The organism is Staphylococcus sp. Ze2, from assembly GCF_048568365.1.
Classification (GTDB): Bacteria; Bacillota; Bacilli; order Staphylococcales; family Staphylococcaceae; genus Staphylococcus; species Staphylococcus xylosus.
Genome location: NZ_CP183486.1, coordinates 1,441,786 through 1,499,456 on the forward strand (window position 1 = coordinate 1,441,786; position 57,671 = coordinate 1,499,456).

The window sequence follows — 57,671 nt, forward strand, 5'->3', positions numbered from 1 at the left end:
AAAAGAGATCCAAATGTAATACAAAGATTAGAAGCTACAAGAAAACAATACGAAAATAAAGATAAGAAGTAAGGAGTAAATTTTAATGAATCTTTTTTATAATAAACAAGCAGTAGGTGATGTAGCATTTTTACAAATAGAGCCTGCTAATGGTGAATTTAACTATGAATATAAAGGTGATGTCGTTGAGATCCAACATGAAAATAAAGTTGTAGGATTCAACATATTTAATGCGTCATATAAAACATCTATAGATGGCAACGGGCACGTTAAATTAAATGAAACTTTAGTGAATGAATTTCAAACAGCTATTGAAGAAGCTGGATTTACTTATAAGTTAGATACCGACTTTTCACCTAAATTTGTAGTAGGCTATGTTGAGACAAAAGAAAAACATCCAGATGCTGATAAATTAAGTGTGTTGCGTGTTGATGTTGCTACAGAAAAATTACAAATTGTTTGCGGTGCAGCTAATATTGAAGCAGGGCAAAAGGTTGTTGTAGCTAAAGTTGGAGCTGTTATGCCTAGCGGTATGGTGATAAAGGATGCTGAACTTAGAGGCGTTGCGTCAAGTGGTATGATTTGTTCAATGAAAGAGTTAGAATTACCGAACGCACCACAAGAAAAAGGTATTATGGTCTTATCTGATGATTATACAGTAGGGCAAGCATTTTTTGAAGAATAAAAGGAGGTAATGTGCGTATGAGCTGGTTCGACAAGTTATTTGGAGAAGATAATGACTCAAGTGAAGATTATCTTAATAAAAGAAGCCAACGACGTCAAAAAGCTACACAACAAGAGAATCAAGATTCATTACTTCCTCAGAACAATGATGTTTATGAAAGACCAAAAGGAAAGTTTAGATTTCCAATGCATATTTTGGAAGAAGCAAATGAAACAAATAACATAAATGACGATGCAAATGTAGACAACACGAATTCTGAAGTTAATGATAATCATACTTATCGCAAAAATGATAATAATTTAAGTGTTAACCACAAACAAAGAAGACGTAGACAAATGTATGAAAAAGACGTCTCTAGCAACGTTAATTCGAAACGAGCAGAACAAAATAGCACACGTGATGAGTCAGTTTCTGAACCGAAAAGTGAACAGAGAAGTCACAAAGGTAAAAGAATGAGAATTCAGACGGATGTTTTGCGTGCAAATGCGACTTCAAAGCATAAATCTAATACACCTAGTTACCATCAAAGCGATTTTAAAGCAAGTGAAGTTCCTTCTGCGATTTTTGGTACAAAAAAACCTAGTCCATTAGTTAATGGCGTTATAAAACAGAATCAGCAGTCCGAAACTGATTCATATGCCGATGAAGTAAGTTTGGAATTTGATAAAAAGAATCAATCTAATTCTCAAAATCCGACTTCAAATGAAACGACATTTTATAATGATCAATATGCCGATGATTTTAATGAAGATAATAATGATGTGTTATCTGCATCAACTATTGAACAAGCAGAAGATAGTGCAGATGAAGAAGAAAAAACACAAAATGACTCGTTTGATGCAACAGATATCACCAAACAAGAACCTCTTGCTAAACGTGCAAAAATGGATAATACAATTCATTTTGAAAATATTTATGCTTCACAAATTGTTGAAGAAATACGTCGTGAACGTGAAAGAAAAGTGCTTCAAAAGCGTCAGTTTAAAAAAGCCTTACAACAAAAGCGTCATGAGCATCAAGAGAAGCAAGAAGATAGTATACAAAAAGCAATCGATGAAATGTATGCCAAACAAGCTCAAAACTACATAGGTGAAAGCTCGTTAGATGCTGAAGAACAAACGACAAATGCTACTGAAGTTGATTCGGAAGCATCAGTTCAAGACGTTTCAAATACTAGCGCTATGCAAGATACATCTGCCAATCAGCAAGAAGAGAAGATTGACTCAACGTATAAATACGAAGAAATTAATTTAGATAATATTCGTGATATACATACAATCAATGACGAGTATGTAAATGTTGATTCTGAAATACAAGCAGAAAGAAATGTTACAGAATCTCCAGAGATTAACGACGATATGTCTGAAGATAAAGTTGATAATGAATCTTACGACTTAACCAATACACTTGGCGAGACATCTTCAGATGAGGTAGTTAATTCACAATCCAACGAAAACCTCAATATAGATACAACTGAAATACAAGCAGAAGCATTAGAAAGTCAAAATGCAGAAACTGAAGATACTGATATAGCAGATGCGTATTACAGAGAGTTAGGAGATAATGATACGAGTCAATCGACTTTATCAAATAATGAGCCCTTACATTCAACTGAAGATGATACAAAAGAAAATGTAGAAACAGCACAGGTGGCTGAATCCGAAGAAATCGTAAACGACTCCCCTGAATCTGGCAGTCCATCGCTATCAGTTGAAGCTAATAGCAAAGACTCAAATATATCTCATTCAGAAGAAAATGCAGTGGATGATATAGATGTTAATCTTTCAAAAGGAAATCATGGTAATACAGAATTCTCACAAGATAAAGATTTAGATGAACAAGAAACAAATGATACAGTAGATTCAAAAGTTGATACTAGTAAAGCAATACAACATACTCAGTCAACTCAAGCAAAATCAACTATTAATAAAGGGAGTAAGCCTTTCAATGTAGTCATGACTCCTTCAGATAAAAAACGTATGTTAGATGCAAGAAAAGCACAGCATCAAAATAGAGTGAGTTCGACTGAAAACCATGCGACTCATCATGCTACAAATGATAATACTTCTGAACTAAAGACGACAGAGCAACAGACAGAGATAGGTCATGAACTTGATTCAGAACATGAAAACCAAGCTACAATAAATGAGTCAGATAATGTTCAACAAAGTGCTTCAGAAAGTGATTTAGATAACATGTCTGATATTAAAGTTGAAACATTATCCGATGAAACAGCAACAAATACAACAGGAAATAATTATGATGAAGCTAAAACAACGAATAGTAACAAGCAACAATCTGATAAATTAGATACATCCAAAGATAACAATGTTGTTAGCAATCATCAGTCTGTTAATCCAGATGAGTACTCTGGACAATCTGTTCAAGAACCATTGTTAAAACCAGAGCCTACTTCACAGCTAGGTGGTACAAAGACATCAAATGAGAATGAAAATAAACCCACTATACGTCGAGGACCAAATATTAAATTACCGAATGTAGAATTATTAGAAGCGCCTAAACAACACGAAGTAGATGAATCTTGGATAGAAGATAAAAAACAAGAGTTAAATGAAGCTTTCTATTATTTCAATGTGCCAGCAGAGGTACAGAATGTAACAGAAGGTCCAAGTGTAACGCGCTTTGAATTATCTGTTGAAAAAGGTGTCAAAGTTTCAAGAATCACTGCCTTACAAGATGATATAAAGATGGCGTTAGCTGCGAAGGATATTCGTATTGAGGCGCCGATAGCCGGCACGAGTTTAGTAGGTATAGAAGTACCAAATCAAAATTCAACAATAGTAAATTTACGTTCAATAATTGAAGAGCCTGCATTTAAAAATTCAGAATCTAAGTTAACTGTAGCCATGGGTCTAAGAATTAACAATGAGCCTTTATTAATGGATATATCCAAAACACCACATGCTTTAATAGCCGGTGCTACAGGTTCTGGTAAATCAGTATGCATAAATAGTATTTTAATGTCTTTACTATATAAAAATCACCCAGAAGAGTTGAAATTACTGTTAATCGATCCGAAAATGGTTGAATTGGCTCCATATAATGATTTGCCACATTTAGTTTCGCCAGTAATTACAGATGTAAAAGCAGCTACTCAAAGTTTGAAATGGGCTGTTGACGAGATGGAAAGACGTTACAAAGTCTTTGCTAAATATCATGTGAGAAATATTACCGCTTTTAATAAGAAAGCAACATATGAGGATAGAATGCCAAAAATTGTTATTGTTATAGATGAGTTAGCAGATTTAATGATGATGGCACCACAAGAAGTTGAGCAATCAATTGCTCGTATAGCACAAAAAGCACGTGCTTGTGGTATTCATATGTTAGTTGCAACGCAAAGACCATCAGTCAATGTAATAACAGGTTTAATTAAGGCAAATATTCCAACGAGAGTTGCATTTATGGTATCGTCAAGCGTTGATTCTCGTACCATTTTAGATAGTGGTGGCGCAGAACGCTTACTGGGATATGGTGATATGCTTTATCTTGGCAGTGGGATGAATAAACCAATTCGTGTTCAGGGGACTTTTGTATCTGATGATGAAATTGATGATGTAGTCGATTTTATTAAAGAACAAAGAGAACCAGAATATTTATTCGAAGAAAAAGAATTATTGAAGAAAACTGAAAGTCAACCGCAAGACGATTTATTCGATGACGTGTGTCAGTTTATGTTGAATGAGGGACATATCTCAACTTCATTAATACAACGACATTTCCAAATTGGTTACAATCGTGCAGCCAGAATAGTTGATCAATTAGAACAACTAGGTTATGTTTCGGGAGCTAATGGTTCAAAACCAAGAGATGTATACATTACAGAATCAGATTTAAATGAGAATTAATATAGAGATAAAGGAGTGTTTTTATGACACATTATCATTTTGTTGGCATAAAAGGTGCCGGTATGAGTTCATTAGCACAAATCATGCGTGATCTTGGAAATGAAGTTCAAGGTTCAGATATTCAAAATTATGTTTTTACAGAAGTAGCTTTAAAAAATAATGGTATTAAAATTTTACCTTTCAATGCGGATAATATAAAAGAAGATATGGTTATCGTACAAGGTAATGCATTTCCAGACACACATGAGGAAATTGTACGCGCACATGAATTAAAAATAGAAGTTATTCGCTATCATGACTTCTTAGGTCATATTATCAATCAATATACGTCTGTAGCAGTTACAGGTGCACATGGTAAGACCTCCACTACAGGTCTATTATCACACGTCATGAATGGTGATAAAAAGACATCATTCCTAATTGGTGATGGTACTGGTTTGGGTATTCCAGCAAGTGATTATTTCGCATTCGAAGCTTGTGAATACCGTAGACATTTCTTAAGTTATCATCCAGATTACGCGATTATGACAAATATAGATTTTGATCATCCAGACTATTTTAAAGATGTGGATGATGTATTCAATGCGTTCCAAGAAATGGCGCAGAATGTGAAAAAGGCTATCATTGCATGGGGCGATGATGAGTATTTACAAAAAATAGAAGCTGATGTACCAGTTTACTATTATGGTTTTTCTAAAGATGACGATGTTTATGCAGATAACTTAAAAATTAGTGAAAAAGGTACTCAATTTGATGTTTACATTAAGAACGAATACTATGACACATTCCTTTCACCACAATTTGGTGACCATAACATTCTAAATGGTCTTGCTGTAATCACAATAAGCTATTTAGAGAGCCTAAACGTAGACAATATCAAAGCTGCGTTAGAAACGTTTGGTGGCGTTAAGAGAAGATTCAATGAGACAAAAATTGGGAATCAAGTATTAGTTGATGATTATGCGCACCACCCTAGAGAAATTAGTGCTACAATTGAAACAGCGAGAAAGAAATACCCTAATAAAGATGTTATTGCTGTTTTTCAACCTCATACGTTTAGTAGAACTCAAGCATTTTTAGATGAATTTGCAGAATGCTTAAGTTTGGCTGACACAACATTCTTATGTGAGATTTTTGGTTCTATAAGAGAAAATACTGGTAATTTAACGATTCAAGATTTGATTCAAAGAATCGATGGCGCAAAGCTAATCGATGAGGAAAGTGTAAGCATATTAGAACAATATAGTAATTCAGTCATTCTATTTATGGGTGCTGGCGATATACAAAAAATTCAACGTGCTTATATGGAAAAAGTTGGTGTCACTTCGTCATTTTAGTATGTTTATGTTAAAATGATGGGGGTATTTATATTAAATAACAACATATGATTAATAGGAGGCGTTTTTAATGGAATGGATTTTACCTATAGCTGGAATTATTGCGGCGATTGCATTTCTAATATTAGTAATTGGTATCGTTGTAGTTTTACTTTCAGTTAAGAAGAATTTAGATCACGTTGCAAAAACACTTGATGGAGTTGAAGGACAAATTCAAGGTATTACACGTGAATCTACAGATTTACTTCACAAAGCGAATCGCTTAACTGAAGATATTCAAGATAAATCAGATCGTTTAAACTCAGTAGTTGATGCTGTTAAAGGTATCGGTGATTCTGTACAAACTTTAAATGGTTCGGTTGATCGAGTTACAAACTCAATTACGCACAACATTTCTCAAAATGAAGATAAAATTTCTCAAGTTGTACAATGGTCAAATGTAGCAATGGAAGTTGCTGATAAATGGCAAAACAGAAGAAATCGTAGAGATAGTGCAAATTATAAAGCGAGCAGTGTAGCAAACGATACTAATCATAGCTATACTACACGTGTAGATAACAAATAATTCATATATTAAAAAACAAATGCACTTAAATGAGGTTTGAAACTTATTTAAGTGCATTTGTTATAGGGGGCATTCAATTATGAAATACTATAATCGAGATAATTATGAAAGAAACTTAGAAAGTTATCAAGTACCAGAATATTTTACTAAAGGTGCCAGAAATGAATTTGTGTATGGATTTATTGTAGGTGCTGTGATTGGTTCAGCTTTAGGTTTAGTTTCCATTAGTAAATCTAGATCTTCTGATAAAAATGTTCCAGAAAATAAAGAACAATTTAAATCGAATATTGTTGCACAAAGTGAACAAGAAAAACAAGATGCTGAAAATAAATTAGCAGGGATGAAATCAACTATTGCAGAATCTCAAAAAAATAACACAGAAGTAACAGATGAAGAATTAGCAGCCCAAAAAGTTGCTATTCAAAAAGAATCATCCGATAATGATTTAGCTAATATGTCACCTGAGGCACAAGAACAGCAAAAAGCAAAAAATGAAAATAATAATGACGTAGTATCTAATGATTTAGCTACTGAACATATTGACCCAGATGCTAATCCAACTGAAGATGAGATTAGTGCTCAACAAAACGCTATAAAAGAAGAAACAGCGGATAATTCAGGTGTTGACGCAAGCTCTACAGCTGACTCAGATCAAAATGAAGGCATCAATGGTAAAACAGCTGCAGCAACTGCAAGTGGCGCTATTGTTGCAGGTGGTTTAGCAAGTGCGGCGCAAAACAAAAAAGAAGCTTTAAATAATGATTCAGAGGTTTCAGAAAACACTTCAAAATTAATAAACGAAGATGATAAACCAAAACAATCAGCTAAAGATGCGCCAAATTTAGTGACAAAAGAAGCAACTAATGAGTCATCTTCATATGATAAGGATAAGTCTGAAACAGCTACTACTGGTATAGTTACTGCATCAGGCTTAGCATTAGCAGCTCATAATAAGCAAAATGCAATAAAAAATAATCAAAGCATTGCAGAGAATACAGCTAATTTATTAATACCAGAATCACCAAAGCAAGCTAAAAATCAATCGGTACCAAATTTAATTACTCCAAATGTTGGAAATGCAGTAGAATCTACTGATAAAGTAGACAACAGTGCGGATAAAAATAACAAAAAAACAACAACTACAGAAATTCCTAAGCCAACAGCAGCTGAACAACGCGTTCAACAAACACATAAGACGGTATCATTTAAAGATGGTATTATTGTCCATGATGGCGCTACTAGAAATTTAAGCGAACAATCAGTTGAACAAAGTAATGCACAGCAAAATGATGATAAATCAACAGTGAAAACAAATGATGGTATTATAAACCATGATGAATCACAGAGTGCTGATAAAACGTCAAAATCAACCCAAAGTAAATCAACTAAAAAAACTTATACTAAAAATAGACCGCAAGTGAATAAGTCAGAGAAAGCTAAAAGTAAAATCGATAAAAGAACTTTCAATGATTAATTCAAATACAAAGAAAGGGTCCAAGACATAAATATTTGTTTTGGATTCTTTTTATTTTATATGAACTAACAACTAGATGAGCAATCAATTAAATCTCATTGATTGATAGCGCAATAAATTATTTTCTATACGTGCACTTGTTACTTTCTTGTTGAATGCTAAATTCTATACATAAATTACTTAAATTAATATTATAAAAAAATATTGAAAAACATATAATAGTGTAAAAATGGGCTAGATATTGACTGAAAATTCAGTTATCATTAATGTTATTCACTTTTAAAGTGATTTTTTTCAATCGCTACTTGAACTTCTAAGTAGTTCTTGTTAGAATAACGTTTAACAAATATTTTATCGCTTTAAAGCAGAATAAAATATCGTTTTTTAAATTTTTCATAGAGGTGAATAAAAATGACAGACAAATTAAAAGAATACAGAGATGAGATAGTTGAAATAAACGAAGAGATTTTAGGTCTATTATCTAAAAGAGGAAAAATAGCACAAAAAATAGGTGAGGAAAAACGTAAACAAGGCACACTTGTATATGATCCTCAGCGTGAAAAAGAAATGATTAATCAATTATTAGATAAGAATGAAGGACCATTCAATGACAATGTAATCAAACAATTGTTTAAAGAAATTTTTAAAGCCTCTACTGATTTGCAAAAATCTGAAAATGAAAAACACTTATATGTATCTAGAAAATTAAAACCAGAAGATACAATTGTTCAATTTGATAATGGAGGTATTATTGGGGATGGCAATAAATCATTTGTATTTGGACCATGTTCAGTAGAATCTCAAGAACAAGTTGATGCCGTTGCAGCTAATTTACAAGCTAGAGGAGAAAAATTCATTAGAGGTGGAGCATTTAAACCACGTACATCTCCTTATGATTTCCAAGGATTAGGTGTTGAAGGACTAAAAATACTTAAAAATACTAAAGATAAATACGGTTTAAATGTCGTTAGTGAAATAGTTAACCCAGCAGACTTTGAAGTAGCTGATGAATACTTAGATGTATTCCAGATTGGTGCACGTAACATGCAAAACTTCGAATTGCTTAAAGAAGCAGGTCGTTCAAACAAGCCTGTATTACTAAAACGTGGCTTATCAGCTACAATTGAAGAATTTATATATGCAGCTGAATACATTGCTTCACAAGGTAATGAAAATATTATCTTATGTGAACGTGGTATCCGCACATATGAAAAAGCAACAAGAAATACTTTAGATATTTCTGCTGTACCTATCTTAAAACAAGGTACGCACTTACCAGTTATGGTTGATGTTACTCACAGTACTGGACGTAAAGACATTATGATTCCAACGGCAAAAGCTGGCTTAGCAGTTGGTGCTGACGGTATTATGGCTGAAGTACATCCTGATCCATCTGTTGCATTAAGTGATAGTGGACAGCAAATGGACTTCAATGAATTTGATAAATTCTACAATGAAATTAAACCACTTGCAGATATGTATAACAGTAAAAAACTTAAATAATAATTGCAAAGTTTGAGGCAATATTGCTATAAGGCTGGGACAAATATAATTGTCTCAGCCTTAATTATTGTATTGTGATAATTAAGGCTATTATATGAGCTCTAGTTCTAGTTAACATTTTATAACTACTTACCTTATTTTACTTTGGCGAGGGGAACGACGAAATTATTTTAAACATATTAGATTTCTGTCTCGCTACTTTTCTTTTTCAGCGATAATATGAGATTATCTTTGTTCATAGTTTATTTTTAGATATTACATGTAATCTCATTTTATATATAAAGTGAGGTAGCATTTTTACATCTTTAATTTTATCCATTTAGATTATAGTGGAAATTTAAAACATATAATATAATCCAGTTTTTTAATACTATGAAATGAAAAACATTATAACAATCTAAACAAAATGATTTTACATTTTCTGAAAATGTGGTAAACTTTGAAAATATTATGAAAACAGATTATAATAATAAAGAAATCGCTTTCAAGGAGGAAAATATGACTGTTACAATATATGATGTGGCTAGAGAAGCTAGAGTTTCTATGGCAACCGTTTCTCGTGTAGTTAATGGCAACCAAAATGTTAAGCCTGAAACACGTGACAAAGTAAACGAAGTTATTAAGAAGTTAAACTATCGTCCAAATGCAGTAGCAAGAGGATTAGCAAGTAAACGTACAACAACAGTTGGCGTTATTATTCCAGATATCTCAAATGTGTATTATTCACAATTAGCACGTGGTTTAGAAGATATTGCAACAATGTATAAATACCATTCTATTATTTCAAATTCTGATAATGATCCTAGTAAGGAAAAAGAGATTTTTAATAATCTACTAAGTAAACAAGTGGATGGTATCATTTTCTTAGGAGGTACAATCTCTGAAGAAATAAAAGATTTAATTAATAAATCTTCCGTACCAGTAGTTGTCTCAGGTACAAATGGTAAAGATGAAGGTATCTCATCAGTAAACATCGATTTTGAATCTGCTGCTAAAGAAATAACAGAACATCTCATAGAAAAGGGAGCTAAATCATTTGCCTTTGTAGGTGGAGATTATTCTAAGAAAGCACAAGAAGACGTGTTAGTAGGATTAAAAGATGTATTGGTTCAACATGAATTAGAACTAGACGAACAATTAATCTTTAATGGAAATGAAACATATAAAGATGGGTTACGTGCGTTTGAATCGTTAGCAACTGCAAAACCTGATGCAATCTTATCAATCAGTGATGAACAAGCTATCGGCCTAGTACATGCTGCTCAAGACGCTGGAGTAAATGTGCCGAATGATTTACAAATTGTTAGCTTTAATAATACAAGACTTGTTGAAATGGTTAGACCACAACTTTCCAGTGTTATTCAACCATTGTACGACATTGGTGCAGTAGGTATGAGATTACTTACAAAATATATGAATGAAGAAGATATTGATGAGCCTAATGTAATTTTACCTCACAGAATTGAATACAGAGGTACTACAAAATAATTCATATATTTATTTGGAAATTATAATAGGAGTGAGACGTAAATTTCACGACTCAAAATAAGAGCGTTAATTTATAATGAGTTAGCTCTATTTTATATTTAAAATCTTGTGGTTAGGTTGTCTGTGTTTGTTAAGAAATAGTATGGTTCTCGAGCCTGTATACCTTTATACATTTACTTACTTCGAACAATAGGCATGCTACAAAATCATTAAAAATTTCATGAAACAAATAAGCATCAATTTCTATTAAAATATCTAGAAATTGATGCTTATTTTTTGCTATGACAACTTTACTTTTTAACTTGATAATTGTAATCTTATTCAAACCAGCTCAACACTTTTTGGGCCTGTTTCATATTAATCTCACTTATTTCTTTTCTTCGAGGTATTTCTATATAATTCTCTTTATCATCACTCCAATTGGTAGGGAGTGCACAAGTAGCATAAGGTTGCCATTTGGTAAGCCAACGTTCTGGAAGGTTACCTGTTGGAGGTTGTTCACCTATTAAGGCTAAGAATATATGAGACCATGCACGTGGTACAACTTTCCATATATTATAGCCGCCACCACCAAACATAATAACCTTACCTTGTGTATATGTATCAGCAAGTGATTTGACAATATATGGTATTTCATAAAGTGTATTTAATGTACAGCTCATATGTGTAAGTGGGTCAAGATAATGCACATCCACACCATGTACACTTACAATAATATCTGGTTTGAATGATGCTACAACAGGTTCAATGGTTTGTTTAAAAACATCTAAAAAGGATTGATCTTCAGTATAAGGTTCTAACGGTATATTAACCGTATATCCGAATCCTTTTTCAGCACCACGCTCTGTATAATGTCCTGAGCCCGGAAACAAAAACTTTCCTGTTTCATGTATGGAATAGATTAAAGCTTGATCATTAGTGTAGAAACTCCATTGAGTACCATCACCATGATGGGCGTCCGTATCAATACACAGAACCCGTTGATTATATTTTTGCATTAAATATGAAATTGTAATGGCAACATCGTTATAAATACAAAAGCCATTTGCACGTCCAGGAAGACTATGATGTAAGCCACCACCTAAATGACACCCGTTTGTTAACGTACCACTCATAATTTGATCTGCTAAATTCAAAGCACCTCCAACAATACGTGCACTATGTTTATGCATCATTCTAAATTGAAGTGTATCTTCACCGTCTAAACCATACTTTTTAGCCTCATTTTCACTTAAAATACCATGAGAAGCATGTCTTATTGCTTGTATATAATCATAGGCGTGTATTAGCGATAATTCATCATCTGTTGCAATTCTGGGTGATATAATGTGATGTTGCTTTAATTGTCCTAGTTCCATAAGCAATTCTGTCGTTAATTTTAATCTCATTTGGTTAAATGGATGTTTATTACTAAAACGATATTGTAAAAGTTCATTAGCGTAAACATAGCCTGTTGTTTGTTGCATATTACTCATATTTTTATCCCCTTTAAAAGAAAAATCGATTCATAAATCTAATATCATCAAACGCTTGTAATTGTTCAATAGAAATTCTTGAACCGATTCTGGCCATCAAACAATTTGCTGGATGACTCGTAATTTCTGGATCGTCTGTAGCAAAAATCTCAAGGCCCCCATATCCCATAAGTTTTTGCATTAATTTTTTATATTCATATACATCGAGACCTGAATTTTTTAAATCCCAGTGCCAATAATATTCTGTCGTTAATACAATGTAGTCTTCATATTCATCTGCAGAGAGACTAACTTTAATCAATTCACTCCCTAAATGTAAGTGCCTATAGGGCAAACTGATTTCAATTGCGCCTAATTCTATCAAGTATTCTAAATCACCGCTCGACCATCTTTCTAAAGGATCAGGATAATGAAAAGTAACGTATCCAATAATGTGTTGGTCTTTCCGTAATATAAATATTCTACCTTCTTCTAATTCACTAATTTCTTTAACTGCTTCAAATTGATCTTTCGGTGGACGAAAGGCAGACAAACCTTCATCAAATGTCATTGTTTCAAGTTTGCTACATGAAATAGGCCCTTCAATAACAAACTGTCCTTCGTCTAACTGATATGTTTGGGATTGATACGTTTTAATATGTTTCATTTTTTCACTCCAAACTACCACATGGTATTCTGTAATCAATCTTATTATTTATATTATAAGTGATAATTGAATAAAATAAAATGTAAATGAATTCGCTTACAGTAATTATTTTGAAAATTTTGAAAATGTTAGTTATAATAATTTTTGAAGAGACGATTTCATTCAGAGGGGGATTTAAAATGAAAGTAGAAGTATATAAAGGGGAAAGTGGAAATTTTAACCTTCAAGACTATGAAAAAGAATATAATCAATTTGATTGGCAAGAAGTAGAAAAATCATTTTCATGGTATGAAACAGGAAATGTGAATATGGCACATGAATGTATTGATCGTCATGTAGATGAAGGTAAAGGGGAAAAAATTGCCTTACATTATAAAGATGATCAACGTAAAGAAAGTTATACTTTTAACGATATGAAAGCAAATAGTAATAAAGCAGCAAACGTGCTTAAAAATAAAGCTAGTATTGAAAAAGGAGATCGTGTTTTTGTATTTATGCCGAGAACACCGGAACTCTATTTTGCTCTTTTTGGAACTTTAAAAATTGGTGCCATCGTCGGTCCTTTATTTGAAGCATTTATGGAAAAAGCGGTTGGCGATAGATTAGAGAACAGTGAAGCTAAAGTTATTATTACTACGAATGCATTATTACCTAGAATACCAAAAGATAAATTACCACATTTAGAAACAATTGTTGTGGTAGATGATGAAGTAGATGACGCTTACGTAGATTTTAATACTGAATTTGAGCAGGCAAGCGATCAATTTGATACTGAATGGTTATCTTTAGATGATGGTTTAATCTTGCATTACACTTCAGGTTCTACAGGACAACCAAAAGGTGTATTACATGCACAAAGAGCTATGTTATTACATTATATTTCTGGTAAATATGTATTAGACTTTAAAGAAAATGATGTTTATTGGTGTACTGCCGACCCAGGTTGGGTAACGGGGACATCTTATGGGATATTTAGTCCTTGGTTAAATGGTGTCACAAACTGTATTGCTGGAGGTAGATTTTCACCTGAAGCTTGGTATGGCATGATTGAAGAGTTTAAAGTTACGATATGGTATACAGCACCGACAGCATTAAGAATGTTGATGAGTGCGGGTGACGATATAATTGAAAAATTTGATTTATCATCTGTTAAAAGCATCTTATCCGTTGGTGAACCATTGAATCCTGAAGTCATCAAATGGGCTAAAGACGTCTTTGGTAAACGTGTACTTGATACATGGTGGATGACTGAAACTGGTGGTCATATGATAGTTAACTATCCTTCTATGGATGTTAAATTAGGATCTATGGGTAAACCTTTACCGGGTGTAGAAGCTACAATTATTGATGATCAAGGAAATGAACTACCGCCTAATAGAATGGGAAATCTTGCGATTAAAAAAGGATGGCCATCTATGATGGTGTCTATTTGGAAAAACCCAGAAAAATATGATTCTTATTTCATTGGTGACTGGTATGTATCTGGGGATTCTGCTTATAAAGATGAAGATGGATATTTTTGGTTCCAAGGACGCGTAGATGATGTAATTATGACAGCTGGAGAACGTGTTGGTCCATTTGAAGTAGAGTCCAAATTAGTAGAACATGAAGCAGTAGCTGAGGCGGGTGTCATTGGTAAACCTGACCCTGTCAGAGGGGAGATTATTAAAGCGTTCGTCGCTTTACGTTCTGAATATAATGAATCAGATGAATTAAAAGAAGAAATTCGTAAATTTGTTAAAGAAGGATTGGCTGCACATGCTGCACCAAGAGAAATTGAGTTTAAAGATAAGTTACCAAAAACACGTTCAGGTAAAATTATGCGCCGTGTACTTAAAGCATGGGAACTTGATTTACCAGAAGGTGATTTAAGTACAATGGAAGATTAAATAAAGTTTAATCAAAAATATAATCTATTATTATTGAACAACTAGTTATATATAAATTACTTAACTTAAACTACCTTCATATCTCTTTAAAACAGAAGAGATATGGAGGTTTTTTTAACTGAAAATTAAAAAGTGTAATATTAAACCTTTAGATGATACATTACACTTATGATTATGGAAGCGCTATCTATAAAAGTCGACAATGCAACTTAAGTTGGTTAATATAAAGTATGTAAGGATTTATTTTTGTCAGTAGTATATATGATAAATATATAGTGATTATTGATTTAAAAATTAATTTTAGAAGGGACGAATGAATTTGACACATTTATCTGATTTAGATATTGCAAATCAATCTACATTAAAACCAATTGGGGAAATTGCAGAAAAAGTTGGAATTCCAAAGGATGCATTAGAACCTTATGGTCATTACAAAGCAAAGATTGATATTAATCAAGTTCAACAAAAAAATGGTAAGGGTAAAGTAGTCTTAGTAACTGCTATGAGTCCAACGCCAGCAGGTGAAGGTAAGTCAACAGTTACCGTTGGCTTATCCGATGCATTCAATCAACTTAAACAAAATGTAATGGTTGCTCTACGTGAACCAGCTTTAGGACCAACTTTTGGTATTAAAGGTGGTGCTACTGGTGGTGGTTATGCTCAAGTGCTACCTATGGAAGATATCAATCTACATTTTAATGGGGATTTTCATGCTATTACGACTGCAAATAATGCGTTATCGGCATTTATTGATAATCATATCCATCAAGGGAATGAATTAGAAATAGATCAAAGACGTATTGAGTGGAAACGTGTATTAGATATGAATGATCGTGCCTTACGAAACGTGATTGTTGGTTTAGGTGGCCCGACTCAAGGCGTACCTCGTGAAGATGGTTTCAATATTACTGTAGCTTCTGAAATCATGGCGATCCTCTGCTTAGCAAATGATATAAATGATTTGAAAACAAAAATCAGTAATATCACAATTGGTTATACTCGTTCACGTAAACCAGTGACAGTATCAGATTTAAAAGTTGAGGGCGCATTAGCTATGATTTTGAAAGATGCGATTAAACCTAACCTTGTTCAAACTATTGAAGGTACGCCAGCACTTGTACATGGGGGGCCATTTGCTAATATTGCTCATGGTTGTAACTCAATATTGGCTACAGAGACTGCAAGAGACTTAGCGGATATCGTTGTTACAGAAGCAGGCTTTGGCTCTGATTTAGGCGCAGAAAAATTCATTAATATTAAAGCACGTGAAGCAGGCTTTGAACCTTCAGCAGTCGTTGTAGTTGCAACAATTCGTGCTATTAAAATGCATGGCGGTGTAGCAAAAGATAACTTAAAAGAAGAAAATGTAGAAGCATTGAAATCCGGTATAGTTAACCTAGAACGTCATGTTAAAAATGTAAGGAAATATGGATTAGAACCTGTCGTAGCATTAAATGCATTTGTACATGATACAGAAGCAGAAACAGAATTTGTGCAGCAATGGGCAAAAGATAATGGTGTTCGTCTTGCTTTAACTGAAGTATGGGAAAAAGGTGGCAAAGGTGGCATCGATTTAGCTAAAAATGTATTAGATGTTATAGAACAACCACAAACATTTAAACAATTATATGAGTTAAAACAACCTTTAGAAGATAAAATCGAAACAATTGTTAAAGAAATTTATGGCGGTTCAAAAGTGACATTCAGTAGTAAAGCACAAAAACAATTACAACAATTTAAAGAAAATGGTTGGGATCATTACCCAATTTGTATGGCTAAAACGCAATATTCATTTAGTGATGATGCTACACAATTAGGTGCGCCTGAGGGCTTTGAAATTACAATACGTGAATTAGAAGCTAAAACAGGTGCAGGATTTATTGTTGCACTAACAGGTGCAATTATGACTATGCCAGGATTACCTAAGAAACCAGCTGCTTTAAATATGGATGTAACTGATGATGGTCACGCAGTTGGATTGTTCTAAAGTTATTTGTAATCGATATTGCATGAACCGTGACTATAGAAAAATTATTTAAGGAAACTAAATTTCAATATTTATAGTAAGTAAGAATATATTTTCATGTAGTTTATGATTGATAAACATGATAATGCATAAGGGAGTAGGGGGAAATCATTGTTGTTTTAATGATTTCACTCCTACTCCCTTTAAATTTAACTATAAGTAAAAGGGGCTATTTTGATAATAAGTGTTTACGAATATTGAACTTTTCAGCTCGTTTATAATCATATTCTGTGATTTTGCCTTCTACTAACATTCGTTTTAATACATAATGTTGTCTATCTAGTCCTATTTGTATATCTGCATCAGATTTTAGAGTGCCGTTTTCTTCATATGGTGTATAAAAATAGGGGCTTTGTAATAAACCAACTAAATAGGCCGATTCAGCAATATTTAAGTTTGATGGTGGCTTTCCAAATAAACTATATGAAGCTGAAGCTATACCGGATATGTTTGAGCCATTATAATCTCGACCAAATGGAACAATATTTAAGTACGTAAAAATAATTTCATCTTTGGTCAATAATTTTTCTGCACGCATTGATAGAACTAACTCATTCGCTTTACGGTTATATGTTTTTTCACTTGTTAATAATTGATTCTTAACAAGTTGCTGAGTTATCGTGCTACCACCAGTGGCGCTTTCTGTATTGAAAATATCCTGTCCAACTGCTCGAACCAAAGCTTTGGGTAAAATGCCATTATGCATGAAAAACAAACTATCTTCTGAAGCGGTTAATGCTTTGATGACATTTTTGTTAACATTTTTAGGTCCAACAATTAAGGTGTTCAAGGATTCGTTATACTCAGTTAAAATATGTTTGTTGTCATAATCAATATCTTGACTACCGACAATGTAAAGCAGTTTAAGTCTTAAATCGTCGTCAGACATATGTATTGCTTCTTTTGTTATACTTTGAAAATAAAAAACAGTAATCGCTAATATAATCACCGAGGTACATGCTAGAATCGCAAACAAGCCGATGAAAATATGTTTCAGTTTTTTATAGATACTTTCAAATTTATCAAACCATGACGGTTGGTGCTTATTTTCAACTGTTTGATGCGTCATATATAACCTCCTTATGTATGCAATATTATAACATAAATTAACATATTGACTTTTAAATTATAGTTACTTATAATTAGTATTAATTCGATATCGTTTTTGGATAAAGGAGAAGTAGCTTTTTGTGTCATCTTCAGAGAGTTAGTGGTCGTTGTGAACTAGCGTTGCACATTTTGTGAATACACCTTATTAATTAAAGTAATCCAAACGTTTTAGTTAATGAACGTATCATTAATAAAGTTGTTTGACTTAAGTATGGTGGTACCGTGCGCATGCGCCCTTACATTAATTTGTAGGGGCGTTTTTTTATTTAATAAAAAGGTAGCGTTATTGTTAAATTGCTTTTATCCGAAACGAAATCATAAATTAAAACAGGAGGCTGATACAATGGCAAATGCACTATTAGAAGATTTAAAATGGAGAGGCTTAGTTTATCAACAAACTGATGAGTCTGGTATAGAAGAAATATTAAATAAAGAGCAAGTCACATTATATTGTGGTGCGGACCCAACAGCAGATAGCTTGCATATTGGACATTTATTACCCTTCTTAACATTGCGTCGCTTTCAAGAACATGGACATAGACCACTTGTATTAATCGGTGGCGGCACAGGTATGATTGGTGATCCTTCTGGTAAATCAGAAGAACGTAAATTACAGACTGAAGATCAAGTAGAAGATAATGTACAAGGCATCAGTAAGCAAATGCATAAAATATTTGAATTTGGTAATGAAAAAGGCGCTAAATTAGTTAATAATAAAGACTGGCTTGGCCAAATTTCTTTAATTGATTTCTTACGTGATTACGGTAAACATGTTGGTGTAAATTACATGTTGGCCAAAGATTCTATTCAAACACGTTTAGAACACGGTATTTCATTTACAGAATTTACTTATACGATATTACAAGCAATTGATTTTGGTCATTTAAATAAAACATTTAATTGTAAAATTCAAGTAGGTGGTTCAGACCAATGGGGAAATATTACGAGTGGTATTGAATTGATGCGTCGTATGTATGGTCAAACTGAGGCCTACGGGTTAACGATTCCATTAGTAGTGAAGTCAGATGGTAAAAAGTTTGGTAAAACTGAAGGTGGCGCAGTTTGGTTAGATGCTAGCAAAACGAGCCCATATGAATTTTATCAATTTTGGATTAATACAACAGATGATGATGTAATCAAGTTTTTAAAATACTTTACTTTCTTAGAAAAAGAAGAGATTGAAGCATTGGAAAAATCATTGAATGAAGCACCTCATTTACGTGAAGCACAAAAAGCATTGGCCGAGAATGTAACACGCTTTATTCATGGTCAAGCTGCATTAGACGATGCGATACGTATATCTAAGGCTTTATTTGCTGGAGATTTACAATCACTTTCTGCGGTGGAATTAAAAGAAGGATTTAAAGATGTGCCACAAGTAGATTTAAATCATGAGACTACAAATATTGTAGAAGCAATCGTTGAATCTGGAATTTCTTCTTCTAAACGTCAAGCACGTGAAGATGTGAATAACGGTGCTATTTATATCAATGGTGTGAGACAACAAGATGTTAATTATGAACTTACTAACGAGGATAAGATTGAAGATGAGTTTACAATTATACGTCGAGGCAAGAAAAAATACTTTATGGTTAATTATAAATAATAATTTTTATGCAGCAGTCTATTTGAATCTAGTAGATTGCTGCTTTTTTAGTATAGTTATGTTTGCGACTGATTAAATGTTGATCAATATTGATTATATTTTGAACTATAATAAATTTTAGTTCAAGTCGATTTTTACGTTGTTAGTAGGCAGGGGCAGTCTGTAATTATTTAATGGAAGGTGCTTTATATGCAAATATAAGTAAAAAAGATTATAAAAAAGTGTGCAAAGGAGGTAAAACCAAGAGTGGTTTCTACAGTCCTAAGCACACTATATTTAATAATTCACAAATATCTTAGATGGATTTAATTGAACGGTGAGTTCTTTTCTTCACTTGATTCTTCAGAAGATTGTGATGTTGGCTTTTGTTCTTTTAATGTTACATTTATTTTTTGCTGTTTACCTTCGCGTTCTACAGTCAATTTCACCGAATCACCAGGTTTTTTATTTTCATAAAGATAAGAGCGTATATCTGTATCTTCTTTCACATTTTTATCATCAATTGCTGTGATGATATCACCTTCTTTAAGACCATTATCACCATCAACTTTTGCTACATATGCACCATCTTTACGTGAAGTTTTAAGTTGTTCTTTATATTGGTCTGGAATTTCGCTGACATTGAGTAAGCCAATACCAATAGAAGGGCGATCAATCTTACCTTTTTCTACTAATTCTTTAATAGTAACTTTAACTTCATTACTTGGTATAGCAAAACCAATGCCTTCCACTTGTTCATTTGCAATCTTCATTGAGTTTATACCTACTAGATTGCCGTTGATATCTACAAGTGCACCACCAGAGTTACCTGGGTTTATGGCTGCATCTGTTTGAAGTACGTTGACTTTGTTTGAACCAGCTGATGTTTGTGTATCGATTGTACGTTCACTTGCTGAAATAATTCCAGAAGTTACTGAATTAGCAAATTCTAAGCCTAATGGATTACCCATAGCAAATACACTATCTCCAGTCTTAACTTTTGAAGAATTGGCAAAGTTGATTGCTTTTGTGCCTTTAGTTTCATTGATTTTCAACACTGCCATATCAGTTAATGCATCTTTACCAATTAATTTGGCATCTACTTGTTTAGAGTTATGAAGTTGAACTTTGATTTCGCTCGCACCATCTATCACATGATTATTAGTAACGATGTACGCAGAACCATTATTTTTCTGATATATTACACCAGAACCTACACCGGCTTCTTGCGATTTTGAAGATTTACCTTTTAATAAATCATCTAGATTTTGAGCTTTTTGCATGTTGATCACGCCAACAATTGCTGGGGAGACATCATTAATCATTTGATTTACAGAATCATATTTTTCACTTTTTCCATCAAGAGTATTTCCAGCGTTTCCAGTGTTTGATGCTTCATTTACAGATGAACCATTATTGTTTAATACTGTAGTTTCCATCAATTTACCGACCCCTAATACAATAAGGGCTCCAATGATACCAGCGACTAAGGCAACTATAACTGTTCTAAACCATGGGAATTTAGGTTTTGTCCTTATTCGTTTATTTGGGGTATATTGCGTTGTGTTTTGTTGATAATTTTGGTTGTTGTTTGTATTTTGGTCATTGTTAAATTCTGACATAATCTACCTCCAATTATTACTATATATCCTATTATGAAAGTTTTGTGCAACTTTTTCTAGTATACCACTATACGACTTTAGACTGAAATATAAATCTTCTTGTCCATAATCGTACTAAATGATAAAATCAATGAGGAAAGACAAGCAAAATGAAGTAGGTGCAAAAATGTATAAATTTATAAGTGGTTTGTTGAAATTGATTATTATAAAATTAAGTAATTCGTTAGAAGTCCAAGGAAAAGAAAATATACCTCAACTTCATAGGTATGTAGTGACTTGTACTCATGAAAGTTATAATGAAGTAATCATGTTAGGAACAGCAATTTATCCTAACCAAATACATTATATGGCTAAAAAAGAACTATTTAATAACAAAGTTTTTGGTAAGTTTTTATCGTCATTAAATGCATTTCCAGTAGATAGAGATAATCCTGGACCAAGCACTTTAAAAAAACCGATAAAACTGTTAAAAGAAAATAAAACTGTCGGTATTTTCCCAACAGGACATCGTATGAAATATGATGAAGGGTCACCAATGAAAAGAGGAGCCGTAACTATTGCTATGATGGCTCAAGCGCCGATTTTACCTGCAGCTTATGTTGGACCAAAAGAAATAAAAGGGCTAGTTACTGGAAAGGCGATTATTAGATTTGGCGAACCAATAGAAACTAAACACCTTCCTAAAGACATGAAGCGTAATGAGAAATTAGAGTATTTAACTAAAGAATTAGAGCAAAGAACAATTCAATTACAAAATGAATTAAATGAATATGTAAAAAACAACTAAATGAAAACATGAATATGTTGGAATAATTAGATTTTTTATTTTTGATACGTAATCTTTAAATCATATGTTATTATATAATTGTACAATAACATTTAGTAAAAGGTTTACAAACACCACGTGGACAATATTGTGCATGTGGTGATTTTTTTGGGAAATTATTTTGAAATGGGGAATTTATATGTATAGTTTCTTTCAACGTTTAGGAAGATCGCTTATGCTACCTGTAGCTGTATTGCCAGCAGCGGCCATTATCGTTGGTATAGGTAATGGATTAACTGCACTTGGCATATTGCCAACAGTTGCTGCCTTTTTCTCTACAGCAGGCTCAACGATTCTTGAACAATTGGGTATTTTATTTGCAATTGGTGTTGCTTTAGGGATGGCGAAGAAAAATGATGGCGCAGTTGCACTTGCAGCAGCCGTAGGTTTTTTCTTAACGACAGTTGTGCTGAGCCCAGAAAAACTAGCGCCATTATTAGGCGTGAAAGAATCTGGTGTCAATGCAGCATTTGAACAAATGAATAATCAAAATGTCTTAATTGGTTTGGTTATTGGTTTAGTGGCAGCATATACGTATAACAGATTTAGTACAACAGAATTGCCAACAGCGTTATCATTCTTTAGTGGAAAACGTTTAGTGCCCATTTTAACTGCTTTTTTCAGTATATTTATAGCAGTTATTATGTTGTTTGTTTGGCCAATTGTGTACTCAGGGATTGTTACTTTTGGGACATGGATATTGGATTTAGGACCTGGCGGAGCATTTCTATATGGCTTTTTCAACCGTCTCTTAATTCCAACAGGACTACATCATGCATTAAACGCGGTATTTTGGTTTGATTTAGCAGGTATTAATGATATTGCGAAATTCCAAACTGGTGATGGTGCAGTTCAAGGTGTTACAGGACGTTATATGGCAGGTTTCTTCCCAGTAATGATGTTTGGTATCCCCGCAGCCGCATTGGCGATGTACCATACAGCAGAAACAAAACAAAAGAAAAGAGTTTACGGTTTAATGTTTGGGGGAGCAATTTCAGCATTTTTCGTTGGGGTCACGGAACCTATTGAATTTTCATTTATGTTTGTAGCACCGCTATTATTCTTAATACATGCTGTGTTAACTGGTTTATCTTTATTTATAGCTGCGTTATTCCATTGGACAGCAGGATTTTCATTTAGTGCGGGATTAATTGACTTTTTATTATCTTTGATTAACCCAGTAGCAAACCATCCGATGATGTTAATGGTTCAGGGACTTGTATTTTTTGTTATTTATTATGTCGTATTTAGATTTGCAATCAAATGGTTAAAACTTAATACGCCTGGTCGTGGTGATAACCTACTACCGGACCCGACATCAGATGAAGCTACAACAGGGGATGCTGAAGATTCAACTGAGACATCAGGCTCAGGGGAATCGCAAACGAGTAAACATTCAAAGACAGCTAGTCAAATCTTAACAGGATTAGGTGGTAAAGAAAATATTGTAACGTTAACAAACTGTGCTACACGATTACGCATGGAATTACATGATAATAATGTGATTGATGAAGCTAAGATTAAAGGTGCTGGTGCTGTTGGCGTAACAAAGAGTGGTAAACACAATACACAAGTTATCATTGGAACTCAAGTCCAACAAGTTGCTGATGAAATAGAACGTCAAATGGAAAAATAAAATAAAGAAACTTTAGGCATCTAATAAGCTGAAATTTATAATTTTATTTCAGCTTAGTTAGGTGTTTTTTAATAGTTAAATTTTATAAGGATTTCTCTGTTGATTTGTTTAACAAAACCCCATAAATGCATTGCTCTTTTGTTTGTAAAATAGTACGATATAATAGTATCAGAATTTTCTGATTAAAGGAGAGTAGGTAGTATGAAGTCGGTATTATTTGATGTTGATGGCGTTTTTTTAAGTGAAGAAAGGTGTTTTGATGTATCCGCGTTAACCGTATATGAAATGCTTATGAGTAAGGATTATATTGGTTTAGACTCCTCGATACAATTTGAAAATTTAAGTGATGAACAAATCACAGAAATCAGGGATATTGTATTCTATCATGATGAGATATTAACTAAACTCAAATCACTTGGGTTAAACTCTAATTGGGATATGCTATTTGTTGTTATAGCTATTCATTTCGTTGATATTTGTAAAACATTATCTGCTGATGTGTTAGCGGAAATTTTAGATCCTGAAAAATTTGGACAAGCAACATTACAAAAATTAGGGAACCAAATTTCTAATGTAACATTGAACTTTGACGCACCATTGTCATTTTTAGAGCATGTGCGTATAGGTAAAGATAATATTTATCAGGACTTAATTACGTATGCGAGTGAACAATTAGACACACAACAAACAGCATTATTTGAGTTGAAAAGTCCATTTTGGTTACTTTCACAGGAAATTTATCAAGAATGGTATCTAGGTAATCAACTCTATAATGAGGTTGAACAAAAATTGAATCGTTCTGACTTTAAAAAAGGTTACATATATAATGAGGTAGTATTAAGACCAGTTGCTGAGATTAAGCAATTGTTAGAAGACTTAAAAGCTGCAGGCTATCATATCGCGATTGCCACAGGGAGACCACGTACAGAAACGTTAGTCCCATTTGATACAATTGGTATTAAAGATATATTCGAAGATAAACACATTGTTACTGCAAGCGAAGTACTAATCGCTGAAGATATTTATCCTGAATTGAAACCTTTAGGTAAGCCAAATCCATTTAGCTATTTAGCAACACTTGAAGGTAATTTCGAAGAGGATTATAAAAAATATGCAACAAATCAAGAAAATCGAGTTATTAAAAATGAAGTGTTTGTAGTAGGAGATTCATTAGCTGATTTGCTAAGCGCTAAAAAAATTGGCGCAACTTTTATTGGTCCTTTAACTGGATTGAAAGGTCAAAAAGCACGTGAAGAACTAGAAGCTTATGAAGCAGATTACATTGTCGATCATGTAGGCGAGATAAGAAATATTTTATTATAATGGTTGCTGACACATTGCAAAGTTATTTTCTGAAAAGGAATATAAATTTGCAAATGTGTCATTTTTTTATGTCCCAAAAAGTTAGGAATAATACTTTAGAGCTTATCAAGTTAAAAGCATTAAAAAAGCGAGTAAGAAATTTTATTTAAATTCCTTACTCGCGCTTATGATATTACATGTATTTAAACAAGAAAGATGCTTAAATATTGTAATTTATATTATTATCAATTTCTAATTCTACGCTTCTAATTAAATTGAAACCTTCAATTTGGTATAAACCGTCAATAACATCTTCTGTTACTGGGTGGTCGATTGATAAAATCATCAGTGCGTTACCACCTTGATTTGTACGTCCTAGGTGCATTGAGGCAATGTTGATACCGTATTCACCTAAGATTTGACCAGTACGTCCAACAATACCAGGTCTATCATTATGATTGATAACAAGTTGATATTGTTCAGGCTTAAAGTCTACTGGATAGTCATTAATACGAACAATTCTTGGGCCATAACCGTTTAATACAGTAGCACCAATCTTGATTTGTTTGTCTTTATTGATAAGTGTTAATTCAATATAATTACTGAAACCACGGTGTTTTGCATTTTTTTCAATATTATAAGATACACCTTGTTCATTTAGAAGTACTAATGCATTAATCAAGTTAACACGTTCAGCTAAATCACGTTTTAGTACACCTGATACTAATGTTCTAGTTAATAAACTTGTATCATCTAATGCGATATCACCTTCGTATTTAATTTGGAGTTCACGAGGTGCTTTTTCAAGTAATTGAATACCAACTTCACCTGCTAATTTGCTTAATTCGATATATGGTTTTAATTCATCGTTAATCTCACTGTATGTCATACGTGGTGCATTTATTGCATTTAGCACATTACCATTTTCAAAAATATCAACGATTTCATTAGCAACTGATACAGCCACTTTTTCTTGTGCCTCAACTGTAGAAGCTCCTAAGTGAGGTGTAACGATAATTTTTTCATTTGCTACAAGAGGGGATTCAGTTGCTGGTTCAGTTTCAAAAACATCAATCGCAGCACTCTGTATTTGATTATTATCTAAAGCTTCTACTAAAGCTTCTTCGTCAATAATACCACCGCGGGCTACATTGATGATTTGCAATGTTGGTTTTGCTTTTTCAAAAAATGCTTTACCAACGATACCTTTTGTTTTAGGCGTTAATGGTGTGTGTACAGTAACGAAATCTGCTTGTTCTGCAATTTCTTCAACTGTTGCACGTGTTACGTTTAATTCTTTAGCTTTATCTTCTGATAAATAGGGGTCAAAGGCTAATATATTCATACCGAAACTTTGTGCGCGTTTTGCAACACCAAGTCCAATTCTACCTGCACCGATTACACCGAGTGTTTTATTAAAGAGTTCCGTACCTCTATAAGTCTTGCGGTCCCATTTTCCATTTTTTAATGATTGATGTGCTTGAGGGATATTTCGTGCCATCGATAAAATCATTGCCATTGAATGTTCAGTGGCAGAAATTGTATTACCGTCTGGTGCATTGATAACTATCACACCGTTTTTTGTAGCGGCATCCACATCAATATTATCTACACCAACACCAGCACGAGCAATTACTTTGAGGTTAGGTGAAGCTTCAATAATAGCTTCAGTGACTTGTGTTTGACTTCGTACAATCAACCCTTGATAATCTTTAATTTCTTCAATTAATTCATCTTCAGTCAATTCTGTATTGATTTTAACTTCGAAATCATTATGGTCAATTAAACTTTTTAAACCTTCAGGTGAGATTGGATCAGATACTAAAATTTTATACATAAGCTTTGACGACCTCCATATACTTAGTTATTGCTTTACCAACATAAGATTCATTTCTAAATTCTGTTAACAGAATCTCCAAAGCTGAAACTACTTGTAAAATATCAAATGGAGAGATTTGCCCCATATGACCAATACGTAATATTTCACCTTTCAAGTGACCTTGACCGCCAGCAATTGTGATAGCAAAACGGTTTTTCAATTCATTTTTGATGAAATTTAATTCATCTTTTGTTTTAGGTGTAAAGGCTGTGACAGTAGGCGAAGCATATTGGTCTTCTACTAGTAAATCTAATTCTAGTGCTTTCAATGCTTCTCTGAGACCATCACGTATTGCATAATGGCGAGCGACTACATTACTAAAGCCTTCTTCTTCAACTAATTTTGCGTATGCGTTTACACCTCTGAATAACGAAACATTCGGTGTGAAAGGTGTTGAATTTTCTGACTGTGATTTTAAATATTTGTTTAAGTCTAAATAAAAACGTGGTGTTGTAACTTCACTAAAGCGTTTTTTGGCACGATCGTTATAAGCTACGAATGCTAAACCAGGTGGCAACATGATTGCTTTTTGACTACCTGAGATAAGAACATCAATTGCATCACGTTGTAAATCAACATCTACTGCACCGATACAACTTACGCCATCGACAACAAAGTAAATAGATTCATCAAATGCTTTAAGTGCATGACCCAATTCACTTACGGGATGCAATACAGCAGTTGATGTTTCACAATATTGACTGTAAACAGCCGTGATATTAGTATTTAAAGATTTCAAGAAATCTATGAAGTCAGGTACATTAACTGCTTTACCCCATTCGACCTCGAAAATATGTACATTATTGTAATAAGTTTCTGCAATTTGTTTAAAACGATTACCAAATGCGCCAGATACGATAACAACAATTTCATCGTCTGGATTTGCAAGATTTAGCATACTTGCTTCTAGTGAACTTGTACCACTTGAAGTAAGTATCATTACATCATTTTGTGCACCGAAAATAGGTTTAAGGGCACGAAACGATTCTTCAGCAATTGCTTCGAAATCACTTGATCGATGACCGACCATAGGTGACTGTGTAGCATGTAAAATTTGTTCTGGTACTGGTGTAGGTCCTGGTGTTAGTAACAAAGGATGATAATATTTCATGAGTAATTCCCCCAATGCTTAAGATTGTACAAGTTTAGCAAATTTTCAGATAATATAAAAGTGCAAATATTAAAAAAACAAACGGAATAGACATAGTTTTCATTAAATGTAAGGGTATTCATTGCTAATTTAATCATATTCCGTCACACATAAAATTTTTTTGAAATTATTTTATTTTTGGTTCTATTTTTACAGAAACATTGCCTCTAATAGAATTAGAAATCATACAATTATTGTCTGCAATATTTAATAGCTTAGGTAACTTTTGAGTTAAAAGTTCTTTTTGATTCGTTTCAACTGAAATGATTGGATAATGTATTATTGTATCCATACGGAATTTTGCATTTTCAAAAATTGCTGTTCCAATTGAGGATTGCTCTATTGTAATGTTATTGAAGCCAGAGCGTTCTAATACAGCTGCGAGTGAAATGATGTAACATGACGAAGCAGCGGACACTAATAACTCATCTGGGTTTGTGCCTGTTCCATTACCACCAAGTCCTGAGGGTATTGATATTTGCTCACTTAAAACATCACCTTTGAGGTCGCCGACTGATTCACGGCCGCCTGACCAATTAGTTTGTACTGCAAATTCATGTTGTACCATATAGATTGACCTCCAGTATAATTATGATAACTTTAGTTTAGACGATTCTAAGAGATAATGAAAGTGGGGGCATTATAACAATGTATAACTATTTAGAAGATAGTAGAGTAATGTTGATTGCGCATCGTGGATTTTCAACTGATTTTCCAGAAAATACACGAGCAGCTTTTGAACCAGCATTAGAAAGTAATATAGATATGCTTGAGATAGATATACATAGAACAAAGGATAATTACTTAGTTGTGATACATGATGACACCATTAATCGTACGTCTAATGGTAAAGGTAAAGTAAAAGACCATAGTTTAAATTTATTAATGCAATTTGATTATGGTGTGACAAAGCATATAAAATTTAAAGGACAACATATGATGACGTTAGAAGAAGTGTTGGTATTAATTAAAAATTACCCACAAAAGCTTTTAATTGAAATTAAGCAACCACATTTTTATCCTGGTATTGGGCAACAATTAATAGATATGCTAAAAAAACATGATATACCAGAAGGAAAAGTAATTATACAATCTTTTGATCAACAATGTATTCGTAATCTCTACGAAATGGGAGTAGGGTTTAAGCTTGGTGTTTTAATTAGCAAAAAGAAATACTGGTATAAAATGCCGAATTTCGACAAAATTGCAGTATATGCAGATTATGTAAATCCACATTATTCTTTAGTAAATCATAAATTTATGACTGCTGCCCATAGCTTGGAACTATCGGTTATGCCATATACTGTTAATGAAGCAACCATTGCTAATAAGTTAATTATGTTAGGCGTTGATGGTTTGATTTCTGATAATCCGATAAAATTAATATAAAAAATATGTGAACTTTGTAAATGAATTGATTTTAACAAAGTTCACATATTTTAATTTCAACTATAGTTGCATGGGTTGATAATGATTAACTATTTTCATGAGTGTTAATCCAATTCTTTTTAAATAAACCCATGATATGACAATTACTATATTTTCCTCGAGTATAAAAGTGTTCTTGTAATGTACCTTCGATAACAAAATTTTGGCTTTTATAGATATGAACTGCTTTTTCATTTTGAACATCTACAAAAAGATAAATCTTATGCAAGTTCAACACTAAAAATGCATAATCAATTGCTTTTTTAAATGCATCTTTTGCATATCCTTGGCCACTATATTGAGGATCAACAATAATTTGAATCTCACAATTACTGTGTACAAAGTTAATTTCTACTAGTTCTACGACTCCGATTCGAATATTGTCATCTTCTATGATGAAACGGCGTTCAGATTCATCCAATAGATGTTTTTTATATAATGATTGTAGTTCGCTTAATGATTGATAAGGTTCTTCAAACCAATAGGACATAATTGAATATTCATTATTTAAGTGATGTACAAATTCTAGGTCGGTTTCTTCTAATGCTCTAATAATCAAAATATACACTCCTTTAATTCTATATGCTCATCATACTCAAATAAAGTAAGATTGTAAATCATGATGTAATTATAAACGGTTTATATATTTTTACTATATAACAAATATAATAAAAAAGTTTACTCCATGCTTGTAAGCATGATAATACAATAGGGGAGAGAGGTGTTAAAGATTAAAAGAAGGCAATAAAAAACCAAGAAATCATTAAGATTTCTTGGTTCGAAATAATCACGCTTATCTTGAGTAGTACTCAACGATAAGTTGTTCGTTGATTTCAGCAGGTAATTCACTACGTTCTGGAACGCGGATATATTTACCTTTTAAGTTGTCTGCATCAAATTCTAAATAATCTGGTACAAAGTTGTTAATCTCAACTGATTCAGCGATGATATCTAATTTTAAAGATTTTTCGCGTACTGAGATTTCTTGACCAGGTTTTAAAGTGTATGATGGGATATCAACACGTTTACCATCAACTTCGATGTGACCGTGGTTAACGATTTGACGAGCTTGACGACGTGTACGTGCTAAACCTAATGAATATACAACTGCATCTAAACGAGCAGCTAATAATTGCATGAAGTTTTCACCGTGGACACCGTGTTGGTTACCAGCAGTTTCAAAAGTGTTACGGAATTGTCTTTCAGTCATTCCATATAAATAACGTAACTTTTGTTTCTCACGTAATTGTAATGCATATTCTGATAATTTTTTACGTTGGTTAGGACCATGTTGACCTGGTGCGTATGGACGCTTCTCTAATTCTTTACCAGTACCACTTAATGAGATACCTAAACGACGTGATTTTTTCCAGTTCGAACCTCTAAATCGAGCCATAATAGACTCCTCCTTTTTCTTTTTTGTTGTTATGAAAAAACAAAAAAGAGTGTTGCATGCTTATTTGGATATATTGTTTTATGTGTCCTCGCCTCATAGCTACGGTTACACGGCACGTCCGCGTTGGGAACAACATAGGGCCAAATAATATACAACTGCTAATTTCGTTTATTCACACAAAGTACATTGTATCATGATATTACTAACTGTCAACAACTAATGAGGAATTTAATGATAAGTAATTGTCATTTACTCTTATGCGATTTGATTTTCAATTATTTTCACGATATTTTCTAATGCAATCTTATCAGCTTCTGAAAAACGATTTGTGATTGGCGCATCGATATCTAATACTCCAATTATTTGTTCATTTTGATGAATAGGAACTACAATTTCTGATTTGCTGTTAGCATCACAAGCAATATGACCTGGAAAGGCATGAACATCTGCAACTAACTGTGTTTCATCTTGAGCTACTGCAGTACCGCATACACCACTACCTATTGCAATGTGCACACACGCCGGATGACCTTGGAAGGGGCCTAAAATTAATTCATTATTTTCTATTAAATAAAAACCAACCCAATTGACTTGGTCTAAAGAATCGTTTAATAAAGCGGACACATTACTGAGTATGGCAATTAAATTTGATTCATCTTCTATTAAACTAGAAACTTGCTTTTCTAATAAATTATAATTAGTTTCTTTAACCTCTGACATATAAAAACCTCACTTTTTACTTTTCATTTAGTATAAAGACTGTTTTAATAGTAATCAAACAAATGATTTGTAAGGGCTTTTTTAAAATAACTTTATACATATAATTACTAGAGATGAATTTAATGAAAATATTGAGATATTCATATGAATAAATTCATTTTCTCTTTTAATACATAGGTAAATTACGTTATAATAAATAGTGATAAAATAGGAGGAGAAAACGTATGGTATTGTATATCATTTTAGCAATTATTGTCATTATACTGATTATTGTTGGTGTATTGTTCTATATGCGTTCAAACAAAAGCCAAATTATTGAAAAGGCAGAAGAACGCAAAGTAAAAGTAGAACAATTACCTTATGATGAAAGTTTATCTCAATTATCTGAGTTAAATTTAACTGGTGAAACAAAATCTACCTATAACAATTTAAAACAATCATCATTAGATAGTAAAAACCAATATTTAGTACCAGTAGAAGAAAAAATTCATAACGCAGAAGGCTTATTAGATAAATTTAAGTTTTCACAAGCGCAAACAGAAGTGGATGAAGCCCACGAAATGATGGATCAATATGAAGCGAACTATAATGAACTTACTACAAAAGTAGAAAATATTATAGGACTACATAAAGAAAGCGATCATTTATACGAGGAATGTACAACTGATTATCGTGAAATGAAACGTGATGTATTAGCAAATAGACATCAATTTGGTGAAGCAGCTGCGCCACTTGAACAAGAAATTGAATCGTTTGTACCTGAAATGGAAACATACGAAACTTTAAAAACAGAAGGTAACTATAATCAAGCACACGAACATATTAAAACTTTAAATGATGATATGAATTATTTGAAAAAAGATATGGATGAAATTCCTGACTTAATTAGAGAAGCCCAAAAAGAATTGCCTGGACAATTTCAAGATCTTAAATATGGTTGCAGAGATCTGAAAGTTGAAGGTTACGATTTAGATCATGTTAAGATTGACAGCACGCTACAAACATTGAAGACGGAACTTAGTTTTGTTGAACCGATGATTAGTAGATTAGAGCTTGATGAAGCAAATGAAAAACTTAATAGTATTAATGATCGATTAGATGAGATGTATGATTTAATTGAACATGAAGTGACAGCTAAAAATGAAGTGGAAGAAACAAAAGAAGTTATTACTGATAATTTATTTAGAGCAAAAGAAATGAATTATACATTACAAACTGAAATTGAATATGTTCGTGAAAATTATTATATTAATGAAAGCGATGTTCAAAATGTAAGACAGTTTGAAAATGAAATTCAAAATATGATTGCTGTATATGATGATATTCTTAAGGAAATGTCAAAATCAGCAGTAAGGTATAGTGAAGTTCAAGATAACTTGAAATATATTGAAGAACATGTTGATGTTATCAATGAGAAACAAGAAAAATTACAAAATCATTTAATTCAATTGCGTGAAGATGAAGCAGAAGCAGAAGACAATATTTTACGTGTACAAAGTAAAAAAGAAGAAGTGTATAGAAAGTTACTTGCTTCAAATTTACCTAGTGTACCAGAGCGCTTTATTATCATGAAAAATGAAATTGATTACGAAGTAAGAGAAGTGAATAAAAAATTCAGCGTACGTCCAATACATGTTAAACAGCTAAAAGATAAAGTTTCTAAAGTAGTACTACAAATGAATAAATTTGAAGATGAAGCTACTGATGTACTTGTAAATGCTGTTTATGCCGAAAAATTAATTGAATACGGTAATCGTTATCGTAAAGACAGTTCGAATATAGATAAGAGCTTAAACGAAGCAGAACGTCTCTTTAAAAATAACCGTTATAAACGTTCAATTGAAATTTCTGAGCAAGCTTTAGAAAGCGTAGAGCCTGGTGTTACAAAGCAAATTGAATCAAAAATTATCGGTTAAGTTTGGTTAAAACTCATATTATATAGTAAGTTGACACGAAATGATTTAACATTTCGTGTCTTTTCTTTTTAGTAAAAGCGAGTATAATGCAAAAGGGAAAACTTAAAAAGAGTATGTGAAGAAAAGCTAAACTAAACATAAGATAGTTTATAATATATATAATGAATGGAGTGAACGCGGTGATATACTTAGATAATGCTGCGACAACAAAGCCTAATTCTGATGTATTAGATACCTTTGTTAAAGTGAATCAGTCACTATATTTTAACCCTAACAGCCCACACCAAGCTGGATTACAGGCAGAGCAATTACTAAAACAATCAAAGCAACAAATTAAAGACTTGTTTAATTTAAAGCAATCATTTGATATTATCTATACAAGTGGTGCTACTGAAAGTAATAATATAGCAATTAAAGGCATTGCATATAAGAAAAAAGCATTTGCTAACGAAATCATTACTTCTGTGTTAGAACATCCTTCAGTTTTAGAAGTAGTCCGCTCGCTTGAAACAAAAGGTTTTATTATTAAATACGTGAATATTTTAGATAATGGACAAATAGATTTGGAACATTTAGAAACGTTAATGACAGACAATGTCGGACTAGTAACTTGTATGCATGTTAATAATATAATGGGGCAAATACAACCTATTAAAGAGGTTGCTAAGATTGTTCATCAATATCCTAAAGCACATTTACATGTAGATGCAGTACAAGCTTTGGGAAAAATACCGTTAATATTTGACGGTGTAGATACACTAAGTTTAAGTGGACATAAATTTAATGGATTAAAAGGGCAAGGTGTACTCTTTACTCGTAATATTCATCAATTAGAACCTATTGTACATGGCGGAGGTCAAGAATATGGCGTGAGAAGTGGCACGGTGAACTTGCCGATGAATATTGCAATTGTAAAAGCGATGAAAGCAGCCGTAAATCAAACGGCCACATTAAATAGTCAATTACGTCGCTTTCATGATGAACTTAGTCAATTCTTAACTAACTTTACGGGTGTAAAGATTAATTCACCACAAGAAGGTGTACCTTATATACTAAATATTGGTTTACCAGGGGTTAAAGGAGAAGTTTTGGTAAATGCATTTTCTAAAAATGACATTATGTTATCGACAACAAGTGCTTGTTCATCTAAAAAAGCAAGTCTTAATGAAGTGTTATCGGCAATGAATATACCAGTGAAACAAATTGAAGGTAGTATTCGTATTTCTATGGGAAGTCATACTACATTAGAAGATATACAAGGGTTTAAAGAAAAATTTAAATTAGTTTATGAAGAAGTGAGGGAGTTATTAGTATGATATACGATCATATATTGGTTAGATACGGGGAGTTAACTTTAAAAGGAGCTAACCGTAAAATATTTGTGAACAAATTACGTTCAAATGTAAAGCGTTCTTTGATGCCGTTACAGGGATACACGGTGAAGGCAAATAGAGATAGAATGTATATAGAATTAGCGGAAGGTGCAGATATTGAAGAAATGTGCAACAGATTAAAAAAAGTCTTTGGTATTTATTCAATAAGCCCTGTATTAAAAATTGATAAAACAGTGGAAGCGGCTAAAGAGTTAGCTGTTCGATTTGCGAAAGAGTATGCACAAGATGACACTTTTAAAATTGATGTAAAACGTTCGGATAAAAATTTCCCTTATGACACATATGAATTGCAAAGAACTTTAGGTGGAGCTGTATTAAGCGAAACGGATCATTTAGGTGTAGATGTACACAATCCTGATCATGTGATTAAAGTAGAAGTGCGTTTAGATGCCATTTACATGTATGATCAAGTAATTGCAGGCTCTGGCGGATTACCAGTTGGCACTGGAGGTAAAACTTTATTAATGTTATCTGGAGGTATTGATTCTCCAGTTGCTGGTATAGAAGTTATGCGCAGAGGCGTTACGGTAGAAGCCATACATTTCCATAGTCCACCATTTACAAGTGAAAAAGCAAAAGAAAAGGTAATCGAACTGACGAGAATTTTATCAGAACATGTTGGACCAATTAAATTACACATCGTGCCATTTACAGCACTACAAAAACAGGTAAACAAAGAAGTTCATGAACGTTATACTATGACTACAACACGTCGTATGATGATGCGTGTAGCTGATAAAGTTGTACATGAGATTGGTGCGCATGCGATTGTAAATGGCGAGAATTTAGGCCAAGTTGCAAGTCAAACGCTAAAAAGTATGTATGCAATAAATCATGTTACATCTACACCAATATTACGTCCTTTACTGACTTTAGATAAAGAAGATATTGTTAAAAAGGCTAAAGATATAGGGACATTTGATGTATCTATCCAACCATTTGAGGATTGTTGTACAATTTTCACTCCTAAAAATCCAGTTACTGAACCGGAATTAGAAAAAGTGGAGAAATATGAAGGTGGATATGATTTTGAACCACTTGTGCAGCAGGCTGCAGATGAAATTGAGACATTATATATTACAAGTGATTACCAAAGTGAAAAAGATTCAGCTACACAAGCGCTAGCTGAAGATTTATTTTAATTTAAAAAAGCAAATATTTAAATAAACAAGGGGCGTGATGGGGTGTTAGAATGGGACATATCTATCGTAATCATCATTATTCTTTTAGGCTTTTTGGCAGCATTTATAGATGCTGTTGTTGGAGGCGGCGGCTTAATTTCTATTCCTGCACTGCTGGCAGTTGGAATGCCACCGTCTATGGCCTTAGGTACAAATAAATTAGCAAGTGCATTTGGCTCTATGACAAGTGCATTTCGATTTTTACGGTCAGGCAATGTAGATTTAAAAATTGTAGGAAAATTATTTCCGATTGTATTTATTATGGCAATGGGCGGGGCCAGTATTGCAACGTTCTTGCCTTCCCAATTATTAAAACCTGTCGTAATTGTCGTATTAACAGTTGTGATGATTTATACGATTATGAAGAAAAATTGGGGTAATGTACGAACTTTCACAAAATTAACAATACCTAAAGCGATTCTATTTACATCTTTAATGGGGTTAATTGGTCTATATGACGGTTTCCTTGGTGGTGGTACTGGGTCGTTTATGCTATTTATATTATTGATGTTTGGTTTTGATTTTTTAGGCGCAGCAGGGAATGCAAAAGTACTGAATTTTGCATCTAACTTAGGCGCATTAATTCTTTTTATCTTTTTAGACCAAGTAGATTATTTTTATGGCTTTATTATGGCAGCAAGTATGATTTGCGGGTCTTATATCGGAGCTATGTTTGCTATTAAAAAGGGCGTTGGTTATGTTAAAGGCTTATTCATTATTGTTACTGCAATTTTGATTTTGAAAAATACATATGACTATATCATGCAATTAATATAAAAGAATCTAAATTAATAAAACTAATACATTGATAAAATGTGAGTTTAGCAGTTATGAAGTAGAAACATTAATAAATGTAATACATATTTCTTTAAATTAATTGTTGAAAACTTTATATTCACCGTATGACAAGGCAGAACACTGAAATCAACTTTATGTTTATGATTTCTGTTCTGCCTTGTTTTCAATTGATTGGTGAAAAGGTATGCATTAATGAATTAATTATGTTTAAATTAAGCGTGAGATAACAAGATTATTAAGATATAGGAGTGACGATTAAATGTCGAAAAAACGCATTATTGCTATGATAATTGCAGTTGTTATAGTGCTTAGTGGTATTGTCATGAGTTCAATATCAGCTTTTGTTACTACAATGTTTAATGATTCGTCTTCTACTGCGATGGATCCTTTTACAGAAAAAATAGAAAAAGAAGGGAATTCTAGCAAACGTATTGCACATTTAACATTAAATGGAGAAATCGCTGAAGGCACGGGCGGTGGATTATTCGGTGGAAGTGGCTATGATCATGAGTCTTTTCTTAAGCAGTTAGATAACGTGAAAAAAGATGACTCTATTAAAGGGATGTTATTAACGGTCAATACACCTGGTGGAGGAACATACCCAAGCGATGAAATATACGAAAAAATAAAAGAGATTAAACAGAAGAATAAAAAAGTCTATGTACATATGGAATCTATGGCAGCATCAGGTGGCTACTATATTTCAGCACCTGCCGATAAAATTTATGCAGGACCACAATCGATGACAGGTTCGATTGGCGTAATTATGTCTAGCGTCGATTATTCTGAATTACAAAAGAATTTAGGGATAGAAGAAAATGTGATTAAATCTGGTGATCATAAAGATATTTTAAGTAGTTCAAGAGAGATGACTTCAGAAGAAAGAAGTATCTTACAATCTGTATTAGATGATAGCTTTGATCGTTTTGTAAACATAGTCAAAGAGGGTAGAGATATGCCGGAAAGTAAAGTTAGGAAGTTGGCTGATGGCCGTATATACAGTGCACAACAAGCAAAAAGTAACGGTCTAATTGATGAAATTGGTTATGAAGATAAGACTATAAAAGCTTTACAGAAAGATATCAAATCTAAAGATGCTGAAGTATTTGAATATACAGAAGGTGGAGGGTTCTTCTCTTCATTTTCAGATATGAAAATGAGTGTTTCTCAGTTTACAGATAGTTTTAAAGATATCAAATCAATAATAAGTAATGATACTAAAACTGAACCTATGTATCTATACGAAGGTTAGGTGTGACTTATGGATAATATGCAAACTAAATATAGTGATGAAGAGAAAATTAATAGTGACAGCAAGCGAGTCGAAACAAGCGATCTTTACCATGAACAAATAGCGAAAGCGTTATATGTAGGGTTTGGGTTAAGATTTTGTGCATTTATTATAGATTTGCTGATTATTTTTGGCATAGAGAGTCTTATTTTGAAACCTATTTATCATTTTACAAATATTGATTCTATGAAGTTGTGGATTGATTATTTTAGTGTTGGACACTTGTTAAATGCATTAGTATTTTACTTGTATTTTTTACTACTTACGAAGTATTTTAAGCAAACGTTAGGGAAAATGATATGTAATATAAGAGTTGAACGTTTAGACAGACAACGTTTGACTTGGCCTGATGTATTAATTAGAGAGTGGATAGGACGTATTATCAGTGGTGTGTTTATGAATTTACCATATTTGGTAGTTATATTTACGAATAAGCATAGAGGTATTCACGATTATTTTGCAGATACAGTCGTTATAAAAAATAAATTAGATAAATTGTTTTATTTGAAGTAGTTTAACACAATTTATAAGTTGAATAGTTTATTTCAGAAACACAAACAGTTATAATTACAGAGTAAACACATTTAATTTAGGAGGCGTTCTAATGGCGCAAATTACATTCAAGCAAGATCCAATTACTTTATTAGGTTCACAAGTGAAAAAAGGAGAAATTGCACCGGATTTTGCTGTATTAGATAATGATTTAAATGAAGTAAACTTATCAACTTACGATGGTCAAAAAAAACTTATTAGTGTTGTACCATCTATAGATACTGGAGTTTGCGATCAACAAACACGTAAATTCAATGAAGAAGCTTCAAAAGAAGACGGCGTTGTATTAACTGTTTCTGTTGATTTACCATTTGCACAAAAAAGATGGTGTGCCTCAAATGGGTTAGATAATGTTATTACATTAAGTGATCATAAAGATTTATCTTTTGGCAAAAACTATGGCGTTGTAATGGAAGAATTACGTTTACTTGCACGTTCAGTTTTCGTCTTAGATAAAAATAATAAAGTTGTATATACTGAAATTGTTTCAGAAGGTACAGATTTTCCTGATTTTGATGCTGCTTTAGAAGCCTACCGTAGTATTTAATTCGATTAGTTTTAATAAAATATCATATGTTAAAATATTGTTACGCAGAGAAACAGTATCATTGACATTATAAAATTTACTGTCCATAATTATTTGGTAAAATAAGTTAGCTGAAACTAACTTGATTTCAATTAAATTATGGACAGTTTTTTTAGAAAGGACTATTAAATGACACAAGAAGAAACAGTAATGGAGAAGTTATTCCAGACATTAGATGAAAAAGCTAAATCGTTAAATGAAGATAATGGGCAAAGTTTTATTGAGAATTTAGGACTTGCAATGGAGCATGTTTATACGAATAAAAGAGACTTGTTAGAACAAGCTACTTTGCAAGATAGAAGAAAAGCATTTCAGTTTGCTTATTTAAGTTTGATGCAAAATGAAGATATACAAGCGAATCATCAAATTACACCAGACTCTATTGGTCTTATCCTAGGTTTTCTATCTGAGCGTTTCTTGAAGAATAGTGAAGAGATGCATATCGCTGATCTTGCTAGTGGAGCAGGGCATTTAAGTGCCTCTGTGCATGAGGTGCTTTCAGAGCATACATTAATGCATCATTTAGTAGAAGTTGATCCAGTATTATCTAGAGTGAGTGTGCATTTAGCCAATTTCTTAGAAATACCATTTGACGTATATCCACAAGATGCGATTATGCCATTACCATTTGAAGATGCTGACGTTGTTATTGGTGATCTACCGATTGGATATTATCCAGTAGATGATAGAAGTAAAGAAATGGCGCTTGGTTTTGCAGAAGGACATAGTTATTCACATTTCTTACTCATCGAACAAGCTATCACAGCAATGAAACCATCTGGTTATGCATTTTTAGTTGTGCCAAGCAATATTTTTGAAGGCGAAAATGTGAAACAGTTACAAAATTTCATTGCTACAGAAACAGAAATGCAAGCCTTTTTAAATTTACCGGTGACTTTGTTTAAAAATGAAAAAGCACGTAAATCTATACTTGTATTACAGAAAAAAGAAACGAATGTAACCAAATCTGTAGAAGTTTTACTAGCCAATATTCCTGATTTCAAAAGCCCACAACAATTTCAAGGATTTCTACAAGATCTAAATGCGTGGATGCAAGAAAATCACCCTGAAAATTAAGCTGTAATATTCTTGTATTTGAACTGTATTAATGATTAAATAGATATGGATATTAAAAACTTAAAAAAATGGAGGCATTATGCTTATGTCAAAATTAATTTTGGCCATTAACGCTGGTAGTTCATCTTTGAAATTTCAACTTATTGAAATGCCGGAAGAGAAAATTGTAACTAAGGGACTTATTGAACGTATTGGGTTAAAAAATTCTATTTTCACTATTGAAGTGAATGGGGAAAAAGTAACTGAAACAAAAGATATCGATAATCATGAAGATGCAGTTAATATTATGTTAGAGAGTTTTAAAGAACATGGTATTATTGAAAGCATTTATGACATCGATGGTACTGGCCATCGTGTCGTTCATGGTGGGGAAATCTTCCCATCATCAACTTACGTAGATGATAAAGTTGAAAAACAAATTGAATCACTAAGCGAGCTTGCACCATTGCACAACCCTGCTAATTTAATGGGAATTCGTGCATTCCGCAAATTACTTCCTGAGATACCTCACGTTGCTGTGTTTGATACTTCATTCCATCAAACAATGCCAGAAAAATCTTATTTATATAGCTTACCGTATCAATATTACGAAGATTTCGGCATTCGTAAATATGGTTTCCATGGTACGAGCCATAAATACGTATCTCAACGTGCTTCAGAAATACTAGGTAAACCTATCGAAGAGTTACGTATTATTTCATGTCATATTGGTAATGGTGCGTCAATTGCCGCAATTGATGGCGGTGAATCTGTAGATACTTCTATGGGCTTCACGCCATTAGCAGGTGTGACAATGGGTACTCGCTCAGGTAACATTGACCCAGCATTAATTCCATTCATTATGGAGAAAACTGGTAAAAATGCTGAAGAAGTCTTAAACACTTTAAATAAAGAATCTGGATTATTAGGTATTTCAGGTACTTCTAGTGATTTAAGAGATATTATTGATGAAGCTAAAGAAGGCAAAGAAAGAGCGCAATTAGCACTTGATGTATTTGCTTCTCGTATTCATAAATACATTGGTTCATACGCAACACGTATGCATGGTGTAGATGTGATTGTATTTACAGCTGGTGTTGGTGAAAACTCAGATCCAGTTAGAGCAAAAGTATTAGAAGGCCTAGAATTTATGGGTGTTTATTGGGATGCTAAGAAGAATGAAGCAATTCATGGTGAAGAAGGATTTATTAACTACCCACATTCACCAGTTAAAGTAATTGTTATCCCAACAAATGAAGAAGTTATGATTGCACGTGACGTAGTAGAATTTGGTGACGTTAAATAATATTTAAAATAAAATATTAGAAGCAAATTCAAAGCACCACGGTAACCTTATGCATAGCATGAGATTACTGTGGTGCTTTTTATGAATGATAATATATTAAAGTGATAAAAAATTATGTTTCGTTGTTTACTACTTCAAATACGATGAATTGTGAGATTTGTGATTTGTTGAAGTTATTATCTGATGCGACTACAAGGGAATCATTACCATTTGCTAATTTTTTTCCAAACGTCATTCCTTCGACATTATCTACTTTATCTAATTGTTCGGCGTTTAAATTAGCAACCAATTTCTTGTTAACAGGTGTTACTTGAGCATTCTGTAAAGTACTTGCGTCTTTAATATCAGAGGCATGATTAACATCTATTTTATAAATACGTACATAGTTTCTAAATGAACCATCTGATGACTGAACACTAGCTCTTTCTAATGTTAAAAATTCATGCTCATTAATTGCTAACATCTCGGAAACACCGTTTTCAGCTGTTTTAGCGTTGTCTCCTACATGTGGTACTGAATCGATTGGGTAGGCATACTCTGCTAATATATTACCTCGGCGATCATATTGTGTAATACGTGATAGGGCGCCTGAATTAGCTGTAGGAACAGGTCCATCTTGTATTACTGGCGCTTCCATAGATGTCCATATAGATGTTCCGTCAACTGAAAAAGTACTTCCTTCAATGGCTAGGTTATTACGAAATCCTTTTTTTGATTGAGTATCCATTTTTAATGTTTCATTAATAGGCAACTCAGAAATGAAATTACCGTTTGAATCACTGAAGCGGATAAATGGATTTAATCCTAAATTTCGATCACCTTCACTTGTATATAAGATACTGTTAGTCCAAGGATCAAAACGGATTGATTCTGGGTCTGCCACGATATTCTTTGAATCGTTATTAAATTGATTTTTATTTATATAATTATTTCCATTTGGTTGTTTTAAGGTGCTAACATTTTTAATGTTTATGTTATTAAACTGACGATGGTTATAATTTAAATTGGCTTCATAAAATCTGGAAGGGCTATTTTCCGAACGATCGTCACTAAGTAAATACCACTTATTAGATTTTGGATTATATGTAATACCTGATATACCCCCGACTTTAGTTTTATTATAGGTTTGATCATGTGGTATCGTTTTACTATCTATTAGTTTAAGCTTGTCTACGTGACGGGAGTGTGGTGTAACTTCCTTTTCACTTGTGGCGAAGACATTAAGTGAAATCATACTTACCATTACAATTGTCAGTAATGATATGAAGATGATTTTTGTGACTTGTTGCATAACTGTTGTGCTCCTTTCATACGTTTGCTAATTAAAGCATAAGTTATGATTATGAAGAATACTTAAATTTAGAGTAACAATGTTGTAAATGTGAGGGTTATCAAAAATATTAGTTATGTAGTACTTATCAGTTAATCCATAAAAAGCAGGATAAAACGTCCAGCTTTTGTGAACAAATTATCCTGCTTTTAACCTTATTGTGTTTATAAGTAAATGATATCATTTACAATTTGTATCGAATTAACGGGCTTGATATTGAGATCTAAATTCATCAGTAGCAACTTGTGGTTGGAAGTCTTCAGGAAGTTCTTCTGTACGTACAACTAATACATCACAAGGAGAATGGCGTACAATTGCCTCAGATACAGAACCAACAATGAATCTTTCTACTGCGTTTAAACCAGACGTACCACACATAATTAAATCTGCGTCTACATCAGTGGCTAATTTTTTAGGAATAATTGCTTTTGGTGAACCGAATTCTAAGCGTGTTTCAACATCAGTTACACCAGCATTTGTAGCGACTTCTTTATAACCTTTTAGCAAATCTTCAGAGAAATTTTTAGATTTCTCAGTGAATTGTGCATCATACACTTCGTATGAAGAATATGTTCTTGAATCAATAACATTTACAACAGTAAGTTTAGAATCGTTACGTTTTGCTACGTCTACAGCCTTGTTAAATGCCCACTCTGCCTCATGTGATCCATCGACTGCTATTAAAATATTTTTATAAGTTAGCATCATAATTACCTCCTTATTTTTCTTACTTATATTATACCACCGTTTACAGAATATTAACACAATTTGCATGTTGTAAAACTACCCTAAACTTTGATTGCGCTTTCATTGGATACACGTTACTATAAATTTGGAGGTGGATGAAATGATTATAGGTATTCCTAAAGAGATTAAAAATAACGAGAATAGAGTGAGTTTGTCGCCGAGTGGTGTACATGCACTTGTTGAACAAGGTCACACTGTTATTGTTGAAAAATCTGCAGGTTTGGGTTCATATTTTGAAGACGTGGACTACACTGCAGCAGGGGCAAAAATTGTTAACGAACAAGTAGAAGTTTGGAACGTAGATATGGTGATGAAAGTTAAAGAACCATTAGCAGAAGAGTTCCAATATTTTAAAGAAGGTTTAATTTTATTTACTTATTTACATTTAGCAAACGAACCAGCGTTAACTCAAGCTTTATTAGATAGTAAAGTTGTTGGTATTGCATATGAAACTGTGCAATTGCCAGATCGTTCGTTACCGTTGTTAACGCCAATGAGTGAAGTAGCAGGACGTATGTCTGCTCAAATTGGAGCTGAATTTTTACAAAAATATAAAGGTGGCATGGGTATACTTCTTGGCGGCGTACCGGGTGTTTCAAAAGGACGCGTATCAATTATCGGTGGGGGTCAAGCAGGTACAAATGCAGCAAAAATTGCACTTGGACTAGGTGCAGATGTTACGATTTTAGATGTTAATCCAAAACGATTACAGGAATTGGAAGACTTATTTGATGGTCGAGTACATACAATTATGTCTAATCCTTTAAATATAGAGCAATGTGTGAAGGATAGCGATTTAGTTATTGGTGCAGTATTAATTCCTGGCGCTAAGGCTCCTAACCTTGTAACTGAAGAGATGGTTAAACAAATGAGAGATGGTGCAGTCATAGTTGATATCGCTATCGATCAAGGCGGTATATTCGAAACAACTGACCGTATTTCTACACATGATGACCCGACTTATAAGAAACATGGTGTTGTACATTATGCAGTAGCAAATATGCCTGGTGCAGTACCTCGTACATCAACGATTGCTTTAAATAATGCAACACTACCTTATGCACAACAACTTGCTGGAAAAGGTTATTTAAAAGCATTACAAGATAATCAAGCATTATCGTTAGGTTTGAACACAATCAATGGTGAGCTTACCAATAAAGGCGTAGCTGAAGCTTTGAAATTAACGTACACCGATATTGAAAGTGCATTAAAATAATTATATTAAAAATTATAAACAAAAAACTGGTAAGACCAATGTGATTTAACACATCATGGGTTTACCAGTTTTTTATTGAAAATCATTTTATTAGTTTTAAATTGATCTAAACAATTTTTGTTCCATGAACTTCTTGAAAAGGGAAAGCTTCAAGAAGTTCATGTAAATTATCCTTATTCAATCCGCCTCCAGGCATAATTTCGATGTTGCCGCCTGAATTAACGACTAATTTACCTAAATGATTTAAATTATCAAAGATATTAGTGTTACTAGGGCCACCATGCGTTAGCAATCTAGTGAATTTAAGATTGATTAATTGGTGTAGTGCTTTAATTTGACCATGCTGATGAATTTCATCGAATGCCATATGACATACAACGGGTATAGAATCAGCAAGTTGTTTTAATGTTTTCATTTGCCATTCATTTAAAACTGCATCTTGCGTCAGACAGCCAAATACAAAATAATCAACATTGAATTTTTTTAGTGCCTTTATATCACGTTGCATAATTTCAAAATCATATAGATTATAGACAAAATCTCCGCCACGTGGTCGTATCATTACTGCTATTTCAACGTGATTTTCATGACATATTTCTGTAGCGATTTCTACCATACCAATACTTGGCGTTGTACCCCCAACAGTTAAGTTGTCACAAAGTTCTATACGATTTGCACCATTAGCGATTGCATGTTCAACTTGTTGAATTGTTTCAACTACTGCTTCTTTGATCATTTCTCATATCCAGTCAAGCTTTCATGTCCATCCTCGGTAACAAGAATGTCGTCTTCTATACGCACGCCTGCCACACCGGGTACATAGATGCCTGGTTCTACTGTAACTACCATACCAGCGACAAATTGATTTGTATTTGAACTAGAAACATCTTGGTATTCATGTTCTTCTAAACCTAAACCATGTCCCAATCTATGAGGGAAATATTCACCATAACCAGCATCGCTAATAATATTACGTGCAATATCATCGACATCTTTAATTGTTACACCAGGTTTTATAGCAGCAATAGCCTCTTGTTCTGCTTTTAATACGATATTGTAAATTTCCTGTGCTTCATCACTTGGTGTGCCAAATCTAACAGTTCTTGTCATATCGCTACAATAATTATCGTAAATTACGCCTAAATCAAATAAAACAAACTCATCTTTTTGAAGTTGGCGATCGCCTGGAGTGCCGTGAGGAGAGGCTGCGTGATCACCAAATAATACCATTGTATCGAAACTCATTTCGTTGACACCATAAGCTTTAATTTCATTTTCAATATGGTTAACAATTTGTCGTTCTGTGACACCTTCTTTTAAAAATGCTACACCAATTTCAATACATTTATCTGCGAGTTCACACGCCTTTTTAATAGTAATGATTTCATTTTCGCTTTTAACATTTCGTAATTCTTTAATTGTTTGATCGATATCACCAAATTGTTGAACTCCAAATGCATCTATAAGCGCTCGTTGACGATGAAGTGTTAAGTGTTCCGCTTCAACAAGTAATTTATTAATCTTAAGAGGGTATTTATCTAAACCATTTTCCGTATCTAAATAGCCAATAACTTCTCCTTCAAACGGCGAATTTTTAACATCTTCCATTTCTAATTGTGGGCAAAATAAAATTTGCTCTCCGTTAGCTTTAATTAATAAAGCTAGTAAACGTTCGTGAGGATCACTTAAGTAACCTGTGAAATAAAATATGTTCAGTGGTGTCGTAATCCAAGCTGCGTCAGCTTGTTGTGTTTGTAATTCTTTAGTAATCTGTTCTAATTTCATTTTTGTTCTTCCTCCTAAAATTATGATCATTTCAATTTTATGCCACTTCATAGAGGAATTCAAAAGTTATATATTATAACATTCATATTTCGTTCATTTATACACTAACTAAATATACTTCGTAACTATTTAAAATTAATAAATGTGTTATATGAGAGTGATATCGTGGTATAAGTAGAGTAAATAGATTTATGGGAGGAATTAAAATAATGAAACTTTCATTTCATGGACAATCAACAATATATTTCGAGGCGAATGATAAAAAGGTCATCGTAGATCCATTTATAACGGGTAACGGTATGTCAGATTTAGATGCATCTACATTGGAAGTTGACTATATCATTTTGACGCATGGTCATGGTGACCATTTTGGCGATACAATTGAACTTGCTAATAGAAACCATGCAACGGTTATTGGCTCTGCGGAATTAGGAGATTATTTGACTACATATCATAATGTAGAGCATGTTAGACCAATGAATATAGGTGGAAAAGCTGAATTAGACTTCGGAAGCGTGAAGTTTGTACAAGCGTTTCATAGTTCAAGTTTAACGGATGATAATGGTGTGCCAGTATATTTAGGTATGCCAATGGGAGTCGTTATAGAGGCTGAAGGTAAAACGATTTATCATACTGGAGATACAGGTTTGTTTAGCGATATGAAATTAATAGCTGACCGTCATCCTGTTGATGTATGCTTTATTCCTATTGGTGATAATTTTACAATGGGTATAGACGACGCTAGTTATGCAATAAATACCTTTATTAAACCAAGTATTACAGTGCCAGTTCACTATGATACATTTGAACTTATAGAACAAGATCCCAATGCTTTTAAAGACGCTGTTACAACGGGAGAGGTTCAAATATTGAAGCCTGGAGAAGCTGTGAAATTTTAACTACTTAGTTAAAATACAAATCACTTTAAAGAGAAAAAAAGCCTGAAGTACTTTATAGAACTTCAGGCTTTTTATAATTACTTTACTATTAATACAGGGATGCGTGCTCTTTTAGCAACCTTATGACTTACACTACCTAAGACAAATTTCTTCTTATCTTCGGCTTTTCGGTTACTAAGTACAATAATTTCATACTTACCACTGTTAGCTTCTCTGACTAATTGCTCTTTGGCATTGCCACGGACTATAATTTCATCAAAATCAATACCGTATTCTTTTAAAGCATTACGTGTACTCTCGAGACCTTCGCTACGTTTTTCTACAAGTTTATCTAAATGAACACCGGATTTGATTGATGCTTGTGCATCCTGTTCGCTAATTGCATTTAAAATTGTAACCTTTGTACCTTCTCCTGCTAATTTTGAAACTTCATCAAGTGCTTTTTCATTTTTAAGTGTTGTATCAACACCAAGTAAAATATTTTTGAACATTGTTCATCCCTCCTTAACTTCATTCTAATAAAAGTTTATTGATAAAGCCAACTAAAATGTTGGATTTAACATATTAAATTATTAATAAAGCTGTTTTATATAATTTTAAGGATATCTTTTTACTTAAATCAATATAAATTATTTTATTTGGTTTGTTACATCGCATTTTCAGTTATAAAAAGTTATAATATGATAGAAACTGTTCAAAATAAATGAGGTTATTGAAATGACAAAGCATGAACAAATTTTATCATATATAGAATCTCTAGCAGTTGGTCAAAAAATTTCTGTTAGAAAAATTGCGAAAGATCTCAATGTCTCTGAAGGAACAGCCTATCGTGCTATCAAAGATGCTGGCCAAATTGGTTTAGTAGCAACAATTGATAGGGTTGGTACTGTTCGCATTGAGAAGAAATCACGTGAACAAATTGAACAATTAACTTTTGCTGAAATTGTAAAGATTATAGATGGCCAAGTACTTGGTGGTAGAAATGGATTAATCAAAACGCTGACAAAATTTGCGATAGGTGCGATGGAAATAGAGGATGTTGTAAAATATTTAAGTGCGCATACTTTGCTTATTGTTGGTAATCGAAAAGACGTACAATTAGCAGCATTAAAAAGAGGAAGTGCAGTACTTATAACAGGTGGATTTAATACTTCACCTGAAATAATCAAGTATGCAGATGAACACGATCTACCTATACTTTCGTCTAATTATGATACATACCTAGTGGCAAATATTATTAATAGAGCAATGTATAACCAAATGATTCGCAAAGAAATTTTAGTCGTTGAAGATATCGTTAAGCCTGTAAATGAAGACACAGTAGTCTTTGATCATATGTCTCTTAATGATTATAAAGTTAAAGCAAGCGAAACGGGTCATTCAAGATTTCCAGTCATAGACGACGAATGGCGCCTTGTCGGTATAGTAACTAGCAAAGAGATTATAAAGATGCAAGAAAATGACACACTTGCACAATTTATGACAAAAGCACCAATTAATGTACAATTGTCAACAACCGTTGCTAATTGTGCGCATATGATGATTTGGGAAGGTATTGAATTGTTACCAGTAATTACAGCGAGTAAAAAGCTAATAGGGGTCATTACAAGAAAAGATGTACTAACAGCCATGCAACTTTTGAGTAGACAACCTCAAGTCGGTGAAACAATCAACGATCAAATTGCAAAGCATATTACTATTGCTAATGATGGTATACAAGTGCAAACCACACCATTATTAACCAACCAATATGGTACATTAAGCAAAGCAGTTTTTGTGGCAATCATAGAAGAAACAGTACGTTATGAAATGAGAAAACTAAAAAAACTAGAAGTTATGATAGAAAGTTTGAACATTATATATATCAAAACAGTTCAAATTGAGTCGGAAATACATGTACATTATGAGATGTTAGATGTTGGAAGAAATTTTGCTAAATTAGAAATAACAATGACAAGTGATAGTCAACAAGTAGCTAAAGCAATGATAATTTGTCAGATGATAGATTAAATATAAAAGTGCAAAGGAAGTATAGAGATGACAAAAGTATTTAACCAAATTATGCAAGAAATAGAAGCAGCAGAAACGATTATTATACATAGGCATGTAAGACCAGATCCAGATGCTTATGGTTCACAATTAGGATTGAAAAATTATCTAAAATTAAAGTTCCCTGATAAGTATATTTATGCAGTAGGAGAGGCAGAACCCTCGTTAGACTTTATAGGGACATTTGATGAGATAGCTGATGATCAATATAAAGACGCACTCGTTATAGTTTGTGATACTGCCAACGCGCCTAGAATTAGTGATGAACGTTTTGACAAGGGACGTATGTTAATCAAGATTGACCATCATCCAGCAGTAGATCAATATGGTGATATAAACTATGTAAATGTTCAAGCATCATCAACAAGTGAAATTATATTTGATTTTATAGAACATTTTAATGATTTATCAATTATAGATGCTTCAGTTGCGAGAGTGCTTTATTTAGGTATTGTAGGCGATACGGGCCGCTTCTTATTCAACAATACAACGTCTCATACAATGAGTGTGGCAAGCCAATTGTTGACCTTCCCATTCAGTCATAATGAAGAACTTAATAAAATGGGTGAAAAGGATCCGAAATTATTACCTTTCCAAGGTTATGTCTTACAACATTTTGATTTGAATGAAAAAGGATTTTGTAAAGTTATCATTACCAAAGATATCCTCGAGAAATTTGACATTGCAGCAAATGAAGCATCATTATTTGTGAATACCATTGCAGACATACAAGGTTTGAAAATTTGGGTTTTCGCTGTAGATGAAGGGGCTGAGATTAGATGTCGTATTAGATCTAAAGGTATCATTATCAATGATGTTGCTAGTGACTTTGGAGGTGGCGGACACCCAAATGCTTCGGGTGTGTCCGTGCGCGATTGGGATCATTTTAATGAACTGGCAGACGCATTAAATAATAAATTGTAGAAAGATTGGAGGTATTTGCTGATGGTAGTACATTTAAATGTTCATACGACGTATGATTTGTTGTATTCTAGTTTGAGAATTAAAGATGTCGTTGCTAAAGCTGCTAAAGAAGGTTATACAGCATTAGCTATAACAGATACAAATGTATTATATGGTTACCCACAATTTTATGATGCGTGTATCGCAGCAAATATTCATCCTATCTTTGGTATGACTATCAACGTTACAGATGGACTAGATATCGTTGAAACAATAGTATTAGCACGTGACAATATAGGTCTTAAAGATTTATTCAAGTTATCTTCAGCTATAAAAATGAAAGAAAAAACAGAAACCCCTATAGAATGGTTGAAAAAATATATAGATCACCTTGTCATTATTTTTAAGGATGTCTCGTCATCTAATGAGACAATAGTAACAAAATTTGAGAATCACTCATACGTATATGTCAACCACATGAGTCAAAACACTTTTGATTTGCCAGTTGTATGGGCACAAAGTACACGCTATCTAAATCAAGAAGACGCAGATACGCTTACAGCATTATCGGCTATTAAAGATAATAGTAAATTAGATTTGGTGAGTGAACCGATAGACTATGATGCACATCTTTATTCAAAAGCACAACGTGAAAATTTAGAACTAAGTGAAGCGGTATGGGAACATACAAATGAGCTTGAAAATATCTGTCAAGCTGAGATGATTTATAACCAATCGCTCTTGCCAAAATTCAAAACACCAAATAATACCCAATCAAAACAATATTTATGGCAAATATTGGAGACGAAATTAAATGATTTGAATTTAAATCAGGAGCATTTTGAAACTTATAAGCAACGGTTATTACATGAATATAAAGTTATTACTGACATGGGTTTTGAAGATTATTTCTTAATAGTAAGTGATTTGATTCATTATGCTAAGACACATAATGTATTAGTAGGCCCAGGACGTGGTTCTGCAGCAGGGTCTTTAGTCAGTTATCTATTAAATATTACAACGATAGATCCTATTCAATACAATCTCTTATTCGAACGTTTTTTAAACCCAGAACGTGTAACGATGCCAGATATTGATATAGATTTTGAAGACACACATCGAGATAAAGTGATTCAATACGTCCAAGAGAAATATGGTGATAATCACGTTGCAGGTATTGTCACTTTTGGTCATTTACTTGCAAGAGCTGTGGCCAGGGATGTGGGTAGAATTATGAGTTTTGATGAAATAACATTGAATGAAATTTCGAAATTAATACCGCATAAATTAGGTATTACATTGGATGAGGCTTATCAACAAGAAGACTTTAAGCAATTTGTTCATCGAAATCACCGCAATGAACGTTGGTTTGAAATTTGTAAAAAACTAGAAGGCCTACCACGTCATACTTCTACACATGCGGCGGGCATAATTATAAATGACCATCCACTTTATGATTATGCGCCACTCACATTAGGTGATACAGGTTTGTTGACACAGTGGACGATGACAGAAGCAGAGAGAATCGGTTTGTTGAAAATTGACTTCTTAGGATTAAGAAACCTCTCGATTATTCACCAAATCGTGAAACAAGTAAAATATGACATGCAAATTGATATTGATATCGAACAAATACCTTTCGATGACCAACAAGTATTTCAATTATTATCCCAAGGAGATACGACTGGTATTTTTCAGTTAGAATCTGATGGGATTAGAAATGTATTGAAGAGATTGCAGCCTGAACATTTCGAAGATATAGTTGCAGTGACCTCGCTCTATCGCCCAGGTCCGATGGAAGAGATACCAACTTATATTTCTCGTCGACATGATCCTGACAAAGTACAATATTTACATCAAGATTTAGCACCAATATTATCTAAGACTTATGGTGTTATTATTTATCAAGAACAAATCATGCAAATTGCGAGCAAGTTTGCGAATTTTAATTATGGTGAAGCGGATATTTTACGCCGAGCAATGAGCAAAAAAAATCGTGCTGTACTTGAAAGTGAAAGACAACATTTTGTTAATGGTGCAATGAAAAATGGGTATGATGAAGCATTAAGCAAACAGATTTTTGATTTAATCTTAAAATTCGCTGATTATGGTTTTGCTCGTGCTCACGCAGTTAGTTATTCAAAAATTGCATATATTATGGGATACCTAAAAGTACACTATCCAAATTATTTTTATGCGAATATATTAAGTAACTCAATTGGTAGTGAGAAGAAAACTGCACAAATGATTGATGAAGCAAAACACCAAAACATCAATATTTTAGCACCTAACATTAATTATAGTCATTGGTTTTATAAAGCGACTAATAAAGGAATATACTTATCTATTGGAGCTATAAAGGGTGTTGGCTATCAAAGTGTCAAACTTATCGTTGACGAACGAAAAGAAAATGGAAACTACAAAGATTTCTTTGACTTTACAAGACGTATACCTAAAAGAATTAAATCTAGAAAATTATTAGAAGCATTGATACTTGTAGGGGCTTTTGATACATTAGGTAAAAATCGTGCGACATTACTACAATCTATAGATCAAGTATTAGACGATGTATCAGATGTCGAACAAGATGGTTTTATATTTGATGTACTCACACCTAAAACGAATTACGAAGAAAAAGAGGAATTGCCAGATAAGGTGCTAAGCGATTATGAAAAAGAATACTTAGGATTTTATGTGTCAACGCACCCAGTTGAGAAAGCATTTGAACAAAAACAGTACTTAGGTATTTATAAATTGACAAATGCGAGAGATCATCAACCTATTTTTATTCAAATCGACGGCTTTAAAAAGATTAGAACGAAAAATGGTCAAAATATGGCTTTTATAACTTTGAATGATGGTATTAATAATTTGGATGGTGTTGTTTTCCCTGAAACATTTAAAAAATACGAAACAGAATTGAACAAAGATCAAATGTTAATAATAAGTGGGAAGTTTGAAAAAAGAAATAATAAACAACAACTTATAATAAATAAAGTTGAATCAATTGAGAGATTTGAGCAATCAAAACTTCAACACGCACAAAAAATTGTTATTCGTAACCTAAATGATAGGTTAAAGATAGATGAAATTTTAGTGAAAGATACAAACGAAAGTAATATTCCTGTACAATACTTTGATGAAAGTCAAAATGTAATAAAGACGATTGGCTTTATTACTCGAGAAAATAATATAATAGAAAAATTGATTCAACACTTTTCACCATGGGATATTCGAATTATTTAACTTTAATAGCGCTATAAACTATGGTATAGTAAACTGATGGTTGAGCATAAATTTGCCATCAGTTTTTATTTTCTATAAATTAAGATTCTAAAAATATATAATAATTTAGCTGTATATATATTTTTATTACAAATAATAACTTCAAGAGTAAATTGGCAAAAATGTTAACGATATCATTTGTAATTTGAGTTGCTTTGTAATAAAAATATATATGAAATGATATTTATACTAATCGAATGTAAAGGGGTAGGTTTACATGACTTTGAGAGACGACGCTTTAGAAATGCATAGAAAAAATCAAGGAAAATTACAAGTTTCACCAAAAGTAAAAGTTACGAATAAAGAAGAATTGAGCTTAGCTTATTCTCCAGGTGTAGCGGAACCATGTAAAGAAATTCATGAAGATAAACGTAAGGTTTTTGAATATACAATGAAAGGTAATACAGTAGCAGTTGTTACTGATGGTACAGCAGTTTTAGGTTTAGGTGATATTGGGCCTGAAGCGAGTATACCTGTAATGGAAGGTAAAGCTGTACTCTTTAAGAGTTTCTCTGGAATTGATGGTGTACCAATTGCATTAGATACAACGGATACAGATGAAATTGTTAATACAGTAAAGTTACTAGAACCTAATTATGGTGGAATAAACTTAGAAGATATTTCTGCACCACGTTGTTTTGAAATCGAGGAACGTTTGAAAAAAGAAACGAAAATTCCGGTTTTTCATGATGATCAACACGGTACAGCTATTGTTACGGTTGCAGGTATGATTAACGCATTAAGAATTGTAGACAAAGATCTATCTGATATTAAAGTAGTATTAAATGGCGCTGGCGCAGCAGGTATAGCTATCGTAAAATTACTTTATTCTTATGGTGTGAGAGATATGATTATGTGTGATTCAAGAGGAGCGATTTATGAAGATCGTTCATTTGGAATGAATGATACAAAATCTTACGTTGCAAAATGGACAAACAGAGATAAAATTGATGGTAGTTTAAGTGATGTAATTAAAGATGCCGACGTATTCATTGGTGTCTCAGTAGCAGATTTATTAACAAAAGAAATGGTGGAATCCATGGCTGATGATCCAATTATTTTTGCTATGGCAAACCCAAATCCAGAAATCAATCCAGATGTTGCAAAAGAAGCTGGCGCTAAGGTAATTGGTACAGGTCGTTCAGATTATCCTAACCAAATTAATAATGTGTTGGCATTCCCAGGGATTTTCAGAGGCGCTTTAGATGTAGAAGCTACACATATCAATGAATCAATGAAACAAGCCGCAGTTGAAGCAATAGCAGATTTAATTAAGTCAGACGAATTAAATCCGGACTATTGTATCCCAGGTCCTTTTGATAAACGTGTAGCACCTTCAGTAGCTAGAGAGGTTGCGAAGGCTGCAATGGAATCAGGTGTTGCTAGAATAGACGTTAATCCTGAAGATGTATATGACAAAACAATGAAATTAACAGACTTAGATAAATAATATTCATTAACGCTGATCACAAATATTATTTAAGAATAGTATTGAACTAAGATCGCGATGGTTAAGTGGAGGTTTACAATGTTTAAAGATTTTTTCAATAGAAGCAGTAAAAAGAAAAAGTACGTAACTGTATCTGATTCGAAACAAAGTGATGTACCAGCAGGGATTATGACAAAATGTCCTAAGTGTAAAAAAATTATGTATACTAAAGAATTAGCAGAAAACTTAAATGTTTGTTTTAATTGCGATCATCATATTGCTTTAACGGCGCATAAACGCATTGAAGCTATTTCAGATGAAGGTACGTTTACTGAGTTTGATAGAGGAATGACCTCAGCTAATCCATTAGATTTTCCGAGTTATGAAGAGAAAATTCATAAAGATCAGCAAAAAACTGGTTTGAATGAAGCTGTCGTTACAGGGACAGCACAGTTGGATGGCATTACATATGGCGTCGCTGTAATGGATGCTCGGTTCAGAATGGGGAGTATGGGATCAGTACTAGGTGAGAAAATTTGCAGAATTATTGAACACTGCATCGAAAATCGATTACCATTTATTTTGTTCTCAGCAAGTGGCGGTGCAAGAATGCAAGAAGGTATTATTTCGTTAATGCAAATGGGGAAAACAAGCGTATCGTTAAAGAGACATTCTGAAGCTGGTTTGTTATATATTTCTTATATTACGAATCCAACAACAGGTGGAGTCTCTGCAAGTTTTGCTTCTGTTGGTGATATCAATATTAGTGAACCTAAGGCATTGATAGGCTTCGCAGGTAGACGTGTCATTGAACAGACAATTAATGAGAAATTACCTGATGACTTCCAAACATCTGAGTTTTTATTAGAGCATGGACAATTAGATAAAGTTGTTCATAGAAAAGAAATGAGAACGACACTCTCTAATATTCTAAAAATGCACCAAGAGGTGAAAATAAATGCTTGATTTTGAAAAGCCACTTTTTGAAATAAAAAATAAAATAGAATCCTTAAAGGAATCTCAAGAGAAAAATGATGTGGATCTCCAAGAGGAAATAGAAATGCTTGAAACATCTTTAGATAGAGAAACTGAAAAAGTATATACGAACCTTAAACCATGGGATCGTGTACAATTAGCGCGTTTACAAGAGCGCCCAACATCATTAGACTATATTCCATATATCTTTGATTCATTTATTGAATTACATGGAGATAGAAATTATAGAGATGATCCAGCAATGATTGGTGGCATAGGTTATTTAAATGGGCAACCTGTTACTGTTGTAGGACAACAACGAGGTAAAGATACAAAAGATAATATTTATCGTAATTTTGGTATGGCGCATCCAGAAGGTTATCGTAAAGCGCTCAGATTAATGAAACAAGCTGAAAAATTTAATAGACCGATTATTACTTTTATCGATACTAAGGGTGCTTATCCAGGTAAAGCGGCAGAAGAGCGTGGCCAAAGTGAATCTATTGCACGTAATTTAGTGGAAATGGCTGCATTAACTGTACCTGTTATTTCAATTGTTATTGGAGAAGGTGGTAGTGGAGGTGCACTAGGATTAGGTATTACAAATCGAATATTAATGCTTGAAAATAGTACATATTCTGTAATCTCGCCAGAAGGTGCGTCAGCACTATTGTGGAAAGATAGTAACCTCGCAAAAATTGCAGCTGAAACGATGAAAATCACTGCAGAAGATTTACATGAATTGAAGATTGCAGACGAGGTAGTCAAAGAGCCCTTAGGCGGAGCACATCAAGATGTTGAAATGCAAGCTAAAAATATTAAACGTACTTTTGAGACACATTTAAAAGAATTAAGTTCTTTCAGTAAAGAACAACTAGTTGAAGATCGTTATCAAAAATTCAGAACGATAGGTTCTTATAATGAATAAATTAGCTAACAAAAAGAAGTTCTAATAATCTAGAACTTCTTTTTGTTTATTTAAAATAATAACAAGTTAATTTGTTTAATTATTTTAAATAAAAGGTATTAAATAAAAGGTCTAAATTTCTATTTATAAGTAAGTTAAAGGAAACGCTTTCTAAAAGATTCGTTGGATTAAAAACGTTTACATTAGTGGCAAAGCCTTATTTTAATGGCACCAGCCTAAATTTTATGGTATTTTTAGAATAAGAAATACATGTTAGAAAGGTATGTCGTCATGAAAAAAATTGCAGTGTTGACAAGTGGTGGAGATTCTCCAGGCATGAATGCAGCAGTAAGAGCTGTAGTTAGAAAAGCGATTTACAATAACATTGAAGTTTATGGTGTTTACCAAGGCTATCAAGGTTTGTTAAACGATGATATCGAGAAACTTGAACTCGG

Annotated in this window: 48 protein-coding genes (2 of these 48 only partly in view); 33 read left to right on the forward strand and 15 right to left on the reverse strand. The window is 33.0% G+C overall.

Annotated features, from left to right (window positions below):
* The 8 genes from ACM591_RS06705 to ccpA form a co-directional block, all read left to right on the forward strand.
* A protein-coding gene (locus ACM591_RS06705; RefSeq protein ID WP_029377021.1) for a DUF1444 domain-containing protein crosses the window boundary here: on the forward strand, positions 1-72 show its 3' portion. It extends 792 nt beyond the left edge of the window; the window shows 72 of its 864 coding nt (coding positions 793-864); the start codon falls outside the window, past its left edge; the stop codon is at positions 70-72.
* A 13-nt stretch (positions 73-85) separates the two neighbouring features.
* Positions 86-685, forward strand: a complete 600-nt coding sequence (gene ytpR, locus ACM591_RS06710) for a YtpR family tRNA-binding protein (RefSeq protein ID WP_029377022.1) — start codon at positions 86-88, stop codon at positions 683-685.
* 17 nt (positions 686-702) lie between these two features.
* Entirely contained in the window at positions 703-4,554 is a 3,852-nt protein-coding gene (locus tag ACM591_RS06715; protein WP_418354312.1) for a DNA translocase FtsK, read from the forward strand.
* Between the two features lie 23 nt (positions 4,555-4,577).
* Positions 4,578-5,891 carry a UDP-N-acetylmuramate--L-alanine ligase gene (gene murC, locus ACM591_RS06720; RefSeq protein WP_029377024.1) on the forward strand — a complete coding sequence of 438 codons (1,314 nt, stop codon included), beginning with the start codon at positions 4,578-4,580 and terminating at the stop codon, positions 5,889-5,891.
* A gap of 70 nt (positions 5,892-5,961) precedes the next feature.
* Positions 5,962-6,456: a DUF948 domain-containing protein gene (locus ACM591_RS06725; RefSeq protein WP_017722163.1), complete on the forward strand. Its 495-nt coding sequence runs from the start codon at positions 5,962-5,964 to the stop codon at positions 6,454-6,456.
* A 79-nt stretch (positions 6,457-6,535) separates the two neighbouring features.
* Positions 6,536-7,930, forward strand: coding sequence for a hypothetical protein (locus tag ACM591_RS06730; protein ID WP_418354313.1), 1,395 nt, complete (start codon positions 6,536-6,538; stop codon positions 7,928-7,930).
* 411 nt (positions 7,931-8,341) lie between these two features.
* Complete coding sequence (locus ACM591_RS06735; RefSeq protein WP_029377026.1) at positions 8,342-9,433, forward strand: bifunctional 3-deoxy-7-phosphoheptulonate synthase/chorismate mutase; 1,092 nt, start codon at positions 8,342-8,344, stop codon at positions 9,431-9,433.
* A gap of 498 nt (positions 9,434-9,931) precedes the next feature.
* Positions 9,932-10,921, forward strand: a complete 990-nt coding sequence (gene ccpA / locus ACM591_RS06740) for a catabolite control protein A (protein WP_029377027.1) — start codon at positions 9,932-9,934, stop codon at positions 10,919-10,921.
* A 317-nt stretch (positions 10,922-11,238) separates the two neighbouring features.
* On the opposite strand, the gene ACM591_RS06745 is transcribed toward ccpA, so the two are convergent.
* Together ACM591_RS06745 and ACM591_RS06750 are read right to left on the reverse strand one after the other, a co-directional pair.
* Positions 11,239-12,396: an acetoin utilization protein AcuC gene (locus ACM591_RS06745; RefSeq protein WP_029377029.1), complete on the reverse strand. Its 1,158-nt coding sequence runs from the start codon at positions 12,394-12,396 to the stop codon at positions 11,239-11,241.
* 13 nt (positions 12,397-12,409) lie between these two features.
* Entirely contained in the window at positions 12,410-13,042 is a 633-nt protein-coding gene (locus tag ACM591_RS06750; protein ID WP_029377030.1) for a GNAT family N-acetyltransferase, read from the reverse strand.
* Between the two features lie 179 nt (positions 13,043-13,221).
* Here ACM591_RS06750 and acsA point away from each other — a divergent pair, with 179 nt between their 5' ends.
* Positions 13,222-14,931 carry an acetate--CoA ligase gene (gene acsA, locus ACM591_RS06755; RefSeq protein WP_058625544.1) on the forward strand — a complete coding sequence of 570 codons (1,710 nt, stop codon included), beginning with the start codon at positions 13,222-13,224 and terminating at the stop codon, positions 14,929-14,931.
* A gap of 319 nt (positions 14,932-15,250) precedes the next feature.
* Positions 15,251-16,918 carry a formate--tetrahydrofolate ligase gene (locus ACM591_RS06760; RefSeq protein ID WP_326026782.1) on the forward strand — a complete coding sequence of 556 codons (1,668 nt, stop codon included), beginning with the start codon at positions 15,251-15,253 and terminating at the stop codon, positions 16,916-16,918.
* Between the two features lie 208 nt (positions 16,919-17,126).
* Here the strand turns inward: ACM591_RS06760 and ACM591_RS06765 are convergent, their stop codons facing one another.
* Positions 17,127-18,026 carry a biosynthetic peptidoglycan transglycosylase gene (locus ACM591_RS06765; protein WP_029377033.1) on the reverse strand — a complete coding sequence of 300 codons (900 nt, stop codon included), beginning with the start codon at positions 18,024-18,026 and terminating at the stop codon, positions 17,127-17,129.
* Between the two features lie 384 nt (positions 18,027-18,410).
* Here ACM591_RS06765 and tyrS point away from each other — a divergent pair, with 384 nt between their 5' ends.
* The gene (gene tyrS, locus ACM591_RS06770; RefSeq protein WP_029377034.1) at positions 18,411-19,673 is read left to right on the forward strand and encodes a tyrosine--tRNA ligase; all 1,263 of its coding nucleotides are present in this window, start codon (positions 18,411-18,413) and stop codon (positions 19,671-19,673) included.
* A gap of 305 nt (positions 19,674-19,978) precedes the next feature.
* Here tyrS and ACM591_RS06775 read toward each other — a convergent pair whose 3' ends face one another.
* The gene (locus ACM591_RS06775; RefSeq protein ID WP_326026766.1) at positions 19,979-21,274 is read right to left on the reverse strand and encodes a S1C family serine protease; all 1,296 of its coding nucleotides are present in this window, start codon (positions 21,272-21,274) and stop codon (positions 19,979-19,981) included.
* Positions 21,275-21,440: 166 nt separating this feature from the next.
* Between ACM591_RS06775 and ACM591_RS06780 the strand changes: the two genes are divergently transcribed.
* From ACM591_RS06780 to ACM591_RS06790, 3 genes are all read left to right on the forward strand, one after another.
* Positions 21,441-22,061, forward strand: coding sequence for a lysophospholipid acyltransferase family protein (locus tag ACM591_RS06780; RefSeq protein WP_029377036.1), 621 nt, complete (start codon positions 21,441-21,443; stop codon positions 22,059-22,061).
* Between the two features lie 178 nt (positions 22,062-22,239).
* Positions 22,240-23,736, forward strand: a complete 1,497-nt coding sequence (nagE, locus tag ACM591_RS06785) for an N-acetylglucosamine-specific PTS transporter subunit IIBC (protein ID WP_029377037.1) — start codon at positions 22,240-22,242, stop codon at positions 23,734-23,736.
* Between the two features lie 201 nt (positions 23,737-23,937).
* A complete protein-coding gene (locus tag ACM591_RS06790) occupies positions 23,938-25,059 on the forward strand; it encodes an HAD family hydrolase (protein ID WP_418354314.1) in 1,122 nt (373 codons plus the stop codon).
* A 199-nt stretch (positions 25,060-25,258) separates the two neighbouring features.
* On the opposite strand, the gene serA is transcribed toward ACM591_RS06790, so the two are convergent.
* From serA to ACM591_RS06805, 3 genes are all read right to left on the reverse strand, one after another.
* Positions 25,259-26,875, reverse strand: a complete 1,617-nt coding sequence (gene serA / locus ACM591_RS06795; protein WP_186335602.1) for a phosphoglycerate dehydrogenase — start codon at positions 26,873-26,875, stop codon at positions 25,259-25,261.
* Positions 26,868-28,028 carry an alanine--glyoxylate aminotransferase family protein gene (locus ACM591_RS06800; RefSeq protein WP_326026765.1) on the reverse strand — a complete coding sequence of 387 codons (1,161 nt, stop codon included), beginning with the start codon at positions 28,026-28,028 and terminating at the stop codon, positions 26,868-26,870. The genes serA and ACM591_RS06800 overlap by 8 nt, the downstream gene beginning before the upstream one ends.
* 166 nt (positions 28,029-28,194) lie before the next feature.
* Positions 28,195-28,635 carry an SACOL1771 family peroxiredoxin gene (locus ACM591_RS06805; protein WP_029377041.1) on the reverse strand — a complete coding sequence of 147 codons (441 nt, stop codon included), beginning with the start codon at positions 28,633-28,635 and terminating at the stop codon, positions 28,195-28,197.
* A gap of 80 nt (positions 28,636-28,715) precedes the next feature.
* Between ACM591_RS06805 and ACM591_RS06810 the strand changes: the two genes are divergently transcribed.
* A complete protein-coding gene (locus ACM591_RS06810) occupies positions 28,716-29,456 on the forward strand; it encodes a glycerophosphodiester phosphodiesterase (RefSeq protein WP_081225081.1) in 741 nt (246 codons plus the stop codon).
* Between the two features lie 85 nt (positions 29,457-29,541).
* Here ACM591_RS06810 and ACM591_RS06815 read toward each other — a convergent pair whose 3' ends face one another.
* The 3 genes from ACM591_RS06815 to ACM591_RS06825 all read right to left on the reverse strand — a co-directional run bounded on the left by ACM591_RS06815 (position 29,542) and on the right by ACM591_RS06825 (position 31,611).
* Positions 29,542-30,054 carry a GNAT family N-acetyltransferase gene (locus ACM591_RS06815; protein WP_326026764.1) on the reverse strand — a complete coding sequence of 171 codons (513 nt, stop codon included), beginning with the start codon at positions 30,052-30,054 and terminating at the stop codon, positions 29,542-29,544.
* Between the two features lie 234 nt (positions 30,055-30,288).
* Positions 30,289-30,891 carry a 30S ribosomal protein S4 gene (gene rpsD, locus ACM591_RS06820; protein ID WP_017722144.1) on the reverse strand — a complete coding sequence of 201 codons (603 nt, stop codon included), beginning with the start codon at positions 30,889-30,891 and terminating at the stop codon, positions 30,289-30,291.
* Between the two features lie 255 nt (positions 30,892-31,146).
* Positions 31,147-31,611, reverse strand: coding sequence for a GAF domain-containing protein (locus ACM591_RS06825; RefSeq protein ID WP_029377044.1), 465 nt, complete (start codon positions 31,609-31,611; stop codon positions 31,147-31,149).
* 224 nt (positions 31,612-31,835) lie between these two features.
* Here ACM591_RS06825 and ezrA point away from each other — a divergent pair, with 224 nt between their 5' ends.
* From ezrA to ACM591_RS06870, 9 genes are all read left to right on the forward strand, one after another.
* Positions 31,836-33,527: a septation ring formation regulator EzrA gene (gene ezrA, locus ACM591_RS06830; protein WP_029377045.1), complete on the forward strand. Its 1,692-nt coding sequence runs from the start codon at positions 31,836-31,838 to the stop codon at positions 33,525-33,527.
* 179 nt (positions 33,528-33,706) lie between these two features.
* Positions 33,707-34,843, forward strand: coding sequence for a cysteine desulfurase family protein (locus tag ACM591_RS06835; RefSeq protein WP_326026763.1), 1,137 nt, complete (start codon positions 33,707-33,709; stop codon positions 34,841-34,843).
* Positions 34,840-36,063, forward strand: a complete 1,224-nt coding sequence (thiI, locus tag ACM591_RS06840) for a tRNA uracil 4-sulfurtransferase ThiI (RefSeq protein WP_038678723.1) — start codon at positions 34,840-34,842, stop codon at positions 36,061-36,063. Before ACM591_RS06835 ends, thiI begins: the two co-directional genes overlap by 4 nt.
* Before the next feature lie 42 nt (positions 36,064-36,105).
* Positions 36,106-36,879 (forward strand): sulfite exporter TauE/SafE family protein, encoded by a 774-nt coding sequence (locus tag ACM591_RS06845; RefSeq protein WP_029377048.1) that lies wholly within the window; start codon positions 36,106-36,108, stop codon positions 36,877-36,879.
* A 280-nt stretch (positions 36,880-37,159) separates the two neighbouring features.
* Positions 37,160-38,152 (forward strand): signal peptide peptidase SppA, encoded by a 993-nt coding sequence (gene sppA / locus ACM591_RS06850; RefSeq protein WP_326026762.1) that lies wholly within the window; start codon positions 37,160-37,162, stop codon positions 38,150-38,152.
* Between the two features lie 18 nt (positions 38,153-38,170).
* Positions 38,171-38,704, forward strand: coding sequence for an RDD family protein (locus tag ACM591_RS06855; protein ID WP_411847999.1), 534 nt, complete (start codon positions 38,171-38,173; stop codon positions 38,702-38,704).
* 91 nt (positions 38,705-38,795) lie between these two features.
* Positions 38,796-39,290, forward strand: coding sequence for a thiol peroxidase (gene tpx, locus ACM591_RS06860; protein WP_029377051.1), 495 nt, complete (start codon positions 38,796-38,798; stop codon positions 39,288-39,290).
* A gap of 168 nt (positions 39,291-39,458) precedes the next feature.
* Positions 39,459-40,406 carry a class I SAM-dependent methyltransferase gene (locus ACM591_RS06865; RefSeq protein ID WP_186335606.1) on the forward strand — a complete coding sequence of 316 codons (948 nt, stop codon included), beginning with the start codon at positions 39,459-39,461 and terminating at the stop codon, positions 40,404-40,406.
* An 85-nt stretch (positions 40,407-40,491) separates the two neighbouring features.
* On the forward strand, positions 40,492-41,691 hold the full coding sequence (locus ACM591_RS06870; protein ID WP_326026760.1) for an acetate kinase: 1,200 nt from the start codon (positions 40,492-40,494) through the stop codon (positions 41,689-41,691).
* 112 nt (positions 41,692-41,803) lie between these two features.
* On the opposite strand, the gene ACM591_RS06875 is transcribed toward ACM591_RS06870, so the two are convergent.
* Together ACM591_RS06875 and ACM591_RS06880 are read right to left on the reverse strand one after the other, a co-directional pair.
* On the reverse strand, positions 41,804-42,982 hold the full coding sequence (locus tag ACM591_RS06875; RefSeq protein ID WP_058625545.1) for an esterase-like activity of phytase family protein: 1,179 nt from the start codon (positions 42,980-42,982) through the stop codon (positions 41,804-41,806).
* Between the two features lie 240 nt (positions 42,983-43,222).
* A complete protein-coding gene (locus ACM591_RS06880; RefSeq protein ID WP_029377055.1) occupies positions 43,223-43,726 on the reverse strand; it encodes a universal stress protein in 504 nt (167 codons plus the stop codon).
* Positions 43,727-43,868: 142 nt separating this feature from the next.
* On the opposite strand from ACM591_RS06880, the gene ald reads away from it, so the two are divergent.
* On the forward strand, positions 43,869-44,984 hold the full coding sequence (ald, locus tag ACM591_RS06885) for an alanine dehydrogenase (RefSeq protein ID WP_069796407.1): 1,116 nt from the start codon (positions 43,869-43,871) through the stop codon (positions 44,982-44,984).
* A 106-nt stretch (positions 44,985-45,090) separates the two neighbouring features.
* On the opposite strand, the gene ACM591_RS06890 is transcribed toward ald, so the two are convergent.
* Both ACM591_RS06890 and ACM591_RS06895 read right to left on the reverse strand, forming a co-directional pair.
* Complete coding sequence (locus ACM591_RS06890) at positions 45,091-45,720, reverse strand: copper homeostasis protein CutC (protein WP_038678718.1); 630 nt, start codon at positions 45,718-45,720, stop codon at positions 45,091-45,093.
* Positions 45,717-46,769 carry a Xaa-Pro peptidase family protein gene (locus tag ACM591_RS06895; RefSeq protein WP_326026759.1) on the reverse strand — a complete coding sequence of 351 codons (1,053 nt, stop codon included), beginning with the start codon at positions 46,767-46,769 and terminating at the stop codon, positions 45,717-45,719. The genes ACM591_RS06890 and ACM591_RS06895 overlap by 4 nt, the downstream gene beginning before the upstream one ends.
* 209 nt (positions 46,770-46,978) lie before the next feature.
* On the opposite strand from ACM591_RS06895, the gene ACM591_RS06900 reads away from it, so the two are divergent.
* A complete protein-coding gene (locus tag ACM591_RS06900) occupies positions 46,979-47,668 on the forward strand; it encodes a metal-dependent hydrolase (RefSeq protein ID WP_029377059.1) in 690 nt (229 codons plus the stop codon).
* A 77-nt stretch (positions 47,669-47,745) separates the two neighbouring features.
* On the opposite strand, the gene ACM591_RS06905 is transcribed toward ACM591_RS06900, so the two are convergent.
* Positions 47,746-48,159 carry a universal stress protein gene (locus ACM591_RS06905; RefSeq protein WP_029377060.1) on the reverse strand — a complete coding sequence of 138 codons (414 nt, stop codon included), beginning with the start codon at positions 48,157-48,159 and terminating at the stop codon, positions 47,746-47,748.
* 226 nt (positions 48,160-48,385) lie between these two features.
* Here ACM591_RS06905 and ACM591_RS06910 point away from each other — a divergent pair, with 226 nt between their 5' ends.
* From ACM591_RS06910 to pfkA, 7 genes are all read left to right on the forward strand, one after another.
* A complete protein-coding gene (locus ACM591_RS06910) occupies positions 48,386-49,678 on the forward strand; it encodes a DRTGG domain-containing protein (RefSeq protein ID WP_042362521.1) in 1,293 nt (430 codons plus the stop codon).
* 27 nt (positions 49,679-49,705) lie between these two features.
* Positions 49,706-50,641, forward strand: a complete 936-nt coding sequence (locus ACM591_RS06915; protein ID WP_029377062.1) for a DHH family phosphoesterase — start codon at positions 49,706-49,708, stop codon at positions 50,639-50,641.
* Between the two features lie 21 nt (positions 50,642-50,662).
* Complete coding sequence (locus ACM591_RS06920; protein ID WP_029377063.1) at positions 50,663-53,866, forward strand: DNA polymerase III subunit alpha; 3,204 nt, start codon at positions 50,663-50,665, stop codon at positions 53,864-53,866.
* Between the two features lie 256 nt (positions 53,867-54,122).
* Positions 54,123-55,355, forward strand: coding sequence for an NAD(P)-dependent malic enzyme (locus tag ACM591_RS06925; protein WP_029377064.1), 1,233 nt, complete (start codon positions 54,123-54,125; stop codon positions 55,353-55,355).
* Between the two features lie 78 nt (positions 55,356-55,433).
* Positions 55,434-56,300, forward strand: a complete 867-nt coding sequence (accD, locus tag ACM591_RS06930) for an acetyl-CoA carboxylase, carboxyltransferase subunit beta (protein WP_029377065.1) — start codon at positions 55,434-55,436, stop codon at positions 56,298-56,300.
* Entirely contained in the window at positions 56,293-57,237 is a 945-nt protein-coding gene (locus tag ACM591_RS06935) for an acetyl-CoA carboxylase carboxyltransferase subunit alpha (RefSeq protein WP_029377066.1), read from the forward strand. Before accD ends, ACM591_RS06935 begins: the two co-directional genes overlap by 8 nt.
* Positions 57,238-57,507: 270 nt before the next feature.
* A protein-coding gene (gene pfkA / locus ACM591_RS06940) for a 6-phosphofructokinase (protein ID WP_029377067.1) crosses the window boundary here: on the forward strand, positions 57,508-57,671 show its 5' end (the start). It continues 805 nt past the right edge of the window; the window shows 164 of its 969 coding nt (coding positions 1-164); its start codon is at positions 57,508-57,510; its stop codon lies off the right edge, out of view.

Coding starts and splice junctions, on each gene's coding strand:
- murC (WP_029377024.1), top strand. CDS start 4,578: ATGACACATTATCATTTTGTTGGCATAAAAGGTGCCGGTATGAGTTCA.
- ACM591_RS06905 (WP_029377060.1), bottom strand. CDS start 48,159: ATGTTCAAAAATATTTTACTTGGTGTTGATACAACACTTAAAAATGAA.
- ACM591_RS06715 (WP_418354312.1), top strand. CDS start 703: ATGAGCTGGTTCGACAAGTTATTTGGAGAAGATAATGACTCAAGTGAA.
- ezrA (WP_029377045.1), top strand. CDS start 31,836: ATGGTATTGTATATCATTTTAGCAATTATTGTCATTATACTGATTATT.
- ACM591_RS06910 (WP_042362521.1), top strand. CDS start 48,386: ATGACAAAGCATGAACAAATTTTATCATATATAGAATCTCTAGCAGTT.
- sppA (WP_326026762.1), top strand. CDS start 37,160: ATGTCGAAAAAACGCATTATTGCTATGATAATTGCAGTTGTTATAGTG.
- ACM591_RS06875 (WP_058625545.1), bottom strand. CDS start 42,982: ATGCAACAAGTCACAAAAATCATCTTCATATCATTACTGACAATTGTA.
- ccpA (WP_029377027.1), top strand. CDS start 9,932: ATGACTGTTACAATATATGATGTGGCTAGAGAAGCTAGAGTTTCTATG.
- ACM591_RS06775 (WP_326026766.1), bottom strand. CDS start 21,274: ATGTCAGAATTTAACAATGACCAAAATACAAACAACAACCAAAATTAT.
- ACM591_RS06805 (WP_029377041.1), bottom strand. CDS start 28,635: ATGGTACAACATGAATTTGCAGTACAAACTAATTGGTCAGGCGGCCGT.
- ACM591_RS06900 (WP_029377059.1), top strand. CDS start 46,979: ATGAAACTTTCATTTCATGGACAATCAACAATATATTTCGAGGCGAAT.
- ald (WP_069796407.1), top strand. CDS start 43,869: ATGATTATAGGTATTCCTAAAGAGATTAAAAATAACGAGAATAGAGTG.
- ACM591_RS06895 (WP_326026759.1), bottom strand. CDS start 46,769: ATGAAATTAGAACAGATTACTAAAGAATTACAAACACAACAAGCTGAC.
- tyrS (WP_029377034.1), top strand. CDS start 18,411: ATGGCAAATGCACTATTAGAAGATTTAAAATGGAGAGGCTTAGTTTAT.
- ACM591_RS06925 (WP_029377064.1), top strand. CDS start 54,123: ATGACTTTGAGAGACGACGCTTTAGAAATGCATAGAAAAAATCAAGGA.
- accD (WP_029377065.1), top strand. CDS start 55,434: ATGTTTAAAGATTTTTTCAATAGAAGCAGTAAAAAGAAAAAGTACGTA.
- serA (WP_186335602.1), bottom strand. CDS start 26,875: ATGTATAAAATTTTAGTATCTGATCCAATCTCACCTGAAGGTTTAAAA.
- ACM591_RS06890 (WP_038678718.1), bottom strand. CDS start 45,720: ATGATCAAAGAAGCAGTAGTTGAAACAATTCAACAAGTTGAACATGCA.
- ACM591_RS06880 (WP_029377055.1), bottom strand. CDS start 43,726: ATGCTAACTTATAAAAATATTTTAATAGCAGTCGATGGATCACATGAG.
- ACM591_RS06765 (WP_029377033.1), bottom strand. CDS start 18,026: ATGACGCATCAAACAGTTGAAAATAAGCACCAACCGTCATGGTTTGAT.
- acsA (WP_058625544.1), top strand. CDS start 13,222: ATGAAAGTAGAAGTATATAAAGGGGAAAGTGGAAATTTTAACCTTCAA.
- ACM591_RS06865 (WP_186335606.1), top strand. CDS start 39,459: ATGACACAAGAAGAAACAGTAATGGAGAAGTTATTCCAGACATTAGAT.
- ACM591_RS06730 (WP_418354313.1), top strand. CDS start 6,536: ATGAAATACTATAATCGAGATAATTATGAAAGAAACTTAGAAAGTTAT.
- ACM591_RS06810 (WP_081225081.1), top strand. CDS start 28,716: ATGTATAACTATTTAGAAGATAGTAGAGTAATGTTGATTGCGCATCGT.
- thiI (WP_038678723.1), top strand. CDS start 34,840: ATGATATACGATCATATATTGGTTAGATACGGGGAGTTAACTTTAAAA.
- ACM591_RS06935 (WP_029377066.1), top strand. CDS start 56,293: ATGCTTGATTTTGAAAAGCCACTTTTTGAAATAAAAAATAAAATAGAA.
- ytpR (WP_029377022.1), top strand. CDS start 86: ATGAATCTTTTTTATAATAAACAAGCAGTAGGTGATGTAGCATTTTTA.
- ACM591_RS06745 (WP_029377029.1), bottom strand. CDS start 12,396: ATGAGTAATATGCAACAAACAACAGGCTATGTTTACGCTAATGAACTT.
- ACM591_RS06725 (WP_017722163.1), top strand. CDS start 5,962: ATGGAATGGATTTTACCTATAGCTGGAATTATTGCGGCGATTGCATTT.
- ACM591_RS06915 (WP_029377062.1), top strand. CDS start 49,706: ATGACAAAAGTATTTAACCAAATTATGCAAGAAATAGAAGCAGCAGAA.
- ACM591_RS06735 (WP_029377026.1), top strand. CDS start 8,342: ATGACAGACAAATTAAAAGAATACAGAGATGAGATAGTTGAAATAAAC.
- nagE (WP_029377037.1), top strand. CDS start 22,240: ATGTATAGTTTCTTTCAACGTTTAGGAAGATCGCTTATGCTACCTGTA.
- rpsD (WP_017722144.1), bottom strand. CDS start 30,891: ATGGCTCGATTTAGAGGTTCGAACTGGAAAAAATCACGTCGTTTAGGT.
- ACM591_RS06855 (WP_411847999.1), top strand. CDS start 38,171: ATGCAAACTAAATATAGTGATGAAGAGAAAATTAATAGTGACAGCAAG.
- ACM591_RS06920 (WP_029377063.1), top strand. CDS start 50,663: ATGGTAGTACATTTAAATGTTCATACGACGTATGATTTGTTGTATTCT.
- ACM591_RS06870 (WP_326026760.1), top strand. CDS start 40,492: ATGTCAAAATTAATTTTGGCCATTAACGCTGGTAGTTCATCTTTGAAA.
- ACM591_RS06790 (WP_418354314.1), top strand. CDS start 23,938: ATGAAGTCGGTATTATTTGATGTTGATGGCGTTTTTTTAAGTGAAGAA.
- ACM591_RS06750 (WP_029377030.1), bottom strand. CDS start 13,042: ATGAAACATATTAAAACGTATCAATCCCAAACATATCAGTTAGACGAA.
- ACM591_RS06800 (WP_326026765.1), bottom strand. CDS start 28,028: ATGAAATATTATCATCCTTTGTTACTAACACCAGGACCTACACCAGTA.
- ACM591_RS06780 (WP_029377036.1), top strand. CDS start 21,441: ATGTATAAATTTATAAGTGGTTTGTTGAAATTGATTATTATAAAATTA.
- ACM591_RS06825 (WP_029377044.1), bottom strand. CDS start 31,611: ATGTCAGAGGTTAAAGAAACTAATTATAATTTATTAGAAAAGCAAGTT.
- tpx (WP_029377051.1), top strand. CDS start 38,796: ATGGCGCAAATTACATTCAAGCAAGATCCAATTACTTTATTAGGTTCA.